The following is a 57671-nucleotide window of genomic DNA, read 5'->3' on the forward strand; positions in this document are numbered from 1 at the left end:
CACTTCGAGTGAGTAAGATCCCTCAGAGACGATGAGGTTGATAGGTCCGAGGTGGAAGCGTGGTGACACGTGGAGCTGACGGATACTAATTGATCGAGGACTTGACTAGATACATTGTTATTGATAAATGGTACACTTCTTATTTGGTTTTCAAGGTATAACTTTTTTAAAAAAAGACTTGCATTTTTTGATAGAAATGCGTATAATATATCTTGTCTTTAAAAATAATACTTGTCTGGTGATGAAGGCGAAGAGGTCACACCTGTTCCCATACCGAACACAGAAGTTAAGCTCTTCAGCGCCGATGGTAGTTGGGGCATAGCCCCTGCAAGAGTAGGACGTTGCCAGGCAAGAAAATTTTATTATATCGCGGGGTGGAGCAGTCTGGCAGCTCGTCGGGCTCATAACCCGGAGGCCGCAGGTTCAAATCCTGCCCCCGCAACCAAATTAATTTATAAATACATAATAAACGGTCCGGTAGTTCAGTTGGTTAGAATGCCTGCCTGTCACGCAGGAGGTCGCGGGTTCGAGTCCCGTCCGGACCGCCATTAATATTTAATATACATAATTACACACATGATTCCATAAGGAATGCATGTGTTTTTTGGTTCTTTGTCAAATGATATTGGTGATGGGTTTTGGTCGATAAATATATAATTATTTGATCACACTCCAAAGTATTATTGTGCTACTTTGGAGTGTTTTTCTTTATGTTTTGTATCTTGCTTTGTTTTAACAGGCTTTAGTTTAATTTGAATAGAGAGTAATCGTGCCCAAAACACCAGATAATCTAGAAACAGGTAATGAATAGAGAGTAATCGTACCCGGAACTCCAGATAATCCAGAAACAGGTAATGAATAGAGAGTAATCGTGCCCGGAACTCCAGATAATCCAGAAACAGGTAATGAATAGAGAGTAATCGTGCCCGGAACTCCAGATAATCCAGAAACAGGTAATGAATAGAGAGTAATCGTGCCTGGAACTCCAGATAATCCAGAAACAGGTAATGAATAGAGAGTAATCGTGCCCAAAACACCAGATAATCTAGAAACAGGTAATGAATAGAGAGTAATCGTGCCCGGAACTCCAGATAATCCAGAAACAGGTAATGAATAGAGAGTAATCGTGATTAAGTCTATATAATTGTGTAAAAAGAGAATGAGCCACCCCAATTCCTGGTACAATGTTTTTAACCCAAAAATATTGTCAGGAGGAATTGGAAATGACTCAAATTAATTTTACATTAGATTTCGATAAAATCAAAGGGGAAGTTGTAAGGTCTGATCTGAATGAAGTAATTAAATCTTCAATAGTCGTTATTTTAAATGAATTCATGGAAAAAGAACGTGATGACTACATGAAAAATCAATCATACGATAGAACAGAAAACAGGCATGATTACAGGAATGGATACTATGAGAGGGAAATGATTCTTAATATAGGAACAATCAATTTAAAAGTACCACGAACTCGAAGTGGAGAGTTCTCTACCAGTATCTTTGAAAAATATCAACGGTGTGACCAAGCGTTACTACTCTCGATGACTGAAATGGTAATAAATGGTGTTTCCACACGTAAGGTAACAAATATTGTAGAACAATTATGTGGTAAACAAGTTTCCAAATCTCTAGTATCGAATCTAACTAAAAAACTTGATCCCATCGTAAATGAGTGGTCCAGTCAACCATTAAACACTAATAACTATCGTTATATCTATGTGGACGCCATGTATATTAAAATCAGGGAATATGAGAGAGTTGTTTCTAAAGCTGTCTATATCGCATTAGGTGTTAATGATAAGGGAAAGCGTGAAATCATTGGTTTAAGAATTGATCATGCCGAGTCAAAAGAGAATTGGATTAAGTTCTTTGAGTACCTTATTTCCCGTGGATTAAAATCCCCACGCCTAGTAATTTCTGATGCCCATCAAGGTCTTAAAGTTGCGATAATGGAAAAATTTGTTGGTTCTACTTGGCAACGTTGCACAGTTCACTTCATTAAAAATATCTTAGATGTTATGCCAAAAAAGAACTCACAAGACGCACGAGAACTAGTAAAAAGTATATTTAGGGCTCCTAATAGTAAAATATCTCGGGAATTAAAAGAAGAGTTTATTACAACATACGAAGGTAATTCCAAATATCATAAAGCTATTGAAAAATTGGATGAGGGATTCGAAGATGCCATTCAATATTACGTAGAACCCCAAAGTACCCATAAGCATATTCGGACTACAAATGTACTAGAGCGAATTAATTCGGAAATTAGACGACGGGAAAGAGTTGTTCGTATTTTTCCTAATCAACAATCCGCATTTCGTTTAATTGGTGCAGTCTTAATGGATTACGAAGAAACACTAGATACAGGCAACAAAAAATACATTCAATTTTAATATGAATGGTATATCATACACGCCACCATTGCAGGTAGTTTTTGTCCGTGTTTTGAATTACTCGCAGGTTCGGCAGAAATAAAGCCTATAAGGCTCACCTGCTTTTTATGGTAACACGGACAAATCGAATCTAAGCATTCGATGGTGGGGCCCCGCCCCCTTCCATCGAACACTAAGTTTCGGACACTACCAGCAATGGCAAGCAGCTCCGCTGTGGCTGATTATATTCCTTTTTATTATCATATTTCTTATTATTTGGTTAAAACATTGAAATGGAATTTACACAGAATAAGAGACTTGACTGTAATCGTGCCCGGAACTCCAGATAATCCAGAAACAGGTAATGAATAGAGAGTAATCGTACCCGGAACTCCAGATAATCCAGAAACAGGTAATGAATAAAGCACAATCGTGCCCAGAGCACCAGACTCCCCTAAAATTTATTTTATATTATCTAATCTAAGTTAGAAGCTTAATTAAAATCCCGTGCTCTTTTTAATATTTTTTGTTTCTATTCACTAAATATATTTTTGCTTATTCATTTACAACATATTATGATATTAATAGGTAAATTATTGAGGGAACGACTATTTTTAGGTTGATTAATGAGAATGGGTGAGTATAGTGGATGAGTTTTCATTCATAGATGCAATTAAACCAAGTTATTATAAGCAATCGACATTAATAAAAGGAATTGGTGATGATGCTGCGGTTATCCGATCATCAGCTAATGATCTTGTTACAGCGGTAGATATCTTTGTAGAAGGTGTGCATTTTAAGAGAGAAACGATGAATGCCTTTCATATAGGTTATAGAGCTCTTGCTGCTAATCTGAGTGATTTAGCAGCGATGGGGGCTGATCCTGCATTTTATTTGGTTGGGATTGTTATTCCAAAGTCATGGTCTGATTCTGAATTAAAGGAGATTTTCCAAGGAATGAAAGAATTAGCTGACTTTTATCAAATGGACTTAATTGGTGGGGACACGGTTTCAGGAAAGCAGTTAACTATCTCTATTACTGTATTTGGCTATTGTCAGAAGGAAAAAGTGCGTTTTCGACATACAGCAGTACAGGGAGATGTTGTTTTTGTAACAGGAACATTAGGAGACTCATGTGCAGGTCTACATGTTTTATCCGAACCAGGAGAATATAAAAATCAATCTTATTTTATAAAAAGACATCGGATGCCTTCACCGTGTTTATCTTTTGTCAAAGAGTTACAGCAAATTCCACGGGTTACATTAAATGATATTAGTGATGGGATTGCGAATGAAGCAATTGAAATTGCACAGGCTTCAGATGTTTCTATTCATTTAGAAGAACAAAAAATCCCCGTTTCAAAGGAATTCTCTCAGTTCCCAAAAGAATTACAACACAAATGGAAATATTTTGGTGGAGAAGATTTTGAGATTTTGGGTTCTGTAGCGAAGGAAGAATGGCCACTTGTAAAGATGGCTGCTGACCGAACAAATACACAAGTAACAGAGGTTGGATTTGTTACAAGCACAGAGATGGATGCCGGAAATGTTTATGTACATAAACAAGGAAGAAAAGTAAAATTAGATAAAAATGGGTATACACATTTAAAGTAGGTGAAAATATGGTAACCTTTAAAAAGAAAACAAACAATGAAACAGAAACAAAAGAAATTGCTGCACGATTAGCTTCCATGTTAAACCGTGGTGATGTTATTACTTTGGAAGGAGATTTAGGTGCAGGGAAAACAACCTTTACAAAAGGAATAGCCAAAGGATTAGGAATCAAGGAAATAATTAGTAGTCCAACATTTACAATTATTAAAGAATATATGGGAGGAAAGCTTCCATTATATCATATGGATGTGTACCGATTAGAGGGTTCAGATGAAGATATTGGCTTTGATGAATACTTCTATGGGGATGGTATTACTATAGTGGAATGGGCACATTTTATTGAAGACTATCTTCCGAAACAATTATTGACCATTACATTTCTTTATGCTAAAGATGGGGGACGTATACTATCATTTAAAGCGTCTGGTAAACATTATGAAGCAATAGTAGATCAATTATCTCGCAATTTGTAATTGTAAGGAGTTATGGAACATGTATACACTAGCTATGGACACATCAAATAATGTTTTAGCTGTTGCTATTTTAAAAAATAGGACAGTCATTGGTGAATTTATTACGAATTTAAAAAAGAATCATTCTGTCCGTTTAATGCCTGCGATTGATTTATTAATGGAAGAAGTAGGCGTGGAGTCGAATCAATTAGAGAAAATTGTGGTAGCAAAAGGGCCTGGATCATATACAGGTGTCAGAATTGGATTAACAACCGCTAAAACACTTGCGTGGGCACTGAATGTACCACTTATAGGTGTTTCTAGTTTAGAAAGCCTAGCATATCAAACTCGCTTCTATAATGGGCTTATTTGTCCATTTTTCGACGCCAGACGTGGTATGGTTTATATCGGTGGTTATGAATGGAATCAAAATAAAATGAGCAAAACGTTAGAGGAAACGAATATATTAATGACTGATTGGCTTGATATCCTTGTAAAGCAAAATAAAGAAGTTCTTTTTCTAAGTCCGGATATTGGGCAATATAAAGAGTTGATAAAGGAAAAAATGGGCCAGTTGGCAATTATTCCAGAAGATTCATTTCATATTGCTAAAGCTTCTGATCTTGCCTTCGCAGGAGAACATCATGCTGCAGTATCTCCTCATGTATTAACACCGAATTATTTACGAATGGCAGAGGCAGAGGCAAAATGGAAACAAGCACAAGAGGAAAGAGAAAACAATGGATAAACTAGTCATTCGCAAAATGGAAGAAACAGATATTGAACCTATTTTAGAAGTAGAAGCAGCATCATTCCCTGATCCTTGGTCTAAAGATATCCTTTATCAAGAAATTGTAAAAAACTCTTTTGCACACTATTATGTGATGCTTATGGATGAAAAATATATTGGCTATGTTGGCCTTTGGATTGTTATGGATGATGCTCAAATTACAAATATTGCTATTCTACCAGCATATCGTGGTAGAAAATTAGGCGAAAAGTTATTTGATTTTGCTGTGAAACAGGCTATTCAATTAGGAGTAAGACGTTTATCATTAGAGGTCCGTGTATCCAATATAGCGGCTCAACGAATGTATCAAAAGTTTGGCTTAGTTCCAGGTGGAATTCGGAAAAATTATTATAAAAACAATCAGGAAGATGCGATTGTAATGTGGGTGAATTTATCATGAAAAAAGATTGTTTTATTTTAGGAATTGAAACAAGTTGTGATGAGACAGCAGTCGCCATTGTGAAAAATGGCCGAGAAATTATCTCAAATGTTGTCGCATCCCAAATAGAGAGTCATAAACGATTTGGAGGGGTTGTTCCGGAAATTGCTTCTCGTCACCATGTAGAACAAATAACGCTTGTATTGGAAGAGGCTTTTGAGAAAGCCCAACTTGATTGGGATGATATTGATGCGATTGCCGTTACAGAAGGCCCAGGTTTAGTTGGAGCACTTCTTATCGGGGTGAGCACAGCTAAGGCATTAGCATTTGCAAAACAAAAACCATTAATTGGTGTTCATCATATTGCTGGACATATATATGCAAATCGTTTGCTTGCGGAATTTCAGTTTCCACTACTAGCATTGATCGTTTCTGGCGGTCACACGGAATTGGTTTTAATGAAAGAGCATGGGCGTTATGAAAGAATTGGCCAAACCCGTGATGATGCAGCTGGAGAGGCCTTTGATAAAGTTGCTCGTATGTTAAATCTCCCATATCCAGGTGGCCCACACATTGATCGTTTAGCAGCAGTAGGAGAGGAAACAATTGATTTTCCGAGAGCATGGCTTGAAAAGGGTAGTTATGATTTTAGTTTTAGTGGGTTAAAATCTGCTGTTATTAATAAAATCCATAATGCGAAACAACGTCAGGAAACATTAAACAAGGAAGATATTGCAGCAAGCTTTCAGGCAAGTGTTATTGAAGTGTTGACAGAAAAAACATATCAAGCCGCGGAAGAATTTAAAGTAAAACAAGTTATTGTAGCTGGTGGTGTTGCTGCAAATAAGGGATTAAGGATGGAATTAGAAAAAAGGTTTTCTAATACTAGTATCCCCTTACTAACACCCCCACTCGAGTTATGCACAGATAATGCAGCAATGATTGCAGCAGCCGGCACAATTAGTTATCAGCAAGGAAAAAGGTCCGATTTAGCATTGAATGCGAACCCAGCTCTACCACTTAAATAGATATACACAGATATCAAGGCACTTATTCACATAAATGTGGATAAGTGCCTTGAATATTGATATAACAATCTTTAAAATGTGGATGAAAATACTATTGGATAAATGAAATATCGTGGATAATGTGCATAACTTTGTTGATATCTGATTAAATCAGGCTTTTATGAAGGTATGACTTGTGGATATTATTCACATAAAGGAAATTGTCTGTTGATAAAAAGATGTGGTCTACTTTTTAAGAAATTTCTTTAGCAGGTTAACTATCTGTTAAATTTCAGTTGATTAAAAATTCACTTTTGTAGACATAAAATAGGATCCCTATATCATACAGGATATGTTATAATGATTTAGAAAAGAACCTGATATTAGAGAGTAATGGTGAATGAAATTGTCTAAGAAACATTCGCATTATATGCAATATGATTTAATAATTATTCTTATCCTTTTTATAAGTATTAGTTTATTAGGGATTTTTAGTGCTGAACATATGGAACAATATGCCGGTAAAAATTTCGTATTGAAGCAAGCCGTCTGGTATACCATAGGAATTGGCTTTGTGGTCATGCTTCAGTTTCCCGATCTAGATCAATTAAAAAAAGCAAGTCCATATATATATGCCTTTAGTGTAATATTATTATTTGCCCTATTTATTAGTCCAGCAAGTATTGCAGAGCCAGTAAAAGGAGCAAAAAGTTGGTTTAATCCAAAAGGTCTACCTTTATCGATTCAACCATCAGAATTTGGGAAGATTGCTTTTATCCTATTTTTGGCTGCAACCATTAGTAAACACAAGGAAAAATATGAATTAGCAACCATTAAGTCAGATATTATGTTATTAGGTAAAATTATTGGGATTTTACTTTTACCAATTGCATTCATTAGTCAGGAAGCTGATTTTGGTTCGTCTATGGTCTATGTGTTTATTGCTGGAGTAATGATTCTTGTGTCCGGAATTAATTGGAAAATCATTTTCACATTGATTTTGGGGGGAACGGCAGTTATAGCCGGGACATTTTGGATTATTGTTACCTTTCCAGAATTGTCACAGGATATATTAGGCTTTGAGCAATACCAAATTGATCGTGTTTTAAATTGGTTTGATCCGACTTACCAGGATAGTGATACCTATCAATTTGACTTATCAATTATGGCACTAGGATCTGGTCAATTATTTGGAAAAGGAATTGGGAATTTGGAAGTATATATCCCAGAAGCTCACTCTGATTTTATCTATTCGATTATCGGAGAAACGTTTGGCTTTGTAGGAAGTTCCTTAGTAATTTTATTGTACTTTATCTTGTTGTATCGTTTGTTAATGTTGGGATTAAAAACATATGAACATTCTAAATTTGGTGCATATATTTGTTTTGGATACTTAAGTTTAATATTTATCCACACCTTTCAAAACATTGGCATGATCGTTGGTGTTATGCCAATTACGGGAATTCCATTATTACTTTTAAGTTATGGAGGAAGCTCGATACTAGCTACAATGATAGGCTTTGGCCTAATTTATCGAGTAGCGGTGGAACAATCTATTCAGGATGAATATCTATTTAAATAGAAAAAGTTGCCCACAGATGTGAGCAACTTTTTTATTTTCTCTATTATGTCAATGTGATGAGTTCTTCCTCCAACTTTTCCCATTCCTCCATTAAGAATTGCATTTTTTGCTTTATTTCTTCCGTTTCCTGCATTAATTCATGTGCTTTCTCATGATCCTGATAAACAGCAGGTTCTGCCATTGTTAATTCTAGTTTATTTTCTTCCATTTCAAGTGTTTCAAGTTCTTCCTCTATTTTAAGAATTTGCCGTTTTATTTTTCGGATTTCACTTTGTCTTTTTTTCTCTTCTTGAAAACTTTGTTTTGTAGGCTCTTTTACTTTTTGAGTCTGTTTTTGTTCGTTTAACGCTTGAAGTTCCTCTTGTTCCTGCTTTTTCTCTACATAATAGTCATAATCACCTAGATAGGTGGTCGCACCATTAGCTTCTATTTCGATTACTTGTGTTGCAATTTTGTTAATAAAATATCTATCATGTGAGACAAAAATAATGGTGCCTGGATAATGTAGTAGAGCATTTTCTAATACTTCCTTACTATCAATATCTAAATGGTTTGTCGGTTCATCTAAAATGAGTAGATTTGCTTTTTGCATATGCAGTTTTGCTAGGGCAAGTCTAGCCTTTTCTCCACCACTTAACGTTTGGACAGGTTTTAGTACGTCATCTCCACTGAAAAGGAAGTTTCCTAAAACAGTCCGGATATCTTTTTCATTTGTCATGGGATAGTCATCCCATAGCTCATCAAGGACTGTTTTATTTGTCGATAGTTCTTGTAGTTCTTGGTCATAGTAGCCGATTTGTACATTTGTCCCGAATTGAATAGAACCTTTATGGGGAGAGAGCTTTCCAACAATTAATTTTAAAAGGGTTGTTTTACCAATTCCATTAGGACCGACAATTGCAATTCGGTCCTTTCGATTCACTTCCATTGCAATATTTTTAAATAAAGTATTTTCTGTATTGTGATATTGAAAGGATAAATCACGAACCTTTAAGACATCATTTCCACTTTTTTTACCTATTTGAAAGGTAAACGAAGCAGAGGCTTCATCTCCTAATGGCTGTTCCATTCTTTCCATTTTTTCAAGCTGCTTCCGACGACTCTGAGCTCGCTTTGTAGTGGAAGCACGGACAATATTTTTCTGAATAAAATCTTCCATTTGTTTTATTTCAGTTTGTTGTTTGTCATATTCTTTTTGGGCTAATTCCAACTCTTTTTCACGTAGTTCAAGATATTTAGAATAGGTACCATGATATTTATGCATTTTTTTACGTGATATTTCATAAACAATATGGACTGTTTTATCTAAAAAGTACCTGTCATGTGAAACAATAACAATTGCACCAGGATAGCCTGCTAAATACCCTTCCAACCAGGAAAGTGTATCAATATCTAGATGGTTTGTTGGTTCATCTAAAATGAGTAGATCAGGTTTTTTTAATAATAATTTTCCTAGTGCTAAACGTGTTTTTTGTCCACCACTTAATTGATGTATTGGTGTATTGTCTTCATAATCATGGAAACGTAACCCATTTAAAACAGAGCGAATTTCTGCTTCATATACATATCCACCTTGTTGTTTAAAATCATGCTGAAGTTGGTCATATGTTTGGAGGAGGTTTTCTGTAGCAGAATTAGCCTCACTCATTTTTTGTTCTAATTGGCGTAATTCTTTCTCCTTTTGGATAAGGTGTTCAAAGACTTCCAACATTTCATTAAAAATAGTTTTATCTGATTGTAGTCCAGTATGTTGTGATAAATAACCAATCGTTATATTTTTTCGTTTATGGATTTCACCGGTATCATAGGAAGATATACCTGCTATGATTTTTAGAAGAGTTGATTTACCACTACCATTTCTTCCAACAATAGCAATTCGATCTTTATCTTTTATTTCAAGCTTGACATTCTCAAATACTTGATCAGCCCCAAAGTATTTCGATATGCCAGTTAATTGCATCATCATCATTTTTATTTATCCCTCTTTAACAAATCAAGTATATCTTTAGTGTATCTTATAAGGAATGTGGCAAGCAATGGTTTTGTGAAAGTAATCACGAAAACTTGCTATTTATCTGATAGAATAGATATAGTATATATAATTGTGGACAAATAATATTGTTGATATATATATTTAATCTGGATAAGAATTTGGGGAGTGAATGGTATGTCCGATTTCACACATTTCAATGAAGAAGGGCGCGCAAAAATGGTTGATATTAGTAATAAGAAATCAACACAGCGAAATGCTGTTGCTCGTTCTAGTATTTTCGTAACAAAAGAAATCTATGAAAAAATAAATAATCACTCAATTGCTAAAGGGGATGTTCTTTCTGTTGCACAAATAGCAGGGATTATGGCTGCTAAAAATACATCAGACTGGATTCCGATGTGTCATCCTTTGAGCCTTCAAGGGGTAGATATTTCGTTTGAATGGAATATAGTAGAAGAAACCTATGAGTTACAAATTACGACATTTGTAAAGACGAAAGGAAATACAGGTGTAGAGATGGAAGCATTAACAGCAGCTTCAGCTACGGCTCTTACTGTTTATGATATGTGTAAGGCATTGGATAAAGGAATGGTTATTGGCCAAACATATTTATTGGAGAAATCCGGTGGGAAATCCGGCGACTATTCCCGAAATGATAAATAGGTTATGATGCATTTTCGAAAGGGGGAAGAAATACATGGTAAAAAGTAAAATACCACAGGCGACAGCAAAACGGTTGCCATTATATTATCGATATTTAAATAATTTACAACACCAAGAAAAAACACGTGTGTCATCAAAGGAATTAAGTGAAGCAGTGAAAGTTGATTCTGCCACAATTAGAAGGGACTTCTCCTATTTCGGTGCCCTAGGTAAAAAAGGGTATGGGTATAATGTGGAATATCTTCTTAATTTCTTTAGAGAAACATTGGATCAAGATGAGTTGACAGAGGTTGCTTTAATTGGTGTTGGTAATCTAGGTACAGCCTTTTTAAAATATAACTTTCTGAAAAATAATAACACAAAAATTGTAAAAGCCTTTGATACGGCCGGCACAAAAATCGGAACGGAAATTGGTGGGGTACCAATTTTTCATATTGATGAACTAGAAGAAAGATTACCAGGTATTAAAGTTGTTATTTTAACGATTCCGGCAAGTGAAGCAGAAGTCATGACAGAGCGTTTGGTTAAAATTGGTGTAGAGGGAATCTTAAATTTTACACCTGCACGAATTACTGTACCAAGTCATGTTAGGGTACATCATATTGACTTGGCAGTAGAATTACAAGCACTTGTGTATTTCTTAAAACATTATCCATTAGAAGATAAAAAGGAGTAGATTTAAATCTACTCCTTTTTGTTGTTTTTATGATGTAAATGGATTCGAATAAATTTTATACTAAGTCCAAAGTCTAATGTGGCCACTCCGGCAAAAATTAACGTTTGCCAATTCCAAATGGTTCCTATCTCGTTTGCACGTTGAATTGCAAAATATAAGAATAGAACTCCCATGATGGCATAAATAACTGCTTGTGTTTTTAAGTTACGCATATATTAGCCTCCAATAAAAATCATTTGTAACTGATTAATTTGTCTTTCCATCTCTTCTATCTGTTCGGGTGTTAAATTGAATTGATTAATAACGGTAATACTATTCATCGCCATATGTACAATAATTGGTACCATAATTCGCTTTGTTTGTACATATAGAAAAGCAAAAACTAATCCCATAGAAGCGTAGATAAGAATATGTTCTGGTTCTCCGTGAATGATACCAAAAATAAAGGCTGATCCTAGTGCTGCAATTAGAAAGTTCGTCCGTTTGTACAATGAACCAAAAATGATTTTCCTGAAAATAATTTCCTCTAATATTGGTGCAAGGATTGCTGGAATAAGAATAAATATTGGGAAGTTACGGGATATATCCATAATTTGTTTTGTATTTTCTGATCCAGGTTTTATTCCAAAAACTTCCATCTCAATAGCGACAGCGATAAACTGTGCTGAAAACGCCATAAACACACCGACAACAGACCATAGAATAGCTATTCCCCATGGAGATGCATTACGATGAGGCACTTTCTGCATATCTGGTTTCATGAGTAATAGAACAATGATTAAACCCACAATAAAGCTAAAAACACTGTAATAAATAGATGTTTTAACTAGATCTACTTGGAATACATAATAGAGGAAAGGTACAATAAGTATACTAGAAAACTGCATAATAATATATGTAATAATGACCCACCAATAACGTTTTGGCAAAAGATAACAACTCCTTTTAATGCAATCTATTGTAACATATGATTAAAAATCGTATGATAATTAACTTCTGTATTTTAACATATTTTACATCCCTCTTATAATAGTATATGTTGTATGGGAAAATAAAATATACGGGAAAATAAATAAAATGACAGTAAATCATCCAGTTAAATTACTTGCATTTTTTGCATAAATTAATTATTATAATATTTGGTATTAGCACTCGATACAAGTGAGTGCTAATAAATGAAAAAAATAATGGAAAAGGAATTAAGGAGGTTGTCTACATGATTAAACCACTAGGGGATCGAGTAGTTATCGAACTCGTAGAACAAGAAGAGAAAACAGCAAGCGGAATTGTTTTACCTGATTCTGCACAAGAAAAACCACAAGAAGGTAAAGTTGTTGCGGTAGGTACTGGTAAAAACAAAGTAGAAGAAGTAAAAGAAGGGGACCTTATTATTTTTTCTAAATTTGCTGGTACAGAAGTGAAATATGAAGGCAAGGAATACTTAATTCTTCGTGAAAACGATATATTAGCTGTAATTGGCTAAGTCATAACTAGTCATAACTAATGATAGATGAACATACTTTTGAAGTGAAATTTAAGGAGGGCATTTTATATGGCAAAGGAAATTAAATTTTCAGAGGACGCTCGTCACTCACTTATGCGTGGTGTCGATAAACTAGCAGATGCTGTTAAAGTTACTCTTGGACCAAAAGGACGTAATGTTGTTTTAGATAAAAAATTTGGTTCTCCATTAATTACAAATGATGGGGTAACGATTGCAAAAGAGATGGAATTCGAAGACCGTTTTGAAAATATGGGTGCACAACTTGTATCAGAAGTAGCGGCTAAAACAAATGATGTTGCTGGTGATGGTACAACAACTGCAACAGTATTAGCTCAAGCATTAATTCGTGAAGGCTTGAAAAACGTTACTGCAGGTGCAAACCCTGTTGGTGTTCGCCGCGGAATTGAAAAAGCTGTAGTAGCAGCTGTAACTGAATTAAAATCCATTTCTAAACCAATTGAAGGAAAAGACTCCATTGCTCAAGTTGCAACTGTTTCTTCTGATGATACAGAAGTTGGAAGTCTAATTGCAGAAGCAATGGAACGTGTTGGTAATGATGGTGTCATTACAATTGAAGAATCAAAAGGATTCACAACAGAATTAGAAGTTGTAGAAGGAATGCAATTTGATCGTGGATATGCTTCCCCATATATGGTAACAGACCAGGATAAAATGGAAGCAGTTCTAGAAGATCCATATATTTTAATTACAGATAAGAAAATTAGCAATATCCAAGAAGTATTACCAGTGCTAGAACAAGTTGTTCAACAAGGTAAACCATTACTTCTAATTGCTGAAGATGTTGAAGGTGAAGCACTTGCTACACTAGTTGTGAATAAACTACGTGGAACATTTAATGCAGTTGCTGTAAAAGCTCCTGGATTTGGTGACCGTCGAAAAGCAATGTTAGAAGATATTGCAATTCTAACTGGTGGACAAGTAATCACAGAAGATCTTGGCTTAGATTTAAAATCAGCAACAATCGAACAACTAGGCCGTGCTTCTAAAGTTGTTGTTACAAAAGAAGATACAACAATTGTAGAAGGTGCAGGAGACGCTGCAGCTATTTCTTCTCGTGTGTCTCAAATTCGCGCACAAGCAGAAGAATCCACTTCTGAATTCGATAAAGAGAAACTGCAAGAACGTCTTGCTAAATTAGCTGGTGGTGTTGCTGTTATTAAAGTAGGTGCAGCAACAGAAACAGAACTAAAAGAACGTAAACTTCGTATTGAAGATGCGTTAAACGCAACACGTGCAGCAGTAGAAGAAGGAATTGTTTCCGGTGGAGGAACAGCCCTTGTGAACGTATACGGAAAAGTTGCTGATTTAGAACTAGATGGTGATGAGCAAACAGGTGCAAGTATCGTTCTTCGTGCACTAGAAGAGCCAGTTCGTCAAATCGCATTTAATGCTGGGTTAGAAGGCTCTATTATCGTAGATCGCTTGAAAAATGAAAAAGTAGGTGTTGGATTTAACGCAGCTACTGGCGAGTGGGTAAACATGATTGATGATGGTGTTGTAGACCCAACAAAAGTAACTCGTTCTGCACTACAAAACGCAGCATCTGTTGCAGCAATGTTCCTAACAACAGAAGCAGTTGTAGCAGATATTCCAGAAGAAGAAGTACCTGCAATGCCTGATATGGGTGGCGGAATGCCGGGAATGATGTAATAAGTCTCTTGAACCCTTGATACATAAGGGTTTTATGTAGGCGGTTAGCAAAATGCTAACATTTTGCTAACATAAGAAATATTAATGTAGGCTTCTCATGAGTTGTCCAAACTTTTGAGAAGCCTCTCTTTTTAATTCTTCGGTTACATGAAGATAGATAAGCCTAGTTGTTTCATCTTCTACATGACCTAGCCTATCCATAATTTCCTCTAATCCAACCCCCGCTTCGGCAAGTAGGGAGGTATGAGTATGTCTTAGAGAATGTGGTGTTAATTCTTGGTTCAGTCCCGCGGTTTTTAAAAGGCGTTTCATACGATTTGCTACTGTTTTAATAAGCATTGGATATCCCGGATGTCTTTCCGATTTCCCGAATATAAAGCCCTCATTATAGTAAGCATCACCTAGACGTTTAATCACTTTCTTCTGAGCTGTTCTGTGTTTTTTGAGTTCTTCCATAATCATGTCCTCTACAACAATTGTTCGAATGGATCCTTGGGTTTTTGGTAGTTCTAATGAAAATTCAACGGTATTATTCTTTTCATTGTAATACGTTTTAATAATTCTGATGCTGTTTTCCTTAAAGTTGATATCGTTCCATTTCAGACAAACTAACTCACCAATACGCATTCCCGTATAAGAAAGGATTAAGAAAGCTAGATAATCCATTTCCAAACCTTGTTTCTTCGCTGTTTCTAAAAATAAATATAATTCTTCTTTTTCCATATACTTTGGGATTTGATTTTCTTCCAACTCTTCAATTGTTTTCATTGGTTTCTTGATCGAAGTAAATTCTGTTGGATCTCTTTTGATGACTTCTAATTCAATTGCTTTTTTGAAAATCATTCTTCCCGTACGGTTAATGCCTTTTACGGTGTTATAAGCATACTTCCCGATAAGATCGTCTAAAGCTTCTTGATACATGTTAGTTGTGACGTCTTTCATCTTAATATATGCAAAGTAGGGCAGCAGTTTATCAATTTCATGCCGTCTTACACGGATTGTTCCGGGCTTTAAGTTCCCTCTGTTACCGTATAGCTTCAACCATTTTGGTGCAAAGTCTTTAAATAACGTCTTCTTTTCCTCAACAAATGTTCCTTGTTTGATTTCGGATAACAATTCATTAGCTTTGTTAGCTTACTAATATTATGTTGCATTTAGTCTCTTTCCTTTTGGTCAGAAAATTCCTCAAGTGAATTTTGTAAAAATAATCCAGTTAGATGCGGGTCATCAGGCAGCGACTCAATAATCATTCTTTCTATTATTCTATAAAATAGAATGGCAGATTCCCGCGGCATCTCTTCACTGTATTGAATGTTGATTTATCTTCGGCTTTGTCATCATATCCCCTCCTGTTCATTTTTTATCATTATGAACAGGAGGACATCATTTTATTCCTTCTACTTACTAGTACTAGTTGAATCTTGTGGAATATCCAATGCCGGTTGAAAGTTTAATTCTTTGCTAGATTCAATTTTGCTTTTTCGTTTCACAACAATTGGTCTCGTGCTACTTCCTATTAATCTCAAATCCAGTAAAATCTTATTCATTGGAATGCTCCCCTTTTAAAACAACAAAATGAGAAATAACTTCTTCTGATATGCCATATTGCTCACATACCTTTAATAACGCGCCAACATTTAATGGCGTTTTTTCTTTATATCTTGTATTGGATGACATGCTGTTTTTATTCACCTCTTTCAAATTTTAAATAGTTTAAACGACAAAATCCGCTATTTTAAAAGTAAACGTAAACTTTTTTCAAAAAGAGTGATTAAATATTTTTCACTGTCAGCCGATATTAAAGATGTAGGCATGAAATAGGATGGATATCAAGGCCTATACGTTAAGTAAAGGTTAGAGAAAATTATTCTCGAAAAGGATTAAACATTTTCTGATACCATCCGATATTAGTAATGTAGGCATCAAGGAGGATGAAATCTATGGCACTCACGTTAGGTAGAAAACCTGGAGAAAAAATCTACATCATAGATGCTCAGGGAAGAGAGATTGAAATAGAAGTAGTAAAACGAGATGAAAAGCTGAGTAATTTTACACAGCTTCGCATCAATGCTCCACAAGAATTTAAAATTGTTCGTGGAGAGATTTATAACGGTAATAACTCCTAAATAGGAGATATTATATATAACTAGCATTTCACAAGGATAGGTCTTGCTAGTAAAACAAAATCACACGGAGGTAGATTAATTATGATTATTAATCACAATATTTCAGCACTTAACACACATCGTCAGTTAGGTGCAAACAACAATGCAGTACAAGGTTCACTAGAAAAGCTTTCTTCTGGACTTAAGATTAACCGTGCAGGAGATGACGCTGCTGGTCTTGCGATCTCTGAGAAAATGCGTGGACAGATTCGTGGATTGGAAATGGCGACTAAGAATGCGCAAGATGGTATTTCTCTAATCCAAACTGCAGAAGGTGCTTTAAACGAAACCCATTCAATTCTTCAAAGAATGCGCGAGCTTGCAGTGCAAAGTTCAAACGATACAAATAATGAAGTTGATCGTAAGGAACTACAAAAAGAGTTTAACCAACTTATTGAAGAAATTGACCGTATTTCAAATAATACTGAGTTCAACACCAAAGGACTATTAGATGGCAGTTTCAAAGGTAAGTTCCATATCGGAGCTAATGAAGGACAAAGTATTGATCTTGCAATTGGAAATATGGGAACTAGCACCATTGGTGAAGCTACTGCAAAAGGTGGTTATTTAGAAGCTGGAGTTATTTCAGATGCGACAGCTGACTTTGATTCAGGTGATGCGGGAACAGCAAAGTCATTTGCAGTTCAAGTTGGTGAAGGTGAAGCAGTAACAGTAACTATTGATGGTGACTTTGCTAACGGAGACGCGGTTCTTGCAGAGGTTAATAGTCAATTATCTGGTACAGGAGTAAAAGCTGTTTTAAATGACGATAATTCTATCGATTTAGTTTCAGCTAAGGAGTTCTCCCAAGGTGCTGATTCAGATAATTTAACTGCTGTAAGTAAAGATGAGGATTTAGAAGTAACAACAGGTGCTGCAATCAGTTCATTGAAAGTAGAGGTTGAAGGTGAGAATGCAGCAACTTCAGGTGGAATCCTAACTCAATCTGATGCAGACTCAACTATTACTGCAGTGAATAATGCTATTGAAAAAGTTTCTGCTGAGCGTTCTAAACTCGGTGCATATCAAAACCGTTTAGAGCATACAATCAACAACCTTGGTGCTTCAGCTGAAAACTTAACAGCTGCAGAATCACGTATTAGAGACGTTGATATGGCTAAAGAGATGATGGACTTCACTAAGAACAACATCTTAACACAAGCTGCTCAAGCCATGCTAGCTCAAGCAAACCAAACTCCACAGGGAGTATTACAGTTATTACGTTAATTTAAATGAACTTATAAGGGGACTCTAGCTTTGCTAGGGTCTCTCTTTATATTATAGAAAAATATAGCTGTTATTAGATTGGGGAGAAAATAATGAACAGACCAATAATTTTAGATAATGCCATTTGCAGGATTGGAGAAGATACGAAAAAGTTTAATTATGATTACAGTTTGGATATGAATGTTGTAAAAGGAGGACCGACTATAAATCTCTTTATTGACTTAAATAGAAACACTAATGAAATGGTTACAAAAACCAAAGTGGAAAGAGAACGAGACGATGAAGACTTTTACTATAGTGAATTGTTCACGAAAACAGAGGTAAAAAGAGAAAGAGATGACGAAGAAAGTCTATTACTAGAATTAGAAACAAAAACATTTGTAGAAAGAGAACGAGATGATGAGAGTCTTAATTATAACAAATAAAGATGATATTACCGTTGATTTTGTAGTTAAGGAACTTCAAAGAAAAGAAATGCCATATTATAGATTAAATACGGAAGATATACCCAATAATGTTAGTGTGTTTTTTGACTTTAACAACAATATCTTTGAAATTTTTGATAAGGTAAAGGAAGAAAGATTTTCACTATTAAATTTTAATTCAGTCTATTATAGAAGACCTCAATTAAATAACCTTAACTTTATTGAGAATATTAATAGTTATGAATTAAATTATTTAAGAAGTGAGCTAAATTTTATACTAGAAGGTATATATAAACTGTTAGAAAATAAAAAGTGGCTGAATAACGTTTATAGAATAAGAGAGGCAGAGAATAAAATTTATCAGCTTCAAATAGCCAAGAAAGTCGGTTTTCGTATTCCAAATTCATTAATATCAAATCAATACAATAATATAGTGAAATTTTATGAAGAAAACGATAAAAATTGTATTATTAAACCTGTTAAAAGTGGATATTTGCCAAATGATGAAGGATCAAAAGCAATATTTACAACAAAGGTCGATGAAGAAAACTTTAATAATCCCGCTCGTCTTGAATCTTTTCCATTATATCTTCAAAATAACACACCAAAGGAATTTGACATAAGGGTGATAGTGATTGGTGAAAAAGTGTTTGCAGCAGAGATACATTCACAGAAATATGAAGATTCATCCATTGATTGGCGAAGGGGGATAATGTCACTTGAACATTATGAACACAAACTGCCAATTGGGATTGAAAGGAAGTGCATTGATTTGACTCATAAGTTAAAATTAAATTTTTCGGCCATTGATTTAATTTATACTGATAAGGGTGAATATATATTTTTAGAAATAAATCCTAACGGACAATGGGCATGGATTGAAAAAAGGTTAAAGTTCCCACTAAGTAGAGAAATTGTAAATCTGTTGGAAAATGGTTAGTATGATGTTACAAAAGTCTAAAGAGTTAATTACAATTATACGCGAACTTATATGGCCGTTGCTAGAACCCCTACAAGAACAGGATATTTTACAAATAAAAGAGAAAGATTTTGATTGGGAAGAAGAGGATTTAGATTTAATGTTAGAGTATGCTAATAAATATTATGAGAGTGAAGAAGCAAGAAAACAGGATGTAGAATCGAAATCCACAATTTTTATTGGAACTTTTGGGGTTACAGCAACAATATTAATTTACTTATCAAAAGAACTAGTTTTAAATAATTCTGTTATTCCATCATTTTTCATGTTAATACTAATCTCTCTTATGACATTATCAGTAGTTTATATATGTAGAGCTATATGGTTTTCTCTTAAAGCTTTACAACGACAAAATTATTATAGACTTTCCTTTCCACGGTTTATGCTGGAAAACGATGTAAATAAAAAGAAAAAATTGATAATTGCACTTTTAAATTATACAAGAAATAATTCTGAAACAATTAACCTAAAAGTAGACTTTATGACTATGGCTCAAGAGTATTTTAAAAGGGTAGTAGTATTTGTTTCAATATTTTCCATCCTGGTTTTAGGAAGATATATTCTCTCCTATAAAATAGTATTTAGTGATTTCTTTAGTGTATTAAACAACCTAGCGATAAGAGAACATCTATTAGGTATAATAATAGCATCTATTGTATTGTTGTATTTCCTCATTATGGTAATATTCTATAAACTGTCAAAAAGATAAAGCTTTATAAAAAAGGGCTTCGTGAAAATAAATAGCAGCTACTATAGATTTTGGGTCAGCCCCCCCACTGCTTTAAAGAGCTAAAGTGTTTGTGGTATTGAGTTTTTGAGTGCTTATCACTGACGCAATTCCAGCACCATTCTGAGAATTAAGTTATAGAATTATAGCATAGTTCTTTCAAAAAAAGAGGTGATTATATTGAAAGAAATGTACTCGCTGAACTATCTGTATTATAAGGAGGATCAATATAAATCATCTTCACTTTTCCTGCATATTTCTCTTTCAGCGTGTGTAATGCAAGTAAGTTATTTCCTTTGATGAGATCACGCACATTTTCATCATCAATTTCCGAATAATTATAGTAAAGCTGGTTCTTATCAATGATTTTAATAAGTGTTATCTTACATGCATTTGGTCTAAAAGGTGATGATGCCGATAGTTTCCCCCAATATGTACTATTCTGCATCTCTATCAAACTCTAAATTTATATAAAGCCCGTTATTATGTTTAAGTCTCAGCGGATTGCTGCATCGAATGAAGCACATGAAAAGTTTAACGAGATTATTGAAAACTTAACGGTTGAATCTTTAAAAGCATTCTTAGACAGACAAGGACAAATCGCTACGGAGGATGATAGTGAGACGTTAACACTTGCTCATGACTATTACCGTGAAAATGAAGAAAAACTAGCCGACATTGTTAGATATATAAAGCGAGAGTTAGCACCGAATCGAATTATTAATGCGAATGATTCAAGTCAATCAGGCATTCTTGAAAAAGGACATTATGAAGCATTGAATAGTTTAGAAAGCCCGACAAACCTTTATCGTGTTATTTTTGCTGTTGCAAGACTTACGGAAGGTTGGGATGTTTTAAACTTATTCGATATTGTTCGGTTAAGTGATGATCCAAAAGTTAGAGGAACGAAAGCAACGACAATGTCAGAAGCACAATTGATTGGTCGTGGTGCGAGATATTATCCGTTTTTATTAAATGATGAGCGTTCATTCACAAGAAGATTTGACGATGATAGTATAGATAGTCTCATTTTAGAAACGATTCATTATCACACGATCAATGAACCACAGTACTTGAAAAACTTAGTAAGTGCCTTAGATGAGATGAATTTACCAACAGGTGAAGATAAGAAAAATCCATTACTTGATGTAAAAGTAAAACCGTCATTTAAACGGACAGATGTGTGGAAATATGGAAAGGTATATTATAATGAAACGATTGAAGTAGATGATGAGTACTATGATTCTTTAGAAAAGTATGGGATTGATACACAAGAAGACGTCATAATTCCATATATATCTGCCTTGAAAGAAGTCAGTTATAAAGACGAACAAGTACAAGAAGATTATACAAACGTTTATAATGTTGCACTTACATTCGACAGAAGATATATCGAGAAAGTCATGAATCGCTTATCATTCTATCATTTCTCTAATTTAAAAAGGTATTTGCCATTACTGAGATCAAGAGAAGAATTTCTAGAAAAAAACTGGTTAAACATTTATAATCGAACGATTTACGTGACCATTCCGCGTACGATGGATAGTAGTATCCTAACACCAGCTGAGAAATTAAATATTCTTGAGCGATATTTTTCTGAAGTTGCCAAGCAAATTAAAGCGGGTTACAGTAAACGTCGTGGTACGGGTAAATTCATCGGTTATCCGATCAAAGAATATATTGCAAACTATCGTAAACGCGTGCCGAATTATGATACGGGACGAATGAGTCTACTACAAGACCCACAGACTGTTCAACGTTATGAGTTAAAAGAAGATTATTATGTCTATGATACTGCGATTATTAACTTAACAGAAAAACAATTAATTGATCGGATTGCCGAAAGAGTTTCCGAGTTAAAAGAAGTATATGAGGATGTTTACTTAATTCGGGTGGATGAAAATATGCATCGTGAATCAGCCAAAAATAATAAGTTGAAATTGCACCAGTTCGGAAGCGCGCATGATGAAGTGAATCTTGCAGGTTTCCAGCCAGACTTTATTTTATACCTACAAAATGCCGACTACTTCATCCAGATTTTCATCGAGCCAAAAGGACGAAATATCGAAGAAGAACAATGGAAAGAAGATTTATTAACATACATTAACGAAAATGAAGCAGAAATTATCTTTGAAGATGAAACGGCAGATGTGAGAATTAAAGGCGTGAAATTCTACACGATGAATGATGGTAGAGGGGCGATTAAGCAACTTGGGGAGATTGCGCTGGGACGAGCGTTTAGGGGATTGAGTGTGGAAAGGAATATGAGATAAATGGAAGATTAAATGTATAACGAGAAACCAGCAGGTAGAGCATGATCCAATAGTTCTAATCCCAGTAGCATACCACATCTATACTTGGCTAATGACACGGAATTTGAATCGTTACATTTTATACCACTTAGTTAAATGAATCTGAAATATTATAGTTGCAAAGGTTTAACGGAGGGTAAGTCCAGTCCCCCACTGCGTTAGTGATGATATTCAACCACATTCAGTAGACAATATTATTACCGATGTTTTAATTGATTCTTAGGATTTTAAATTCAATAATCTAAATATAGAAGCATTTATTAAACATATGAAAACTCATTACAATGATGATTGCAAATTAATGAAAAAACAGGAGGTATTGCCTGATATCTTATTGATAGGCTAGTAACCCCAATCGGGATGGCTTGATATTAAAGGTATTAATCTCTCTTTAGCTATTACTTTTTCAAAACTTATTGGAGGCCGTTATGAAATTTAAAAAGATATGGATTCGAAACTTTCGTAACTTCAAAGATATAGACCTAGAATTAAATAATAAAAATATTGTTTTTGGTAGAAATGATTTTGGAAAGACAAACTTTCTATATGCATTACGCTTTTTATTTGATCCAACAATTAGGAAAAATGGATTTGATATTACTGATTATCATAAAAGAAATACAGATGAAAAAATTATAATATGTATTGAATTAGATATTAAGAAAGAATGTGATGACAATAAATTTATTAGAGCGCGAGTAGGTGGAGCAACAGCTTTTTCTGAAGGCTCTTTGTTTATTCAGTTAGAAGCTGAATTTGATGATAGTGAACAAATTGGAAATCCAGTATTGAGGTGGGGTGGTAATTTAGACGAACTAGAATTAATTGATCAAAGAGGTATTGTGACAGATCTTGACCGAATTTTTGAGATCGTTTATGTTAGTCCAAATATTTCTCCCTCTGATCTTTTTAAAAAACATAGAAATCTTTTATACAAAGAAACAAAAACAGATAAAATGGATGAAATTAAAAAAGCTATAAAAAGCTTAAATAAGGCAATTAGTACAGACGAAAGGGTTCAGCAAATCAATGCTCAGTTGAGTGAAAGATATAAAGAAATCAAAGAAGAAGATATTGAAATAACATTAAAATCCGAACATGAAATTAATGGAATCTTCAATCACCTTATTCCCTATATTATTGATGGATCTTCAGAGATAGATGATCTATATCCAACTGCCGGAGATGGAAGACAAAAAATATTAGCATATGCACTTACGAACTTAATTGAGGAATTAAAGATAGAAGAAAAAGGAGATAAAAGAATTTCTATTTTTTTAATGGAGGAGATTGAAAATAGTTTACACCCATCTATGCAGGAAATGGTTTCTAGGCATTTATTTGAAACTAGTAAAGAAACATATCCGTATTTATTTATCACAACTCACTCAGAGCATATGTTCACTTATATGAATGATGTAAGATTGATTAGAATTTATAAGTCTGAAGAAGATACTATACATAATAACTCAACTTTTTTCAAAGTACCAGTAAATTATAATTACACTAGGAAAACATACAACGAAATGTTAGCACAAGCATTGTTTTACGATAGAGTTTTATTAGTTGAAGGCATGTCAGAAAAAATACTTTTTGAAGCGATTATAGAACGTATGATAGCCGAAACAGAAAAAGTGAGTATGAACGTTATTGAGAAAGCTACTATTTTAAGTATTGAAGGAATTGGATTTGAAGATTATATTCGAATCTTAAATAATTTAGGAATTAAGCCAATAGTGAAGACGGATAATGATATACAAAAAGTGAAAGGAGTAGATGAGTTTTTATTAAGTGGAATAAATAGATGTCAAAATTTCTATGACATTATTGAAAATAAAGATAAGAGTGACTCGACTCGTACCTACCCAGTTACTAAAGCATTTGACTTTAAATGTTTAGAATCTAGAAGATGTATTAAACATAAGGTTTTCAATAAGTATAAGGAAAAAGTAGACAAATGGAAGAAAGCTGGTGTTTTTCTGTCAGAAATAGAACTAGAAGAGGATTTAGTGAGGGGTTTACCTGATGAATACCTTAAAAAAATAGGCTATACAGAAGCGGACTTCATTAAGTACTTACAGAGGGCAAAAAAGAAAAACATGAATGAATTTGTTAACGAACATCTAACTACTGAGGCAGCACAAGCGATATATGATGATGAGAGATTTTCTTGTATAAAAGTATTATTAGGAGTTGAGGAAGTTGACTGATAGAATTTTTGATCAATCAGAAAGAGATGAAATACTTAATAGTAATCATCCTCACTATGTAATATCCGCTAGTGCAGGGTCTGGCAAGACAACGATGTTAGTAGACAAAGCGTTTTCAATTATTGATAGAAAAATTATCAAACCTTTTCAGCAAATTGCAATGATTACTTTTACAAGACTTGCGACTAGGCAAGTTAATGAACAAATACAAAAGAAAATGAATGAAAGTTTGATTACAGATAAGAAAAAAAGTAATTATTATAAACACTTTAGAGTATCTACTACAGAATCATTTATACTAAGCGAGATAATTAAACCATTTTTAAGAGAGGCTTATGGAGCAGATTATCCGACAGGAGAAAATTTAACACAAAATTATAATGAAACTTATAAGTTTAAAAGTTTTGATCAAGGTTTAGAGAATATAAAAACACAACTAGTCATTGGTAGTTTTAAAGATAATAAAATTAATTTTGTTTACCAATTAGGACTAAATATCTTAAAGAAATCACGGAATGCACGAAAGTACATGAAAGCTCGTTTTCCTATTATAATGGTCGATGAATATCAAGATGTTGATAATGATATGCATGAATTGTATATGTATCTAAAAGATATGCTTGAAATACACTTATTTTTAGTTGGGGACATTAAGCAAATGTTATATACTTTTCGGGGTGCAGATCCTTTGCTTATAGAGAGTCTAACGGAGGACAACGGCTTTAGAGAGTATAAGCTAACTCATAATTTCAGGTCACATATGTCTATAGTAGATTATAGTTATAATTTTTTCGAAAAAGAAAATTTAAATATTAGTTATAAAGAAAATAGAGTTCAATTTTACTTTTCTGAAAACATTAATCAAAACATTAATAAATTTATTTCACATTCAAATTCAGCAGACGATACTTTTGCTTATTTGTTTTCGAATAGACCACAATGGCAGAGAGAAAAAGATACATTTGAAAAACACGATTTTGTTTTTATAGATAATCCTCCTTTAGATTCTGGTTATCCAAACTATGAAGTATTAGAACCGGTATTAAAGTTATATTTTAATCGGGGAACCTATAATATATATAGCATGTTAGATGAAATGGTTATTGAGGCGAAAACGTCATTTGTTTCTAAAGCTTATGAGATTGAGGAAACTTTGTATGATGATCAAGAGAAAGTATTAAAATTAGTTGAAGAGATTACTGATAGAACTTTATTAGATGAAGAAAAACAAAAGTTTATTGAAACACTTGATGAAAAGTATGAGGTTAATTTTATAATAAAGAAACCAAAAAGAGTAGCATTAACAATACATACTTCTAAAGGGTTGGAATTTGATCATGTTCTAATAAATGCGGATTCATTTTTCTACAGTAAGAAGTTTTTAAAACAAAATCACTATGTAGCAATTACAAGACCAAAAGAGAGCCTACATATTATCAGTAACACTAAATATGAAACGATATTGAATGAATATGGTGTTTCCACTGAATTACAGCTAGTATGAAAACGGGCAACTTGATTAAGATTAATCTGTTTTATTGAGGATTGCGTTAACAAAATGCTAACATTTTGCTAACGCAATCAAGTAAAAACGGTTTTTCGAAGTTAAAAATCTCACACCTTTGATTCATCAAAACCTTGCCCTACCGCACTTTACCCACATAACGTTAACGATACTACTTATCTTCATTCCATGCCGGGAATGATGTAAGGTAATACCCTTGTTATTGTGAAGCAGTATATATCATAATTTACGTATATTAAGAAGTCTACTTCTCGTTATTCTTAACGGAATAATGGGAGGTGGGCTTTTTTTGCTATTATTTCGTGTTAAGGAATAGGAAAAATTATCGTATAATTACTGGAGGTTTTATTGGACATTGTTTCAAACAAGATGTTAGTGCCCCTTTTAAAATTATTAGATTATTGATATTATTATACGTGAGAATAGATACCTTTAAATAATTTACCATTCAAAAGTTATTATAATAGAGCCAGGGGAATTCTTAATAATTATAGGAATAGGACAATTGTAAAAAAACCACAATCAAGATAAAGGGGGGATTGAGAATAAAATTAATCTAATCAAAGGAGTGTTGTTTAAAGTGTCAAAGCATAAATATTTGAATACTGAGGTAAGAATTTGGGACGCTGGAGATTCGATTCGTGTAAAAATAAAAGAAAGAGAGCAGCCTATGTATGTTCCAAAAAACAGTGCATTATTTAAACATCTAAGAGCAGCTGTTGAAAAATATGGAGTAAGTAAATCTAATAATGATTAGTAATCATTTTATTTATGGATTTACTTAATACAGAATTATATGGCTCCTGATAGGATGATACCTTGTTCATATTCAATTATTTATTGGTTAACTGGATTTAAGTAGATATATGTGAATGAAAATGTGTGTAATAACCGATTTTAAAAAACAGTTGAAAAAGATTAGCGTATGACGTACTATGTTTATGAAAATATTTATAGTTGTATTTGACCATAAAAACTAGCTGGGTCTCGCATTATTGAAAATGGCGAGGCCTTTTTAAATGTGAGAAAACAAGAGAAAATGAAAGATATTTAAAGTATATAGAGGGAGGGAGGTATTTCTATGAAAGAGATACTTATTACTAATATTATATTTGCCTTTTTAATTATAATATTTATTACTCCAATAATCGCATTAATTTTTCGCTTAATAAAAAAAACTTCATTTATAAAAACTTGGGCCATCTCAAGTATTATTCTCGTTGGACTGAGTTCATTTATTATAACTGTAACTCTTTCAGCTTTACTCTTTGAAGTTAAATTAAATACCAATAAATTAGATACGCAATTTGAAGATATAGAAAATGAGCAGAACATTGAAGAAAATTCAACTGAAAATATACTTGCACAAATATTTACAACAGGTAGCTACGGGAAAGCTGCGGGAAAATACGGTCGTGGAAACAATGCATCGGTCGATAGTATTGTAAAGAACTATAGTGATAAAGATTTTAAAGGTAAATTAATTATTTACGCGATTTATAAAGAGGAAAAGATTGGGGAAAAGGAAATTGAGATTGAGTTACCTTCTAAGGAATGGAAACGGAAGAATACAGATCCCTCAGATCTTCAGATTAATAGAAAAATATGGTATGATGTTGAATTTGAATATGTAGTTCAGGGAAGTTTTAAATAGTCAAAAACAACTAAACTGTGAAGGGAGAGACATATGCTTTCCACTTACACAGTTTAGTTTTATTTGGATCTACGTCAATATTTAGGACACATTTAAGTTAGTTTTTTAGTTGTGCTTTGAAGCTTATTTGAATATATATGTGAAGGCTTGACATGGAGCCTCTGTGTGCGTGGTAATTTGCGAAAGACGAAAAGTTAGTGAACCACATTTCGCCAGGCAAAAGCCTACCACACCCACCTCTCCAAGTAAAGCCGTGCTCTAATGGTATGTTGTGCGGTTATGCTGCTTGATTGAACGCTAAATCTTCCATCTCTTGTGGGGTCAGAAAGCCAATACTGCCATGTATTCTTTTACGATTATACCAGCCTTCAATATATTTAAATAACTCTAATCTCGCAGCGTTGAAATCTAAGTATTGTACGTGATTTACTTCTTCTTTCTTTAAAATCGCATGAAAAGACTCAATACAAGCATTGTCATAGGGGCTTCCCTTATGACTGAAGGAGTGTCTCATCTTATATCTGAATCTTTTCTGCAAAGGAATCACTTGTGTATTGTGAACCCAAATCACAATGGAAGATGACGCCATTCTTAGGTTTCTGTGTGACATAAGCGTTTTCTAAAGCTTTTTCAACCAGTTCAGTCGTCATTGAACGTCCAAATGAATACCCTATAACTTTTCTTGAATGCAAATCTAATACAGATGCAAGGTAACACCAGCCATCACGAAGCGTGTGAATATACGTGATATCGCCAACCCATTTTTGGTTGATCGTAGTCGTAGTAAAGTCTCTGTTAATAATATTTTTTCGTTCTTTAACCTTTTCTTTACTAGGTGTCGGACGGAACTTTTTAACGATGATGGATCGGATACCAGCTTTTTTCATCAAGCGTTGAACTTGCTTTAAGCTGATTTTATGACCTTGCTTTTCAAGGATTTCATGTATCTTAGGTGCACCATATCGTTTCTTACTTTCTTCATGAATCTGAATAATCTTTTCTGTGAATTCACGGTTCTTACGATTACGATTCGATCCTGTTTTATTCAAAGATTGGTAGTAGGTACTTTTAGGTATATCAAGGGTTTCGCACATCGTACGAATGGGATAATCATCTTTATGTTCTGTAATAAATTCAGTTAATTCTGAGTCACTTACTTTCGAGCGAATATGGCCATAGCCCTTTTTAAGATTTCAAGCTCCTGTTTCTAGCGAAGGTTTTCTTTTTGAATGGCATCTACTTCTTTTGGAGTAATCTCCTTGCCATTAGATCCTTCAATCGGAGTTAAATCTTTAATCCACTTATAGATAGTTACACCAGATACGCCATACTCGCTGCTTAAATCTTTTACAGAACTTCCAGATTGATAAAGATCAACAATCATCTTTTTAAAATCATCGTTATACCGTTTACCGTTATTTCTTGTATTCATCGGACACATCCTCCTTGAAATTCATTGTATAAAATTTAACTTAGATGTGTCCATGAAACTATACTAGCATCACTACCCAGTCTCTCATAAGCATTGTAAATTAGATGAAATTTATTTATTATCTCCCAAAGAAAGCTCATATACGATTTTTTGTCCTCGCTTTGTTTTTTCTACTAAATCACCTTTAAAATTTTCACCATGTTCCCCATAAAGTTCTTCTGTTTCAATTGCCATGTCACTTGTAGCTTCAATAATTACGATTACGTCTTCACTGTCAACATCAGGTCGGGGAATTTGGAAACGAAATGTCCCATCAGGCATGACAGTTGTTCTGCTCGTATAACCTGCTGCTTCATATCCGGGTACTTCGATTTCCGCTTTAATGCCCGTTAGCTCGTTCAAATTACTTTTCATTGTAATGTCATAATAATGATCTTTCGTTTCAATCTTTTCTTTTTCCATCCATACTTCTAAGTCGCCATAATCATCAGGCACTTCCCAGTTATTTATACCAAATTTTGCTTTCTCTCCATTTTTAAATTCTATATATGCATACGTGAACGCACCATGGCGAGTACGTTTGATACTTGTAAATTTGTGTTTAAATGGACCTTCTATTTTTTCTCCTTCAGAACCATATAATTCTTGTGATTCCGTATTTTCTTTATCCGGTTGATAAGATAATTGTAATGTGAGTGGATCACCATTAAGATCCTCTTCATTAATATCTAAAGTAAGTTCAAAATCACCTTTCTCATCAACCTGTATTTCTTCTTTTAAATAAGGATTTTCAGATCCATAATGGTAGGATTGTAAAATAACAGTAGATCCTTTGATAAGGTTTGACTTTCCAACTAAAGAGAAAGTGCCATCTATTTTCACCTCCGCATCAAATACCACTTGAGGATTGCTTTGATCATTTAAAAAATTATCAATTTGAATAGAATCGCTACTATCTTCTTCATGTTCTGCAACATCTTCCGCAGGTACGTTCAAGTCCTTCCCCGCGACAACTTCAACGAATTGCATTATTAATTGATTATTACCTTCGTTTAATTCTGATACGTCTATGTTTTGAAAGGCCTCTTCATCTATAGTTATAGAATTATATTTTTCGGATAGCTTCCTCGCTTTATCTTCAAAAGCATTCACTGCTGTGTGTATTTCTTCGTTTATTTTATGTAGTGATTCTACGCCGTCATTAAGGTCTATTTCTTCTATGTTTCCTTCATAGGCACTTTTCATCACTTCTTCAAAAATATCTTTAATGGTAGACTGCTTATCTAAATCTAGTTGTAAAATAACTATCAATTGCTCATTTAAATCAATGATATTTTCATTTTTAAAGTCCGTATTTTTAAATTTATTTACAATTTCTTTGTGTTCTGGGATAACTTTATCATTTAGTATTTCCAATGCCTTATCTGGTTCAGAATCGAAAATTAAATTAACATATTCCTCCATATATTCATCAACTTTGAAGTCTTCACCTAAACCACTTTTCAACCCATCTACATATTCACCCAATTCTTTTTCTTCCGAGCTTACACATCCAGATAGTACAATTAATGTACAAAGTATTGTAGTCCATATACATCTTCGTAACAATTTTATCAATCTCCTATACTTAATTTTGTTCATCAAAAAAGCGAGGTAAATCTAATTTTTTATTTAAATATTAAGAATTTTTTATTATAACCATAATCGTAACTTAATAAATACATGTATGCAAACATATCGGGATAAATGAAAAATACGACAATTAAATTTATAAATAATTCTTTATATTGGTCCTATTGCCTATTTATCTACCACAGAAACTCGCAACTTTTACACTATGGATTAATAGTCTGTACTCGGATAGGGTTGGAAAAATATGGGTGGTAATGGAATTGAAAGTAAGATTGTTCATTTTTGAATGAAATATTAAGTAATTAATCAGCTGGAAATTAGGAATAAACCTAGGGAGTCGGAATAATTTGGTGTTCCAGGCGCAAATATGATGACGAAACGTTTCACCATCAAATGATTGAATAGTTTTTCTTGTAAGTTTTGGCTTTTCTTTAAGTAATTTAGTTGTTCAAATGAATCACTTAAATTTCTAAGTAGTACAATTAATATAAATACCTTTGGCACTCTCCTGTGACTACTCTTCAATAAGAAGTGCATTTCTTATACCCAGATGAAATACTATTAAAAAAATAAAAAAGGTGAAAAAATGAGAAAAAAATTTAGTATTAATTACAATATTATTCGTGAGCTTTTTTTAGCATGCTTTATATGCACTACCCATCTATCAATTGGTGACTTATTTGGGATATCATATTTCTTTGCCAACAACTTATATCCCAAAGAATTTCCAGGATATCCTTTTATAATTTTTAATTTAAATTCATAACTATATTTAGCCATATAAAAACACCCCAAAAGTTATTGTTTCATTCTAACTTTTGGGGTGCAGTATACATTTTAATACTCTACTTTAATCAATGACTGCCTTCATATGAGCTTTTGTAACAGACCAATGTGTAGCAGACCAATAACTTTTTTTGTCTTTTATATAAATGATTTGTGGTGATTCGTGTTTGACTCCTAAGTCTGCCTCAATTTTATTTGAAACAGGACGAGATTCTCTGACCTTTACTAACGTATAATCGATATCTTCATTTGGATGTTCTTTTAAATATGCATTATATTCATCTAAGGCATTCGTACTTACTGGGCACGTCGTACTGTGCTTAAGAATAATTTGATCTTTATCGGTTGATTTATTTAAAATCTCATCCCATTCTTCAATCTTCGTAATTTCTTTCCATTCCATTTTTATCGTCCTCCCTTAAGTAAATAATTGTATGTAGGATAATCACCTAGCTTCATATTACGTCAAGAACGATGAGATTTCAAAATGTTGATATATATATTGGAGGAGGCCATTAAATACAATGATGATGGTTATTTTATTAAACTAAATCATATTTTCACATATAGAAATATGCTATATGGTAGAAAGTATAGGAAAGTTTAAACAATGATGAAATAATCCCTTTAAAAGGTGTGAATGTCTATCTGCTACTTTTCGCTATCATCTTATCAATATATTTATAGATTTCCTCTTTATTTCCAGAGATCTTCTCCTCACGTGCATCATCTTTTGTCATTTTTTCTTTTGCTCTTTTCAACACGTCTTCTGCTTGTTCTTTAGGTACGATTACAACTCCGTCAACATCACCGACAACGATATCGCCAGGATGAACAGAAACACCGCCACAGGAAATTGGTACGTTTGTTTCACCAGGTCCATTTTTCCCGCCTGATGATACGGTTGTTCCTTTTGAAAAAACAGGGAAATTTAATTTTTTAATATCTATTATATCGCGGATGACCCCATCAACGACAAGCCCCCCTAGCTCCAATGTTTTCATCATGCCAACAACAAAATCACCAGCAATCGCGCGATATGTATCTCCCTTTGAATCGACAACTAGTATATCACCAGGTTTTGCTTCTTTTAACGATTTTAGTAGCATCACATTATCACCAACTGGAAGCTTCACTGTATATGCTCTCCCAGCAATTTTGTATTCTTCTTTTAATGGTTTGATGGTACCTTCTAGATTGTTCATTCCTTTTAATGCATCAGAGACAGCTGTTGTTGGAATCATTCTGAATTGTTGTATAATAGAATCCATTTTTTAATTCCTCCTAATATTTATTTACTACCATTATAAATTGTTAATATTTCAAATTGCAAGATTTTTATTACGAAATATTTGGTGATACTTGTCACGTTTTAAGTAGTATTTTTTTACCTAAAGGGCTATAAGCTCCGTTTATAATATGAAAAATTTGTGTAATTGATGAATATTATGTATAATTACAGAAAAAGAATGAATGTTCATTCATTTTTTAAAAAGGAGGAGAATAAAAATGAATTTAGCACAATCCGTCCATGAAAGAGCAAAAAAATACCCCGAACAAGTTGCTTACGAATTTATGAATGAGCAATATACATACGGGTATTTCGAACAATCTGTGTCCAAATTTGCAGGTGCTTTAAAACAAAATGGTGTAAAAAAGGGAGATCACATTGCTTTATTGGTAGGAAATACACCACATTTCATCATTACCTTATATGCAAGCTGGCGCTTAGGAGCGGTTGTTGTACCTATTAATCCAACGTATACACCTAATGAGATTTCGTTTATTGTGCGAAATAGTGATGCGAAAGTTATGGTTGCACTTGACCAATTATCTCCACTACTAGAAAAGAAAGAAATGTTATTTCCTAATATAGAAACAGTAATCATTTGTGAAACAGACGAAGAAAAGGTTAGGCAATGTATGCAATTGGATGATGTACCTTTATTTTTTCGAGATATAATTCAAAGAGGGGAACCAGTGATACAATTAGAAAATCTGGACGAAAATGATAACGCTATCATATTGTATACATCTGGTACATTAGGCCAACCGAAAGGTGCTATGTTAACACATAAAAATATTTATTCCAATGCTCGGGATGTAGGTACCTATTTAAAAATGTCATCTGATGACCGCGTCGTAGCTACTCTTCCGATTTTTCACGTTTTTGCCTTGACAGTTGTTGTGAATGCACCATTATTACAAGGTGCTGTTGTATTGCTTCTACCACGATTTAGTCCGAAAGTGGTTTTTTATACGATTCGAGAACGAAAGGCAACGATATTTGCTGGTGTTCCAACTATGTATAATTTTCTTTATCAATATGAAGGTGGAAAGAAGGAAGATTATAAATCCATTCGTCTTTCGATTTCTGGTGGTTCTTCACTTCCGGTTGCTCTTTTACACAATTTCGAGGAGAAGTTTAATACACGGATTTTAGAAGGGTATGGATTATCTGAAGCATCACCTGTTACATGTTTTAATCCAATAGACCGTGAGCGTGTGCCAGGTTCAATTGGAACGACTATTGTTAATGTGGAAAATAAAGTGGTTGATGTGACGGGCAATGAAGTTCCAAGAGGTGAGATTGGAGAGCTTGTTGTTAGAGGTCCCAATGTGATGAAAGGCTATTACAAAATGCCAGAGGAAACAAATGCCACTCTTAAAGATGGATGGTTATATACAGGGGATATGGCAAAGCAAGATGAAAATGGTTATTTTTATATTGTTGATCGTAAAAAGGATATGATTATCGTAGGGGGATATAATGTCTATCCACGGGAAGTAGAAGAAGTAATATATAAACATCCAGATGTTGTGGAATGTGCTGTAATTGGAGTACCTGATAAGAGTTTTGGTGAAGCAGTAAGCGCTCATATTGTTTTGAAAGATGATAGTAAAATAGATGAACAGCAAATGATTAATTTCTGTTCAAAGCATCTTGCAAAATATAAATTACCAACAGAAGTTCATTTTACAGACGAATTACCAAAAAATACTACTGGAAAAATATTACGCCGTTCTTTAAAAGATATGATGTTAAAACAGCAGTAAAAATAAACAATGGTAGGCTAGCTCAAGTATGTTTGAGCTAGCCTTTTAATTATCTTCAGCATGTTTTTTCCATCGATTTAAGAATGCCGAGATGGAGTCCGTCATGCCAGGTAACGAATTGTAAAGCTGCTTCAACTGTATGTAATGATAATGCATGAAAAACCTGCGTTTCTGATGCGTCTTTATTTAAATCAGCTGATGAGTACGTTAATATACGTTCCTTTTGTTTTTCTAAGGCATGAATGATTTCTTCCTTAGTAGGTGGTTCTTCCAACCATTTTAAATGACTTGTCCCATCAATAAATAACTTTTCCCATTCTGGATGCATCACCGTGTAATTGGGATCTGCTTTATTTAAAAAAACTTCTGCCGTAATATACATATGGCCCGCATTCCAACGAATCGTATTTGGAAAAGAAGATGGTTGATTATCCCATTTACTCTCATTAATATTTTGTAAAGCGATTAATACTGATGTACGTGAATATGCAAACATTTGTAAAGATTCCATTGAAATCTCTCCTATCTGGATGTTTCCTTTTTTCATTATTGAATTGTACCTATGCACAATATAATAAGAAGGATGTAAAATTGCAAATCTGCATATCGGAATATACCGATATGAAAATTATTATAAATATATCATATCTAGAATCAATAATATAAACAATATTTTTGCTTAATTACTATCTAAAAGTCGAGCATTCTAAAGTGGTCTGTTACTGTTCACTAATTTAGCCACTTCTATGATCTATTTATTCACCATAATCACACTATCAAAGCTCATTATACATACTGCACTTAATTGTGGGGAACATAATATCAATATATTTAAAAGGAGATGCCAATATTATGTTTGGTGAGTTAGACTTTTTTGAGATGATACTTCGTGCGACTCTTTCTTTTTTAGTTTTATTATTAATGACACGTCTAATGGGGAGAAAACAATTAAGTCAATTGACATTTTTTAATTATATTACAGGAATTGCCCTTGGTTCCATTGCAGGGGATATTGCTAGTGAATCCAAAACCCCCTTTTTAAATGGTCTTGTAAGTTTAATATGGTGGTCGCTTTTAACCATTTTGACTGCTTATATTGGCATGAAATCGAGAAGAGCCAGAACAGTAATTGATGGACAGCCTGTGATTGTCATTAAAAAGGGGGAAATTTTAGAAAATGAACTAAAAAAAGCTCAAATTAATATGGATGATTTAACAATGCTTTTGCGAGAACAACAAGTTTTTTCTGTAAAAGATGTAGAAAATGCCATTTTTGAACCGAATGGACAACTAAGTATCATGCTCAAAGAGGATGTACAACCTGTTACAAAAAAAGATCAGAAAATATTTACTATCCAGCCAATGTACATACCGATGGAGTTAGTGGTTGAAGGTGAAATCATTGAAAAAAATCTAAAAGAAGCTGGAATTACATCCAATTGGTTAAAAAGTCAGTTGAAATCACAAAACTTGCAGTTGAGTGAAATATTTTATGTGGAATTACAAAAAGATGGGTCATTATTCATAGACAAGTACCAAGAATTAACAAATTAATAAAGAACAGAAAGGGCTATACTGATTTGTTCATCAGTCTTAAAAGCTGTTAATTATTTTGCGTGAAAAAGCATTGATTAAAGTAGAACTATCAAATGATGGTTCTCTTTTTTGATTTGCAGATGATTGCATCTTAATCAACATTTTTTATGCAATTATATTGAAAGCCTCTACAATTTTATTCCCATTTGCATTAATAAAATCCTCGTCTTCCTAATAAACTTTAATTATATTCGATGAACAAGCTTTAGTATTATCGTATGAATGGAGTTTACTTCATTCTAATCAACTGAAAATTATATAACCTTTGCCCCTTTCTAGTCATTTGTTTCGATTTTAATAGTGAAGGGAGAGTTGCCTTTCCAGGAAGGACAAGAGCTGCATAAAGTGAAACTTCAATCAGTGGGAGTTTTCTTCATCTCCCACTGATTGTTAGTTGAACGAATCGGGCCTTTACTGGCTGTTGAACCTCTACTTATAATTTTTTGAGTATCTCGAATTCCTGAAGTGGAGGTCTTACAGCCAGTTAATCTGCGATAAAGTATTATACAAAAGAGGTGAGATAAATGTATTTCAATTTATATGATGTTGCTTTCGTTCCGCTTATCACAGGGCTAGTTCAAGTGTTTAAAGTGGCAGGTCTCCCTAAGAAATTTCTTCCGCTTGTTTCCTTGTTACTAGGAATCGGTGGAGGGGTATTCTATATTAGCCCAGGTGATTTAAAAGGGGGTATTATTATTGGAATTGTATTAGGTTTATCTGCTTCTGGATTATATTCAGGTACGAAAAATATGATGGAAAAATAAAGAGGGAGAGGATAATTTGAAGATTTTTATCGATCCTGGTCATGGTGGAACAGATCCTGGTGCAAGTGCAAATGGACTACAAGAGAAAAATATCACATTACAAATTGCACTTAAACTAAGAGATATTCTCCAAAAGGAATATGAAGGACATACCATCCAAATGTCACGAACGACGGATCAGACCATTTCTTTAATAGAACGAACAAATTTAGCAAATAACTGGTTAGCCGATTATTTAATCTCTATCCATATAAATGCGGGTGGTGGAACTGGTTTTGAGTCATACACCTACAATGGTAATTATAAAGGAAAAGAGCAAACGAATCGCTTGCGAAGAACACTTCATAATCAAATTGTAAAACAAACCGATTTTTATAATCGAGGTAAAAAAGAAGCCAATTTTCATATGGTACGCGAATCAGCTATGCCAGCCGTTTTAACGGAAAATGGTTTTATTGATAGGAATGAAGATGCACAATTATTAAAACAAGATTCCTTTTTAGAAAAGATTGCTCGTGGTCATGCACTTGGACTCGCAGAAGCATTTAATTTACCAAAAAAGTCTGCTTCAAATAATACAGCGACCTATTATCGAGTTGTCGCAGGCTCTTTTAAAGAACGAAAATTTGTTGATGAACGGGTGAATAGATTAAAAGAAAAAGGGTTTCAAAGTTTTATTGATATTTTCAAAAAGGGTGGATCCACCTATTATCGAGTAGTAGTGGGTTCGTTTAAAGAAAGAGAAAACGCAGATAAGCAAGTGGCTTTATTAAAAAAGGAAGGATTTGATGCTTTTATCGATGTTGTTAAGCATTAAAATAATAAACAAGAACGGCAAGTACTTCTTATTAAAAAGTATTTGCCGTTCTTTTTTTGGTTATTATTTCAAAAAAGATGAAACCATTTACATATTCATTCGTATATATACTATATGATTCATAAGGTTTAAGGTGATGTAAAAGTCTCGAAAAGAATTGACCATTTTCTCTACATATGGTATGTATGAAATATCAGAAAAATCTTAATGAGGAATAAAGCATTGGATTTTTCATAATGATAGAGAATTTTACATATACCTAAAAAAAAAACGAAAGGATGTTGTTTGATGAGTATTCTTACAAGATTCAAAGACATTATGGCAAGTAATATTAATGCATTATTAGACAAAGCAGAAGACCCGGAGAAAATGATTGATCAATATTTAAGAAATTTAAACAAAGATTTAGGAAAAGTAAAGTCAGAGACGGCCTCTGTCATGGCAGAAGAAAAAAGAGCAAAGCGTGCATGGGATGAGTGTAAAGCAGATGTAGATAAAATGCAAAAGTATGCTTTAAAAGCATTGGAAGCAGAAAACGAGGCAGATGCAAGAAAGTTTTTAGAAAGAAAGGCTACTTTAACAGAAAAAGAAACCCAATTGCATCAAGCATATGAATTGGCAAGCTCTAATGCAACACAAATGAGACAAATGCATGATAAATTAGTTGGTGATATTAAAGAATTAGAGTCTCGTCAGTCAATGATTAAAGGAAAGGCCGCAGTTGCTAAAACACAAGAGCGAATGAATAAAATGGGTGCTTCTGTAACAGGTGCGAACAAGTCTATCTCCGCATTTGATAGAATGGAAGATAAAGTAAATAAACAGTTAGATGAAGCAAAAGCAATGGCAGAGTTAAATAAAGCTCCTCAGGATGATATCGCTGATTTAACAGACAAATATTCTTCGAGTGTTACTGTAGATGATGAATTAGCTGCATTAAAGGCACAATTAAAAAGTGAAGATTAACTAATGAAATCATTTACCATCTAAAAGCTGTAGCTAAGGCTACAGCTTTTATTTCGAATGCTAGATTGTAAGAAAAAGGAGGATTATAATGGTCATTCATTATAAATGTCCGAACTGCGGCGATGATATGGCCTTCGATGCTGAATCTGGTAAACTATCATGCCATAGTTGTGGAAGGAAAGACGATATTGAAACATTTTCCGAAGAATATATTTCAAAGATGTTTTCAGAAGAAGAGGCAAAAGAATACCATTGTGAAAACTGTGGAGCGGTGATTATTACTGAAAAAGATACAGCAGCAACAACTTGCAGCTTTTGTGGTGCAGGTGTTGTCTTAAGTGATCGGTTATCAGGTGTGTTAGCACCAGTAAAGGTCATTCCGTTTTCCATTAGTAAAGAAGAAGCAAGAGAAGCGTTTAAAAAATGGTGTAAAAATGGTCGCCTTACACCAAAAGGCTTTATGACCGCTAATCGAATTAAATCAATCACTGGACTTTATGTTCCGTTTTGGTTGTATGATTTATATGCAGATGCAAAAGTAGAAGCTGTTGGAACAAAGGTAAGAACCTATTCTAGAGGCGACTATATTTATACAGAGACAAAGTATTATGATGTTTATCGTGACATTGATTTACATTATAAGAAGATTCCAGTAGATGCTTCCGAAAAAATGAATGATGAATTGATGGATAAGCTAGAACCATATCATTATAATGATTTGAAAACATTTAAGACACCATATTTAGCAGGATATATTGCGGAAAAGTATAATTATGATGATAAGGAATTATTTCCACGTGTGAAATCCAAGGTAAGAAACTTTATTGATTCTTACGTCCATTCAACTATCGCTGGCTATTCTTCTGTTCGTTATAAAAATAAGGATATTGACACACAACAAAAAAATAGCTATTATGTCCTCCTGCCTGTTTGGATGGTTTATTATGATTATGACCAACAAGAGCATACATTTGCGATGAATGGACAAACAGGAAAAGTGGTTGGAAAACCGCCAATTAGTTATGGGAAAGTAGCTGCCTGGTTTAGTGGAATTGCCGGAAGTACTTTCGTCTCTTTAAAGTTGATTCAGTGGATAGTAGGTGGCGGTATATGGTAAAAAGAATTTATCTGTTTCTTGTGATGTTGCTCCTACTTTTATTAATTCCTCTAAATGGGGTTTTTGCAAGTGCCGAACAGCATGTTTATGATGATGCAAATTTATTATCAACTAAAGAGATAGAACAATTAAAAGCCCTTGCCACTCAATATGAAGAAGAGCATGATACGAAATTTGTTATCTTAACGACAAATGATACGAAAGGAAAAGGTTTCAAAAAATATACCCAGGATTTTTATGATGAACAATTTGATGGTGGAAATGTCGCAATTATAACAGTTGATATGAAGGATCGAGAAATTTATATAGCTGGTTTTTACAAAGCGAAAGAGTACATCGATAATACTAGAATTGAACATATTCTTGATAAAGTGCAACCACAAATAGCAAATGAAAATTATTTTGAAGCATTTGAAACGTTTCTTCAAATTTCTGATGAATATATGGGAATTCGGCCTGGCGTTGATCCAGAACTGTTTATATTTAAATGGCAATATCAAGTAGTTATTGCTTTGGGTTTAGCCGGTTTTGTTCTGTGGATAATGATTCGAAATTCCGGTGGTAAGGTAACGGTAAACGAACGTACGTATATGAATGCAAAAGATTCACGTATTTTAAAAAGAAGAGATGTTTATTTAAGAAAAACAGTGACAAAACGTCGCAAGTCGAAGAATAATGGTGGTTCTGGAGGATCCGGTGGTGGAGTAACAAGTGGTGGCCATTCACATAGTGGTGGTTCAAGGGGATTTTAAAATACTAGATTTTAAATATGACTAAATAGAAAGGATCGATACGATATGGCTTTTTTCCGAAATCAATTTTCAGATGTTGTGGAATGGGAAGAATTTCGCGATGATATGATTTTTTGGAAATGGGGAAATAAAGAAATTAAGAAAGGTTCTAAATTAATCATTCGCTCTGGGCAAGATGCAATTTTTTATAATCATGGTAGAATCGAAGGGATTTTTGAAGATGAGGGCGAATATAATATCGATTCAGAAATTATTCCATTTCTCTCTACTTTAAAAGGCTTTAAATTCGGATTTAACTCAGGAATGCGAGTAGAAGTTCTCTTTGTGAATACAAAGGAATTTACAGTGAAGTGGGGAACAAGAAATGCCATTAATATTCCAACCCCACAACTACCTGGTGGCATGCCAATTCGTGCAAATGGAACTTTTCAATTTAAGGTAAATGATTATGTCACATTAATCGATAAAGTGGCCGGAGTGAAGAGTCAATATCTTGTAGAAGATGTTAAAATACGAATTACCTCGATTCTTGATCAGCTGCTTATGAAGTGGATTACAAAAGAAGGTAAAGATATGTTTAATCTTCAGGCGAATAGCTTTGAGATTAGTAAAGGGATTCAAGAAGATTTGGATATGCAAATTTTTGATTTGGGAATGTCGATTACTGGTTTCCAGATTATGAGTTTTAATTATCCAAAGGAAATCCAAGATAAAATAACTAAAACCGCCTCACATGGAATGATTGGAGACTTGAATCGTTATCAACAAGTAGAAATGACTGATGGGATTGCTTCTGGTAAAGTAAAAGGTGGTGGCGCTGCATCTGATATGGCTGGAATGATGTTGGGAATGAATGTTGCCAATGAAATGATGAAAAACATGAATCAGTCAGCACCATCGAACGACCTAAATGAAAATGAAGAGGCCAATGCAACAAGTACATCTTCTTCAACTGGAAAAAAACCAAATTTTTGTCCAAATTGTGGTGAGAAAAATAGTGGAGCAAATTTCTGTCCTAACTGTGGGGAGAAACTTGGCTAGTATTTAAAGACTTTATAAGTAACGCCTTGATTCAGATGGAGTAGGGGAACCATCTGAATCAAGGCGTTTTTAATATATAAGGCGTTTTGATGTCGGTAAAATAATTATCTCATTGCAGCCATAATGCTATTCGGGTCAAAGCCTACAACCCATTGTCCGTTAACTTCTGTTTGTGGCACACCCATTTGACCTGTTTTTTGCATAATTTCCATCATTTTTTCTGGTGACTTTTCGACATTTACTTCTTTATAAGAAATATTTTTATCGTCTAGGAAATTTTTTACCATCGTGCAATATGGACATGTGTTTGTCGTATAAACAGTTACGTTATTCATCGCTTTTCCTCCTAAGATATATTGATATATTAAATGGGGATTTTTTACAAAATATACATGAAAAAATGGTTCGTTCCATATACCCCTATAAGTATAATAAAAAGAAAAAGGTAAAAAGTCAATGAATGTGTTTTAGCAATACAACAAATCAATTAGAGCTGTTTATAGTAACTTTTCTTTGTTTAAAGAGGAATCTTTTTGACCCGCATTTTTAATCAAATATTATTATTCTTCAGCATCTGTAACCCACCATAGATGGGAGTCTCTAAACATGGTTCGAGGCAAGGGTGTAATGTTTTGTATTCGCTCATTATATGCCCAAAGCTTATTCTCTGCAAAGAGTAAAAGTGCTGGTAAATCTTTTGAAAATAGCTTTTGCCATTCTTCATAAACTTCCTTTCTAAAGTCTAGTTCAAAGGCTTCTGGTGTTTTTAATGCTTTTTTAATAAGTTTATCTGATTCCGGATTATTCCAACGGGAGAAATTATATGGAGCACGTGTTGACCAAAATCCAGAAGGGTCTGGGTCAGTTGTTCTTAAATTCAAACCTAGTAAATAAAGATCCCAATCTGAATCATCGTTCGTTAAATCTTCTACATACACTGACATTTCTTTTGGTTTTCTTAAATTAATTTTGATGCCAACATTTTCAAGCATTTCCTTCACAAGTGGAGCGATTTGTTCGCGAAGTTCATTTCCTGTTGGATAGTCCATATTTAGAACCCATTCATTTCCATCTGGATCTGTTCGGAAACCATCAGATTCCTCTTTATATCCAAGCTCATCTAACATTTCTTTTGCCTTTTTCGGATTAAAATCATAATCTACAGTAGCTTTATCATCATAGGCCCACATTTGCATGGCGATGGGTGAGTGAATGATTTCACCTCGTCCGTTTAGTAGCCCTTCATTTGGTCCTTCTCCAATTAATTCCTGACGGTTAATTGCATAGGCAATGGCTTGTCGAACTTTAGGGTTTGCTAATTTGTCGTTAGGCTTCCAATTATCTGGTTCTAATAGTCCATTCCCTACATCCTCTGTTGTTCGATGATTATGTTTAAATCCTAATAATTGGTAACTAAAATCCGGTTGCTCGATAATCTTAATATTAGGGAAGCTCTTTACTGTCTCATAATCAACCGGGGCTATGCCGTTTGGTTCTGAAATAAAATCTATTTTACCTGTTTGCAATAGTTCCGTCATATCAGCTTGGTCGGATATTTTCCAAATGATTTTATCTAAATATGGTTCATCCTGCCAGTAATCAGTGAATTTTTCTAATACATATTCTTCGCGTTCGACCATATTCGTAAATTGAAATGGTCCTGTGCCAATTAATTCTTCTGGTTCAAGTGAGCCTGGATGTTTTGGCATTTCGCTTACTTCTACGTCTTTAAAAATATGCTTCGGAATAATAGGAAAGCTAGCTGTATAAAGTGGATTGACATTTGGTTTTTCAAAATGAAAGGTTACCGTATGATCATCTTCTGCAACAACACCTTTAAACTCCTTCGTATTACCAGAATTATATGCCTCATATCCTTTTAGTGGTTCTACATAATCAATTCGAATCCCACCACTAGAGATGTAGTCTGGATCAGCCATGGATTTGTAGGTAAAAACAACATCATGTGCTGTGAAAAACTCCCCATCATGCCATTTTACGCCTTCCACTAGTTTAAATGTGATTTCTGTTTGATCATCATTTGCTTCCCATTCCTTTGCAAGATGTGGCATAAATTCTAAGTTTTCGTCTTGTACAACTAATCCTTCGTAAACAAAGTCAATAATATTTGCTTCATATGTTTCTTCATAAAAAATAGGATTGAACATACCACTTGGTGCTGCATGCATCCCACCAACTACTGTACCACCTGCTTTTGGTTTATCATCCTTTTTCTTTGGGTTATCTTTCTTCTGTTCAGTAGATTCATTAGGCTTTTCTTCTTCTCCTTTATCATTATTACAAGCAACAAGAACGACACATGTCAAAAAGAGAATAAGGAAAAACATGATTCCGTACTTATATTGCTGTTTCATCATGTTACCCCCTCGTATATGATGTTTAGGCATTACTTTGTTTCTTTTAGAGATGAATAATATTTTAATCTTTTATGACTAGTGATCAAAATACACTATTCTTCATATGTACTGAATTCATCCTATAAATCTGTTATTACGTTTACAATTTGTACTTGAATGGACATATCGAGTCTTAACAATTAATAGTTTTTTTAGCAAAAGAATATCACCAACTGTTTTGGCTACTCTATTATCATCTAAATAAACATATGTTCTTAATCCGTAACTTCTAATAAAGGCTTTGTCATCGGAGCACCTTCTTTCAAACAGAACGATAGAGTATTTGTAAATATGTATGCAAAAAATCATTTCATATGCCTGTCCTTGTCTATGTATACGCTTTTTATGTGTTATGATACGGTTAAGGAAAAGAGGAGGGAGACAGTTGGATTTAAAAGAATATGTTTCACTAGATGCCACAGAGATGAAAAAACTGGTTCAGAAAAAGGAAATTAGCACAAAAGAACTTGTGGAATTAAGTTATGCACAATTAGAAAAGGTAAATCCAGCATTAAATGCCGTAGTCCAAGAACGAAAAGAAAGAGCACTTCAAGAAGCGAAGGAAAAGGAAATAAAGCAGGAAGAACTATTTTCAGGTGTGCCTATATTAATGAAGGACATTTCACAAGCGATAAAAGGAGAAAAGATAACATCTGGATCAAAGTTATTCCAATCAAATATTGCGAAACAAGATTCCCATTTTGTTCATAGAATTCGTAAATCGGGTGTCATTTTTACAGGTCATACAAATACACCAGAGTTTGGTTTAAAAAATATTACAGAACCCGAACATTATGGTCCAACAAGGAATCCCTGGAACAGAGATTACTCTTCAGGGGGCTCAAGTGGTGGGGCAGCTGCAGCTATTGCTTCTGGAATTGTCCCAATAGCAGGTGCAAGTGATGGGGGAGGTTCCATTCGAATACCAGCATCATTTACTAGTTTATTTGGATTAAAGCCAACCCGTGGAAGGACTCCAGTTGGACCTGGTGTAGGAAGACAATGGCATGGTGCATCCATTGATTTTGTTCTAAGTCGTTCTGTTCGAGATAGTGCTGCAATGCTTGATGTATTGCAAGTTGTTCAACCGGAAGCAGCATTTCAAACTCCTTTATATCTCGGGTCTTTTCGAGACGTAATCAAACGTTCGTTTAAGCGGAAACTAAAAATAGGGTTTTCAACCGAATCTCCTGTTCATACACCTGTATCTGAAAGTGCTAAACAAGCAATGAAAAAAATGGTGGAATGGTTGGAAGATGAAGGTCATTATGTAGAAAAGGTGGAAAATCCAGTAGACGGAATCCAATTAATGAGAAATTATTATTTGATGAATAGTGGGGAAATTTCTTCGCTTGTTTCTCAACTAGAGAAAATACTAGGTCGTTCCATTACACATGATGATGTAGAAATTGAGACATGGCTATTGAATCAAGCAGGAAAAACAGTTTCTGCGGCTGAATTTTCTAGTAGTCTAGCATCTTGGGATATTGCAGCAGCAGAGATGGCCAAGTTTCATGAGACATATGACCTCTATTTAACACCAGCAACTGCTGATACAGCACCTAAAGTTGGCGAATTAACCCATTCCAAAGAAAAGCAGCTTGAATTAAGGGAGCAAATGGAAACAAGTGCCCCATTGAAAAAGCAAGAAATCATTTGGGATATGTTTTTACCTAGTTTGACATATACTCCATTTACACAATTAGCTAATTTAACCGGCCAACCTGCGATGAGTGTACCTATTCATTTGTCTGAAGAAGGACTACCAATTGGAGTGCAGTTTATGGCTAGAAAGGGAAAAGAACACGAACTCCTACAATTAGCCTATCAAATTGAACAAACAGAACTCTGGCAAGGAATGAAAGGAAATCCATATTTCTAAATAGAATATGGAGAAAAACTCCATTCTACAAAGACTTGTCATCAAGTCTATAAATCAACGAAACGATTAAGTCCACATATGCTAATCGTGCCCAAGAATCGCTGGAATCTGAAAATCGGTCACGAATAGGTAGTGATCATGCCCGAGAATCGCTGTAATCTGAAAAATAGTCACGAATAGCTAGTAATCGTGCCCGAGAATTGCCGTAATCCGAAAGGTGGTCACGAATAGGTGGTAATCGTGCCCGAGAATTGCCGTAATCCGAAAGGTGGTCACGAATAGGAGCTAATCGTGCCCTGGACTCGCTGGAATCTGAAAAGTGGTCACGAATAGGAGCTAATCGTGCCCTGGACTCGCTGGAATCCGAAAAGTGGTCACGAATAGGAGCTAATCGTGCCCTGGACTCGCTGGAATCCGAAAAGTGGTCACGAATAGATGGTAATCGTGCCCGAGAATCACCGGAATTCGAAAAGTGGTCACGAATAGGAGCTAATCGTGCCCGAGAATCGCCAGAATCCGAAAAGTGGTCACGAATAGGAGCTAATCGTGCCCGAGACTCGTCGGAATCCGAAAAGCGGTCATGAATAGGTGCTAATCGTAATCGTTCCCAAGAATCATAGAAACGCGAAAAAAGTAGTTATATAAAAAACCTCCCTAAGGATGATGGCGTCCCCCTTAAGGGAGTTTTTTTAATAGTAGTATATATATCACATTGTCAGTAAATACTAGAGGTAGACTCTCTTTAACTAGTAAGGTTATTCTAGTATAGTTAAAGAAAGCGAGTGATAAGTGAAAGGATTGATGTAATGCAAGATACTATTCTTTATCATAAAAAGATAGCGCAAGTTATTGATAATATAGAAAAAGTAATTGTCGGGAAAGAGGAAGTGGTAGTATTAAGTTTGACAGCATTGTTGGCTGGTGGACATGTTTTACTCGAAGATGTACCAGGAGTTGGAAAGACAATGCTTGTCCGTACATTAGCGAAATCACTGGACTGTGATTTTAAGCGCATTCAATTCACCCCAGATTTATTACCTTCTGATGTAACAGGTGTTTCTATTTACAATCCGAAAGAGATGGAGTTTGAGTTTCGAGCAGGACCTATTTTTGGAAGTATTGTGCTTGCAGATGAAATTAATCGAACGTCTCCAAAGACACAATCCGCTTTATTAGAAGGGATGGAAGAAAAGAAAGTTACGGTAGATGGCCAAACATTGCCATTAGAGCAGCCATTTTTTGTTATGGCAACACAAAATCCAATTGAATATGAAGGAACGTATCCATTACCAGAAGCACAATTAGATCGTTTTTTATTTAAGCTACGTATGGGTTATCCTTCCTTTGAAGACGAATTGAGGATGCTTCATAGAACATCACAAAGCCATCCAGTCGATTCCATTGAACCAGTTATTTCTAAAGATGATTTATTAGTACTTCAAGAAGAAGTTATGGAAGTTTATATAGATGATACGATGCAGCAATATATCGTTAATCTTGTAAGAGAATCGAGAAAACATCCAGATATTTTCCTTGGTGTTAGTCCACGGGCTTCTATTGCCTTAATGCGTGCTGCTAAGGCATATGCATATATAAAAAGCCGAGATTTTGTTTTGCCAGATGATATAAAATATTTAGCTCCATATGTGATGTCCCACCGAATTATTTTACATTCAGAAGCAACATATGAAGGAAAGACAAAGGAAGAAGTAATCAAATCTCTCATCGATGATACGTATATTCCGATTCGTAGGGGAGAGTAAAATCATGAAGAAAAGGATGAGTTTTTTCATTCAATTGGTATTTATCGTTATTCTAACCATCAGTTTATTCGCTTATGCCATGTTTCAAGGTGGATTTACAAGTTGGTTTTTATTCTATAGTTTTTTACCAATTCTTCTATATCAAATTTTATTCCTTATTTATCCACTTCGGTTTTGGAAGGTATCAAGAAGATTATCTAATCAAACAAGCCGTGCGGGAGAATCAATTACGGTAGAAATTACATTTAAACGACGCTTTCCATTCCCGTTATTTTTTTGTGTAATAGAAGAAGTGATTCCTAATTCATTGCAATGGTTTGATTCAGGAGTTGAAAAATACGTATTAATGGAAAGACCAGAAAAACTAAAAGGAAACCGGAAGCCAAAAATGCTTCTCTTTCCATTATTTAAAAGAACCATACGAGCGACATATGAATTAGAACAATTACCCCGTGGCAGACATCATTTAGAAAAGATTCGCATTCGTACAAGTGATTTATTTGGTTTTACTCACAAAGAACATCATTTCTCAGTTCACCATTCATTACTCGTTTTTCCAAATAAGCGGGAAATTCTCTGGACAAACGCTGCTCCTCTTCTAGAGAATGGACAGATAAATTCCCATCAAAGGGGCCACCATCAGTCTAATATTGCTACAGAGATACGTGAATATCTACCAGGTGATAAACTATCATGGATTGATTGGAAACAATCAGCAAAAAAGCAGAAAGTAATGACAAAGGAATTTGAACAAGAAAAAAATATGGATATTAGTATTATTTTAGATGCTTGTACTAGTAAAAATATGCTCGCATTTGAAGGAGCAGTTGAGATAAGCCTTTCCTTAATTGATACATTTTTGGAAAAGGGAGAAACAAATGTCGATTTTTTATCCATTGGAAAAGAGACTTTACGATTTTCATTGCATAGAAATCATCATCAAATAGGTGATGTGTATCAATACCTTGCAAGTGTTCAACTAGAAAAGGAAGAAAAATATTCCTTTTTAGAAATATTGCAGAAAAACATATTTTCTATTTCCAAACAAAGAATCATCTTCTTTGTATTACGTAATATTCATCTGAATGATATAGAGGTTTGGAAAAAGTTCAAAGGACATTTTAAACAAGCGTATGTCTTTCTTATTCTTCCTGAGAAGGAGCGAACGAAAGAAGTTCAGGACATCATTCAAATACTTTCTATTCAACATGTCCGTGTTTATGTCGTAACAGAGCAAACATTGATGAAAAGGAAAGCGTTGGAGGTGGGTATATGAATGTAGAAACACCAAGATGGTACACCTCTATTTTATATGTGTTTGGATTTTTCTTGTTTTTAGAGTGGTTATATCCAGTTAAACAAATAACGGATACAGCTCAAATGTATATATTTTTCATCTATACTGCTTTTTGTTTTGGAATCACATTAATTCGCCTCCCTTTTATTATTAGCTTTACCCTGAAAGGAATTGGGGCAATTCTTATCATGCACCACTTGTTTTTCGAGGGGCCACTTTTATCCATTACTTGGTTTATCCAACTGGTGGAGGAATTGTTTTATCATTTCACATTAATTTTTAATCAAGATTGGTCCTACTTTACACCATTATTTAGAAGTTTTCTTTTTTTACTATTGATATGGTTAATGAGTCATTTCATCTATTACTGGTTTGTTCATTTGAAACATTTATTTCTGTTTATTATTTTAACATTTGTTTATGTGGGTGTACTGGATACATTTACACCATATGATGCTGGCTTTGCAATGGTGCGAATTTTTGCCTTCTCCCTGTTTGCTTTAGGGATGTCCCATCTTGCGAAAGAATTAAAAAGGGAACAAATAAACTTCTCGAACGCTTGTAATAGTAAATGGATGTGGATACTCCCTCTTTTTCTATTCATTACTTTTTCAGCTGTTATCGGGTATTTTGCCCCAAAGTGGGAAGCAAGTTGGGATGATCCAGTTCCCTATTTAATAGAAGTGACTGGTTTTAATGGAAAAGACAAAGTAATTAAAAAGGTAGGTTTAGGGGAAGATGATACACGATTGGGTGGTTCTTTTGAAGAGGACTATACACCGGTTTTTCAAGCCATTGCTAAAGAGGAGCAGTATTGGCGTGTAGAAACAAAAGATGTTTATACTGGAAAGGGTTGGAAGAAGACAGCCACCCCAGAAGATGAACTCGTTGATGGAAAGGTACGGTTTTCAACTTTTGATAAAATGTATGTGGAAGCAAGGCCTCTAGAAGTAGAAATAGAAATGGAAGAGGATACAAATATTCCTAAATTAATATATCCATATGGTGTAAAAGAAGTTGTGCCAGATGAAGCAGGAGTGCATTTTTTTGAAGATGGATCAGATGCGATTCGTGTGGAAAAGGAAAATGAAAAAGAGGGAATTAATAAATACCAATTAAAGTATGACCATCCATCTTACCCATATGAACTCCTACAAGATGATACACGTTTAAAGGAGTTTGCTGAAAGTGCACCACTAGACTCTGGTTTCATCAGTCAAAATACACAATTACCAGATAATATCCCTTCTCGTGTTCGAGAATTAGCAACTGAAATAACTACGGAATATGAAAGTTATTATGACAAAATAAAGGCTGTGGAACAGTATTTTAATCAAAATGGTTTTATATATCAGACGAGCAATATTCCAGTCCCAGATGAAGAACAAGATTATGTTGATCAATTTTTATTTGATACGAAAAAAGGTTATTGTGATAATTATTCTACTTCAATGGTTGTCATGTTACGTTCATTGGGAATCCCTTCTCGTTGGGTTAAAGGTTTCACAGGTGGAGAAAAAGTAGATACTGTCACAAAAGATGATGAGATTTATTCTGTTTTTCAAGTGACAAATATGAATGCTCACTCTTGGGTCGAGGTATATTTTCCTAAGATTGGCTGGATTCCATTTGAACCAACACAAGGCTTTTCAAACTTAGCAGACTTTCATGCTGCAGAATATTTAGAGGAAACTGACGATTTATTAGAAACTCCAGAACAAACAGAAATTGACGAACAGCTAGAGGAAAAAGAGGAATTTGTTCCAGAACAAAAGGAAGAATCATCAGAGGAAAACAAAAAGGATCCGATTAGAAAGAAGAATAAATATCTCTTCAGTATCCCTATTTTAATGGTAATGATAATTGGGTTTGTTATGTATTATAAGCGACTAACCATCCATACTAAATATATTGAAAAGAAATGGGAAAATAACCAAGATGTAAAGACCTTCCAGGAGCTATATCATCATCTATTAAAATTATTGAAACAAACAGGAAAAGAAAAGGAAAATCAGCAAACATTAAGAGAGTATGCGAAACAGGTAGATCTATGGTATGATACGGATGCAATGGAACAATTAACAACCCTATATGAGCAAGTTCTTTACCGAAATGAACAGGTAATCCATCATCCAGAGGAAATCACACAACTATCGAAAAAGTTAATTAATCATATAATGGGTTGACCAAGCTTTTTTCAATTAGTAAAATAAAATAATAAAATATAGAGCTTACGAGTTGGAAAGAAAGTAAGATCTTATATCGCCTTTAAGTTCCAAGTTGTTTTATCGTGTTTGACCTGAATCAAATGAGTAAGAGATTCAGGTTTTTTACAATAAATATGGATGGGAGTAAAAATGATGAATAATCAAGATATGATTTTAGTAATTGATTTTGGTAGTCAATATAATCAACTCATTACAAGAAGAGTAAGAGAACTTGGTGTGTATAGTGAAATGCATTCCTATCGAATCACACTTGATAAGATAAAAGCGATGAATCCGAAAGGGATTATTTTATCAAGTGGGCCACATAGTGTACTTGATGAAGAGCCTATTCGAGAAGTAGAGGGGATTTTTGATTTAGGTGTCCCTGTTTTAGGAATTGGATATGGAATGCAACGGATAGTAGATTACTTCGGTGGACAAGTAGTGCCAGGAAATAAATCTGCTTATGAAAAAGGGACTATCACAGTAGAAACAGAAGAAAATATTTTGGCAAATACTGCAAAAGAACAAACAGTTTGGCTTGGAAAAGGAGATATCGTAAAACGAGTACCTGAATCTTTCCAAGCAATTGCTACACATGATGGTGCAGTTGCTGCAATGTATCATACAACTGAAAAATTATGTGGTGTAGGGTTTCATCCAGAAGTAAGTCATTCAGAATATGGGACCGAAATACTTAAAAACTTTTTATATCATATCTGTGAATGTAAACAAGAATGGACAATGAAAAACTTTATTGACATTGAGATCAAGAAAATTCGTGATCAAGTTGGAGATAAAAAAGTTCTTTGCGCGTTAAGTGGTGGAGTTGATTCATCTGTTGTAGCAACACTTATTCACAAAGCAATTGGTGATCAATTAACTTGTATTTTCGTTGACCATGGACTACTTCGTAAAAATGAAGCAAAAGAAGTAATGGAAGTATTTACAGAAGAATTCCATATGAATGTTATCCATATTGATGCTAAAGAACGGTTCCTATCTAAATTAAAAGGTGTGGATGACCCAGAGAAAAAACGGAAAATCATCGGTAATGAATTTATTTACGTATTTGATGATGAAGCTGAAAAATTAAAAGAAATCGACTTTTTAGCACAAGGAACATTGTATACAGATATCATTGAAAGTGGAACAGAGACAGCCCAAACCATTAAATCCCATCACAATGTTGGTGGATTACCAGAGGATATGGAATTTGAATTAATTGAACCACTGGATACATTGTTTAAAGATGAAGTACGTGAACTTGGAACACAGTTGGGAATGCCAGATCATATCGTTTGGCGTCAACCATTCCCAGGTCCTGGTTTAGGTATCCGGGTACTTGGTGAAGTAACAGAAGAAAAGCTTGAAATTGTTCGTGAGTCTGATGCTATTTTACGAGAAGAAATTAAAAAAGCTGGATTAGAACGTGATATTTGGCAATATTTCACAGTATTACCGAATATTCGCAGTGTAGGTGTTAGTGGTGACCGTAGAACATATGACCACACCCTCGGAATTCGGGCAGTTACTTCTGTTGATGGAATGACATCGGATTGGGCAAGAATCCCTTGGGATGTGTTAGAAAAAATCTCATCCAGAATTGTTCATGAAGTAGAACACGTAAATCGTATTGTTTACGATGTAACAAGCAAGCCACCTGCAACGATTGAGTGGGAATAAATAAACAAAAGACGAACAATAACACTAATTATGTGTTTATTGTTCGTCTTTTATTGACATCTTCTTTCATCAGTAGTAATATAAACACATACGATTAGAGCCTGTTTTTGCGTATAATTTTAGGGAATATGGCCCAAAAGTTTCTACCAGACTGCCGTAAATGGTCTGACTACGCAGAAGAGTAATAGATGGAAATAAACAATATGTAGCTAGGAAATGGTTTATTTCTTTTGTTATTATTCTGTGTGAAATTTTTGGGGTACTTTTAGTTTCCAGTGGAGAGACTAAAGGTACCTTTTGTTTTTCACCATAAAAGGAGGAAGCATCTTGAAAAAATACTTTCGCTTCGAAGAATTAGGAACAAATTATCGAACAGAATTTGTTGCTGGATTAACCACTTTCCTAGCAATGGCTTATATTTTATTTGTTAATCCATCTACCTTAGCATTGGATGGTGTTGATTTACCTGAAGGTGTTACAGGAATGGATAAAGGTGCCGTCTTTACAGCAACAGCAATTGCCGCAGCTGTTGGTACATTATTAATGGGGATTATTGCAAGATATCCAATTGCGTTAGCACCTGGTATGGGATTAAATGCGTTTTTTGCTTATACGGTTGTATTAGGATTTGGAATTCCATGGGAGACGGCATTAGCTGGGGTCCTTGTATCTGGAATTATTTTTATTATTTTATCTTTATCCGGTTTACGTGAAAAAATAATTAATGCCATACCGGTTAATCTAAAATTAGCAGTTGGAGCAGGTATCGGGTTCTTTATTGCTTTTATCGGATTTCAAAATGCAGGAATTATTGTTGGAAATGAGGCAACACTTGTTTCGCTTGGTGATTTAACTGTACCAACAACCATGCTTGCTATTTTCGGTATTGCTATATCGGTTATTTTACTCACATTGGGAGTAAAAGGTGGTATCTTCTATGGAATGATTATTACGGCGATTGCCGGAATTATTGTTGGTTTGATTGAGGCACCAACACAAATGAGTGATGTGGTTGGGGCTGTTCCAAGCTTAGCACCAACATTTGGACAAGCATTTGCTCATTTTGGGGATATTTTTACGATCAAAATGCTTGTTGTTATTTTGACGTTTTTATTTGTTGACTTCTTTGATACGGCAGGAACATTGGTTGCTGTAGCTACACAAGCAGGATTAATGAAGGATAATAAATTACCTCGAGCAGGACGTGCCTTATTTGCAGACTCTGCTGCGACAGTTACGGGTGCGGTTTTAGGAACATCTACAACAACATCTTTTGTTGAATCTACTGCAGGGGTAGGCGCAGGTGGACGGACAGGATTTGCATCTGTCGTAACGGCTGGATTCTTCTTACTTGCATTATTTTTCTCACCACTTTTAAGTGTTGTAACACCAGAAGTAACGGCTCCTGCTTTAATTATTGTTGGGGTGTTAATGTCATCATCTTTACGAAAAATTGATTGGCATCAATTTGAAATTGCAGTACCAGCATTTCTTGTCATTATTTCGATGCCATTGACATACAGTATTGCAACTGGAATTGGAATGGGCTTTATCTTTTATCCGATTACCATGATTTTAAAAGGAAGAAGAAAAGAAGTACATCCAATCATGTACGGACTATTTGTTATCTTTATCTTGTATTTTATCTTTTTAAGTTAACATGCAAAAGAAAAGAGAGGTATGTATCATTTTCATTTTTGATACATCCTCTCTTTTTATTTTATAAATCATCAAAACCATTTAGGTCACTTGTTTTGGTGTATTGTCTGGAACGTTGTTCAAAGAAGTCTGTTTTCGTGTGATCAAAATTATCAACAAAGGCATGTACCCATTTCATCGGATTTTTAATATATTCTGGATAAATATTACTTAATCCAAGCATACGTAGCATTTTGTTTGCACGGTATCTAATATATCCTTCCATTTCAGGTAAATAAATCCCGTCAATATTTCTAAGTAGACTATTAGACCATTTTATTTCACTTTCTACTCCACGTTTATATTGCTCATACACCCATTTTGCACGTTCTTCTGTATTATATTCTGGATTTTCCCCCAAAGTAGCCCGGTACAATTCCGTTATAAAATTGGCGTGCTGCATCTCATCTTTATTAATATAGCTAATCATGGTAGAAGTACCGACCATTTTATTGTTTCGTGCCAAATTATAGAAGTAAGCAAAACCGGAATAGAAGAATAGACCTTCTAGTAATGAAGTATAGATCATGGCGTCTAATACATTTTCTAGTGTGGGGTTTACAGAAAAACGATTATATACCTCCACAATTGGTTCGTTTCTTTCTAATAATAATTGATCTGTTCGTGGTGCTTCAAATGCTTTTCTCTGTGTTTCCCAATCCGTCACAGAGGAAAGGATATAGGCGTAGCTTCGATTATGTTCTGTTTCCTGATCGGCAATGGTTGCCATTATTGCTGATACGGAAGGGTCTGTTGTGTATTCACTTATTTTAAAAGCCATATTGGTTTGTGAGCTATCTAGGGAGGCAAGTAGTCCAATAATTTTTAAGTAGGCAGTCTTTTCCTCCTTTGTTAAATGAGAAAATTGTTTCGTATCATAAGTCATGTCCACTTCATCGGCTATCCAGAATTGATTTCGAATCATTTCACGTAATTTATAAAAATGTGGATAAGGGATATCATTCCAATTAAGTATCCCAGAAGCTTTTCCACCAAACAATGCTGTAGAGCGGTTGGGGTTCCTTGGTTCTAATATTTTTGATTTTTTTAATAGAATTGTCATGAACAATGCTCCTTTTTATAATAATCGATAGAATCTACTATCTATTATCATAAAAAATATGGTAAACTTCAATGGTTTTAACCAATAAAGTTTACCATGGGCAAAAACTTCATGTTGATTTTTGTTTCATAATGAAGTAAAAAACAAACATACATACTGTACCAATTGTAGCTAAACTACCGATCATAATATAAAGAAAAGTTCCTCCATAAATATCCATCCACCAGCCACCTACAAGGGAACCAATCATTCCGGAAACACCGAAGAAGACCGCATAAAAGATTAAATGACCAGTTGATTGTAATAAATGAGGAATTAAGCGGGTCACATATGCCATTGCAGCTGTATAAAAAACACCAAATGTTAACCCATGTAAAAATTGAAGACTAAGTAACATGACTGGTGTATCAACAATGGCAAATAAAAACCAACGAACACTATAAAGAATTCCACCAATGATGACAAAAATGAGTGGATGATATTTCTTAAACCAATATCCTGATAAGGCGAAAATGATTGCCTCACTTGCAACCCCAATAAACCAAGCAAGTCCAACTAGGTCTTCGCTACCACCTAATTGAGTAATATAAAGTCCGATAAAACTGTCATTTGCTCGATGTCCAATGGTTATCAGCATCATAAATAACAAAAAGAATAAGAAGGCTTTATTTTTTAATAGTTGGGTGACATCCCGCAATTGAACTGGTTCCGAATCAACAACGACATCTTCCAAGCGAGTGACAACAATTAATGTGATTCCAGCAAATAATAAGAAGGGCCACAACATATACTCAACACCGGTTCTTGCTAGAAGTTCACCAACTAGTAATGCAGATGTTGCAAAACCGATGGAACCCCATGTTCGGATTGTACCGAATGAAATTTGCAACTGATCAGCACGACGTTGTGCTAAGCTATCACCAAAACTACTAATCGGATAAGAAAAAAAGTAAAAAAGTGCACCAATAAGTAAAATAGCCACTAAATGATTCATTTGGAAAAAAATAATACTACTAATTAATAAACCAACGACACAGATGAGCAACATCTTTTGAACGGTCTTATACTTATCACTCATATATCCCCAAAATGGTTGAGAGAAGATAGATACGAGTGGTCCTGTAGCAAGTACCCAGCCAATCTCTGTTCCATTAAACCCTTTATATTGTAGATATAAAGGAAGAAAACTTAAAATAATTGTATTTGCAGCATGAAAACTAAATAATAATGTTTTTAATGGTAAAAGTGACGAATTTTTCGTAGTCAAATATGTCTTCCTTTCTAATGACTCATTTCCATTGCCATTATACTATAGAAGCGTTTTAACAGAAACTGAGCTGATTATCTAATTATTTTTTGATACTCTTAAAAAAGAAAAAATAGAGAAATCGGTCACCCAACCAGAAATGGATGCCCGAAAAAGCGCGGAAGTCGAAAAAACGGTCATCCAACCGGAAATGGATGCCCGAAAAAGCGAGGAAGTCGAAAAAACGGTCACCCAACCGGAAATGGATGCCCGAAAAAGCGAGGAAGTCGAAAAAACGGTCACCCAACTGGGAATGGATGCCCGAAAAAGCGAGGAACATCCAAAATCGGTCACCCAACCGGAAATGGATGCCCGAAAAAGCGAGGAAGTCGAAAAAACGGTCATCCAACCGGAAATGGATGCCCGAAAAAGCGAGGAAGTCGAAAAAACGGTCATCCAACCGGAAATGGATGCCCGAAAAAGTGCGGAAATCGAGAAATCGGTCATCCAATTGGAATTGGTTGC

At 34.4% G+C, this 57671-nt stretch carries 51 protein-coding genes, 2 tRNA genes, 2 rRNA genes, 2 pseudogenes and 1 riboswitch (1 of these 58 running past the window's edge); of the genes and pseudogenes, 40 read left to right on the top strand and 17 right to left on the bottom strand.

What is annotated here, in order from left to right:
- The 4 genes from FHP05_RS05635 to FHP05_RS05650 form a co-directional block, all read left to right on the top strand.
- A 23S ribosomal RNA gene (locus tag FHP05_RS05635) occupies positions 1-109 on the top strand; the annotation flags it as partial.
- A 125-nt stretch (positions 110-234) separates the two neighbouring features.
- Positions 235-350, top strand: a 5S ribosomal RNA gene (rrf, locus tag FHP05_RS05640).
- Positions 351-368: 18 nt separating this feature from the next.
- Positions 369-445 (top strand) — tRNA-Met (locus tag FHP05_RS05645).
- 26 nt (positions 446-471) lie between these two features.
- A tRNA-Asp gene (locus FHP05_RS05650) sits at positions 472-548 on the top strand.
- 199 nt (positions 549-747) lie between these two features.
- On the opposite strand, the gene FHP05_RS05655 is transcribed toward FHP05_RS05650, so the two are convergent.
- Positions 748-1185 carry a hypothetical protein gene (locus FHP05_RS05655; RefSeq protein ID WP_147666280.1) on the bottom strand — a complete coding sequence of 146 codons (438 nt, stop codon included), beginning with the start codon at positions 1183-1185 and terminating at the stop codon, positions 748-750.
- Between the two features lie 38 nt (positions 1186-1223).
- Here FHP05_RS05655 and FHP05_RS05660 point away from each other — a divergent pair, with 38 nt between their 5' ends.
- From FHP05_RS05660 to FHP05_RS05690, 7 genes are all read left to right on the top strand, one after another.
- Entirely contained in the window at positions 1224-2393 is a 1170-nt protein-coding gene (locus FHP05_RS05660) for an IS256 family transposase (protein ID WP_147666281.1), read from the top strand.
- Positions 2394-3017: 624 nt separating this feature from the next.
- Positions 3018-3986, top strand: a complete 969-nt coding sequence (gene thiL, locus FHP05_RS05665; protein WP_147666282.1) for a thiamine-phosphate kinase — start codon at positions 3018-3020, stop codon at positions 3984-3986.
- 8 nt (positions 3987-3994) lie between these two features.
- Complete coding sequence (tsaE, locus tag FHP05_RS05670; protein ID WP_147666283.1) at positions 3995-4459, top strand: tRNA (adenosine(37)-N6)-threonylcarbamoyltransferase complex ATPase subunit type 1 TsaE; 465 nt, start codon at positions 3995-3997, stop codon at positions 4457-4459.
- A gap of 19 nt (positions 4460-4478) precedes the next feature.
- Positions 4479-5186 (top strand): tRNA (adenosine(37)-N6)-threonylcarbamoyltransferase complex dimerization subunit type 1 TsaB, encoded by a 708-nt coding sequence (tsaB, locus tag FHP05_RS05675; RefSeq protein ID WP_147666284.1) that lies wholly within the window; start codon positions 4479-4481, stop codon positions 5184-5186.
- Positions 5179-5628 carry a ribosomal protein S18-alanine N-acetyltransferase gene (gene rimI / locus FHP05_RS05680; RefSeq protein ID WP_147666285.1) on the top strand — a complete coding sequence of 150 codons (450 nt, stop codon included), beginning with the start codon at positions 5179-5181 and terminating at the stop codon, positions 5626-5628. Before tsaB ends, rimI begins: the two co-directional genes overlap by 8 nt.
- A complete protein-coding gene (gene tsaD / locus FHP05_RS05685; protein ID WP_147666286.1) occupies positions 5625-6635 on the top strand; it encodes a tRNA (adenosine(37)-N6)-threonylcarbamoyltransferase complex transferase subunit TsaD in 1011 nt (336 codons plus the stop codon). Before rimI ends, tsaD begins: the two co-directional genes overlap by 4 nt.
- Before the next feature lie 379 nt (positions 6636-7014).
- Positions 7015-8196 carry an FtsW/RodA/SpoVE family cell cycle protein gene (locus FHP05_RS05690; RefSeq protein WP_230973937.1) on the top strand — a complete coding sequence of 394 codons (1182 nt, stop codon included), beginning with the start codon at positions 7015-7017 and terminating at the stop codon, positions 8194-8196.
- 43 nt (positions 8197-8239) lie between these two features.
- On the opposite strand, the gene FHP05_RS05695 is transcribed toward FHP05_RS05690, so the two are convergent.
- A complete protein-coding gene (locus FHP05_RS05695; protein WP_147666287.1) occupies positions 8240-10165 on the bottom strand; it encodes an ABC transporter ATP-binding protein in 1926 nt (641 codons plus the stop codon).
- A 198-nt stretch (positions 10166-10363) separates the two neighbouring features.
- On the opposite strand from FHP05_RS05695, the gene moaC reads away from it, so the two are divergent.
- Both moaC and FHP05_RS05705 read left to right on the top strand, forming a co-directional pair.
- The gene (moaC, locus tag FHP05_RS05700; protein ID WP_147666288.1) at positions 10364-10852 is read left to right on the top strand and encodes a cyclic pyranopterin monophosphate synthase MoaC; all 489 of its coding nucleotides are present in this window, start codon (positions 10364-10366) and stop codon (positions 10850-10852) included.
- 34 nt (positions 10853-10886) lie between these two features.
- On the top strand, positions 10887-11528 hold the full coding sequence (locus FHP05_RS05705) for a redox-sensing transcriptional repressor Rex (RefSeq protein ID WP_147666289.1): 642 nt from the start codon (positions 10887-10889) through the stop codon (positions 11526-11528).
- 8 nt (positions 11529-11536) lie between these two features.
- On the opposite strand, the gene FHP05_RS05710 is transcribed toward FHP05_RS05705, so the two are convergent.
- Together FHP05_RS05710 and FHP05_RS05715 are read right to left on the bottom strand one after the other, a co-directional pair.
- Positions 11537-11740: a YdiK family protein gene (locus tag FHP05_RS05710; protein WP_147666290.1), complete on the bottom strand. Its 204-nt coding sequence runs from the start codon at positions 11738-11740 to the stop codon at positions 11537-11539.
- Between the two features lie 3 nt (positions 11741-11743).
- Positions 11744-12457 (bottom strand): CPBP family intramembrane glutamic endopeptidase, encoded by a 714-nt coding sequence (locus tag FHP05_RS05715; protein WP_147666291.1) that lies wholly within the window; start codon positions 12455-12457, stop codon positions 11744-11746.
- 287 nt (positions 12458-12744) lie between these two features.
- Between FHP05_RS05715 and groES the strand changes: the two genes are divergently transcribed.
- Positions 12745-13011 carry a co-chaperone GroES gene (groES, locus tag FHP05_RS05720; protein ID WP_147666292.1) on the top strand — a complete coding sequence of 89 codons (267 nt, stop codon included), beginning with the start codon at positions 12745-12747 and terminating at the stop codon, positions 13009-13011.
- Between the two features lie 69 nt (positions 13012-13080).
- Positions 13081-14703, top strand: a complete 1623-nt coding sequence (gene groL, locus FHP05_RS05725) for a chaperonin GroEL (protein WP_147666293.1) — start codon at positions 13081-13083, stop codon at positions 14701-14703.
- Between the two features lie 81 nt (positions 14704-14784).
- Here groL and FHP05_RS05730 read toward each other — a convergent pair whose 3' ends face one another.
- Both FHP05_RS05730 and FHP05_RS15280 read right to left on the bottom strand, forming a co-directional pair.
- On the bottom strand, positions 14785-15819 hold the full coding sequence (locus FHP05_RS05730; protein ID WP_147666294.1) for a tyrosine-type recombinase/integrase: 1035 nt from the start codon (positions 15817-15819) through the stop codon (positions 14785-14787).
- A 423-nt stretch (positions 15820-16242) separates the two neighbouring features.
- Positions 16243-16380, bottom strand: coding sequence for a hypothetical protein (locus tag FHP05_RS15280; protein WP_191126259.1), 138 nt, complete (start codon positions 16378-16380; stop codon positions 16243-16245).
- A 263-nt stretch (positions 16381-16643) separates the two neighbouring features.
- On the opposite strand from FHP05_RS15280, the gene FHP05_RS05735 reads away from it, so the two are divergent.
- The 5 genes from FHP05_RS05735 to FHP05_RS05755 all read left to right on the top strand — a co-directional run bounded on the left by FHP05_RS05735 (position 16644) and on the right by FHP05_RS05755 (position 20208).
- On the top strand, positions 16644-16829 hold the full coding sequence (locus FHP05_RS05735) for a carbon storage regulator (protein WP_147666295.1): 186 nt from the start codon (positions 16644-16646) through the stop codon (positions 16827-16829).
- An 81-nt stretch (positions 16830-16910) separates the two neighbouring features.
- Positions 16911-18095, top strand: coding sequence for a flagellin N-terminal helical domain-containing protein (locus FHP05_RS05740; protein ID WP_147666296.1), 1185 nt, complete (start codon positions 16911-16913; stop codon positions 18093-18095).
- 92 nt (positions 18096-18187) lie between these two features.
- Positions 18188-18520 (top strand): hypothetical protein, encoded by a 333-nt coding sequence (locus FHP05_RS05745; protein WP_147666297.1) that lies wholly within the window; start codon positions 18188-18190, stop codon positions 18518-18520.
- Entirely contained in the window at positions 18495-19460 is a 966-nt protein-coding gene (locus FHP05_RS05750; RefSeq protein ID WP_191126260.1) for an MvdC/MvdD family ATP grasp protein, read from the top strand. The genes FHP05_RS05745 and FHP05_RS05750 overlap by 26 nt, the downstream gene beginning before the upstream one ends.
- Position 19461: 1 nt before the next feature.
- Positions 19462-20208, top strand: coding sequence for a hypothetical protein (locus FHP05_RS05755; protein WP_147666299.1), 747 nt, complete (start codon positions 19462-19464; stop codon positions 20206-20208).
- Positions 20209-20401: 193 nt separating this feature from the next.
- On the opposite strand, the gene FHP05_RS15285 is transcribed toward FHP05_RS05755, so the two are convergent.
- Entirely contained in the window at positions 20402-20674 is a 273-nt protein-coding gene (locus tag FHP05_RS15285; protein WP_191126282.1) for a hypothetical protein, read from the bottom strand.
- Between the two features lie 25 nt (positions 20675-20699).
- Here FHP05_RS15285 and FHP05_RS05765 point away from each other — a divergent pair.
- The 5 genes and pseudogenes from FHP05_RS05765 to FHP05_RS05785 all read left to right on the top strand — a co-directional run.
- Positions 20700-22499, top strand: a pseudogene (locus FHP05_RS05765) (DEAD/DEAH box helicase family protein); the annotation flags it as partial.
- A 467-nt stretch (positions 22500-22966) separates the two neighbouring features.
- Positions 22967-24748, top strand: coding sequence for an ATP-dependent nuclease (locus FHP05_RS05770; protein WP_147666300.1), 1782 nt, complete (start codon positions 22967-22969; stop codon positions 24746-24748).
- Positions 24741-26252 (top strand): UvrD-helicase domain-containing protein, encoded by a 1512-nt coding sequence (locus tag FHP05_RS05775; protein WP_191126261.1) that lies wholly within the window; start codon positions 24741-24743, stop codon positions 26250-26252. The genes FHP05_RS05770 and FHP05_RS05775 overlap by 8 nt, the downstream gene beginning before the upstream one ends.
- A 601-nt stretch (positions 26253-26853) precedes the next feature.
- Positions 26854-27030 carry a M20 family metallopeptidase gene (locus FHP05_RS05780; RefSeq protein WP_147666302.1) on the top strand — a complete coding sequence of 59 codons (177 nt, stop codon included), beginning with the start codon at positions 26854-26856 and terminating at the stop codon, positions 27028-27030.
- A gap of 324 nt (positions 27031-27354) precedes the next feature.
- On the top strand, positions 27355-27927 hold the full coding sequence (locus tag FHP05_RS05785) for a hypothetical protein (protein ID WP_147666303.1): 573 nt from the start codon (positions 27355-27357) through the stop codon (positions 27925-27927).
- Positions 27928-28204: 277 nt separating this feature from the next.
- Here the strand turns inward: FHP05_RS05785 and FHP05_RS05790 are convergent.
- From FHP05_RS05790 to FHP05_RS05810, 5 genes and pseudogenes are all read right to left on the bottom strand, one after another.
- Positions 28205-29359 (bottom strand): annotated as a pseudogene (locus tag FHP05_RS05790) (IS3 family transposase).
- Positions 29360-29470: 111 nt separating this feature from the next.
- A complete protein-coding gene (locus FHP05_RS05795; protein WP_147666304.1) occupies positions 29471-30967 on the bottom strand; it encodes a hypothetical protein in 1497 nt (498 codons plus the stop codon).
- Positions 30968-31600: 633 nt separating this feature from the next.
- Complete coding sequence (locus tag FHP05_RS05800) at positions 31601-31771, bottom strand: transposase (RefSeq protein WP_147666305.1); 171 nt, start codon at positions 31769-31771, stop codon at positions 31601-31603.
- A gap of 70 nt (positions 31772-31841) precedes the next feature.
- Positions 31842-32180 (bottom strand): bacillithiol system redox-active protein YtxJ, encoded by a 339-nt coding sequence (ytxJ, locus tag FHP05_RS05805; RefSeq protein ID WP_147666306.1) that lies wholly within the window; start codon positions 32178-32180, stop codon positions 31842-31844.
- Positions 32181-32421: 241 nt separating this feature from the next.
- Complete coding sequence (locus FHP05_RS05810) at positions 32422-33048, bottom strand: RraA family protein (RefSeq protein WP_147666307.1); 627 nt, start codon at positions 33046-33048, stop codon at positions 32422-32424.
- 238 nt (positions 33049-33286) lie between these two features.
- On the opposite strand from FHP05_RS05810, the gene FHP05_RS05815 reads away from it, so the two are divergent.
- Positions 33287-34834, top strand: a complete 1548-nt coding sequence (locus FHP05_RS05815; RefSeq protein ID WP_147666308.1) for a fatty acid--CoA ligase family protein — start codon at positions 33287-33289, stop codon at positions 34832-34834.
- A 55-nt stretch (positions 34835-34889) separates the two neighbouring features.
- Here FHP05_RS05815 and FHP05_RS05820 read toward each other — a convergent pair whose 3' ends face one another.
- A complete protein-coding gene (locus tag FHP05_RS05820) occupies positions 34890-35345 on the bottom strand; it encodes a DinB family protein (protein ID WP_191126262.1) in 456 nt (151 codons plus the stop codon).
- Positions 35346-35686: 341 nt separating this feature from the next.
- Between FHP05_RS05820 and FHP05_RS05825 the strand changes: the two genes are divergently transcribed.
- The 7 genes from FHP05_RS05825 to FHP05_RS05855 all read left to right on the top strand — a co-directional run bounded on the left by FHP05_RS05825 (position 35687) and on the right by FHP05_RS05855 (position 41887).
- Entirely contained in the window at positions 35687-36388 is a 702-nt protein-coding gene (locus FHP05_RS05825) for a DUF421 domain-containing protein (protein WP_147666310.1), read from the top strand.
- 566 nt (positions 36389-36954) lie between these two features.
- Positions 36955-37194: a hypothetical protein gene (locus FHP05_RS05830; RefSeq protein ID WP_147666311.1), complete on the top strand. Its 240-nt coding sequence runs from the start codon at positions 36955-36957 to the stop codon at positions 37192-37194.
- A 16-nt stretch (positions 37195-37210) separates the two neighbouring features.
- On the top strand, positions 37211-38011 hold the full coding sequence (locus FHP05_RS05835) for an N-acetylmuramoyl-L-alanine amidase (protein ID WP_147666312.1): 801 nt from the start codon (positions 37211-37213) through the stop codon (positions 38009-38011).
- 288 nt (positions 38012-38299) lie between these two features.
- Positions 38300-38977 (top strand): PspA/IM30 family protein, encoded by a 678-nt coding sequence (locus tag FHP05_RS05840; RefSeq protein ID WP_147666313.1) that lies wholly within the window; start codon positions 38300-38302, stop codon positions 38975-38977.
- Positions 38978-39065: 88 nt separating this feature from the next.
- Complete coding sequence (locus tag FHP05_RS05845) at positions 39066-40094, top strand: TFIIB-type zinc ribbon-containing protein (RefSeq protein WP_147666314.1); 1029 nt, start codon at positions 39066-39068, stop codon at positions 40092-40094.
- Positions 40088-40846, top strand: a complete 759-nt coding sequence (locus FHP05_RS05850; protein ID WP_147666315.1) for a TPM domain-containing protein — start codon at positions 40088-40090, stop codon at positions 40844-40846. The genes FHP05_RS05845 and FHP05_RS05850 overlap by 7 nt, the downstream gene beginning before the upstream one ends.
- Before the next feature lie 45 nt (positions 40847-40891).
- Positions 40892-41887: an SPFH domain-containing protein gene (locus FHP05_RS05855; protein ID WP_147666316.1), complete on the top strand. Its 996-nt coding sequence runs from the start codon at positions 40892-40894 to the stop codon at positions 41885-41887.
- 104 nt (positions 41888-41991) lie between these two features.
- Here the strand turns inward: FHP05_RS05855 and FHP05_RS05860 are convergent, their stop codons facing one another.
- Positions 41992-42222, bottom strand: a complete 231-nt coding sequence (locus tag FHP05_RS05860) for a glutaredoxin family protein (protein ID WP_147666317.1) — start codon at positions 42220-42222, stop codon at positions 41992-41994.
- Between the two features lie 225 nt (positions 42223-42447).
- Positions 42448-44262, bottom strand: a complete 1815-nt coding sequence (locus FHP05_RS05865; protein WP_230973939.1) for a peptide-binding protein — start codon at positions 44260-44262, stop codon at positions 42448-42450.
- Positions 44263-44689: 427 nt separating this feature from the next.
- Here FHP05_RS05865 and FHP05_RS05870 point away from each other — a divergent pair, with 427 nt between their 5' ends.
- The 6 genes from FHP05_RS05870 to FHP05_RS05895 all read left to right on the top strand — a co-directional run bounded on the left by FHP05_RS05870 (position 44690) and on the right by FHP05_RS05895 (position 54798).
- The gene (locus tag FHP05_RS05870) at positions 44690-46186 is read left to right on the top strand and encodes an amidase (RefSeq protein WP_147666319.1); all 1497 of its coding nucleotides are present in this window, start codon (positions 44690-44692) and stop codon (positions 46184-46186) included.
- A gap of 806 nt (positions 46187-46992) precedes the next feature.
- Positions 46993-47949 carry an AAA family ATPase gene (locus FHP05_RS05875; protein WP_147666320.1) on the top strand — a complete coding sequence of 319 codons (957 nt, stop codon included), beginning with the start codon at positions 46993-46995 and terminating at the stop codon, positions 47947-47949.
- A 4-nt stretch (positions 47950-47953) separates the two neighbouring features.
- Entirely contained in the window at positions 47954-49225 is a 1272-nt protein-coding gene (locus FHP05_RS05880; protein ID WP_191126263.1) for a DUF58 domain-containing protein, read from the top strand.
- On the top strand, positions 49222-51432 hold the full coding sequence (locus FHP05_RS05885; RefSeq protein WP_147666322.1) for a DUF4129 domain-containing transglutaminase family protein: 2211 nt from the start codon (positions 49222-49224) through the stop codon (positions 51430-51432). Before FHP05_RS05880 ends, FHP05_RS05885 begins: the two co-directional genes overlap by 4 nt.
- Before the next feature lie 174 nt (positions 51433-51606).
- Complete coding sequence (gene guaA / locus FHP05_RS05890; protein ID WP_147666323.1) at positions 51607-53139, top strand: glutamine-hydrolyzing GMP synthase; 1533 nt, start codon at positions 51607-51609, stop codon at positions 53137-53139.
- A gap of 89 nt (positions 53140-53228) precedes the next feature.
- Positions 53229-53331, top strand: a riboswitch (purine riboswitch).
- 135 nt (positions 53332-53466) lie between these two features.
- Positions 53467-54798 carry an NCS2 family permease gene (locus FHP05_RS05895; RefSeq protein ID WP_191126264.1) on the top strand — a complete coding sequence of 444 codons (1332 nt, stop codon included), beginning with the start codon at positions 53467-53469 and terminating at the stop codon, positions 54796-54798.
- A 61-nt stretch (positions 54799-54859) separates the two neighbouring features.
- On the opposite strand, the gene FHP05_RS05900 is transcribed toward FHP05_RS05895, so the two are convergent.
- On the bottom strand, positions 54860-55900 hold the full coding sequence (locus tag FHP05_RS05900) for a ribonucleotide-diphosphate reductase subunit beta (protein WP_147666324.1): 1041 nt from the start codon (positions 55898-55900) through the stop codon (positions 54860-54862).
- A 109-nt stretch (positions 55901-56009) separates the two neighbouring features.
- Positions 56010-57167, bottom strand: coding sequence for an MFS transporter (locus tag FHP05_RS05905; protein ID WP_147666325.1), 1158 nt, complete (start codon positions 57165-57167; stop codon positions 56010-56012).
- Between the two features lie 139 nt (positions 57168-57306).
- On the opposite strand from FHP05_RS05905, the gene FHP05_RS05910 reads away from it, so the two are divergent.
- Positions 57307-57671, top strand: partial view of a hypothetical protein gene (locus tag FHP05_RS05910; RefSeq protein WP_147666326.1) — the 5' portion only. It continues 172 nt past the right edge of the window; the window shows 365 of its 537 coding nt (coding positions 1-365); the start codon lies at positions 57307-57309; the stop codon falls past the right edge of the window.

Origin of the sequence: Cerasibacillus terrae (assembly GCF_008039555.1) — a bacterium.
GTDB classification, from domain to species: Bacteria; Bacillota; Bacilli; order Bacillales; family Amphibacillaceae; genus Cerasibacillus; species Cerasibacillus terrae.

Excerpts from the sequence above, each read along its gene's own strand:
- FHP05_RS05660 (WP_147666281.1), top strand. The coding sequence starts at position 1,224 with ATGACTCAAATTAATTTTACATTAGATTTCGATAAAATCAAAGGGGAA.
- tsaE (WP_147666283.1), top strand. The coding sequence starts at position 3,995 with ATGGTAACCTTTAAAAAGAAAACAAACAATGAAACAGAAACAAAAGAA.
- tsaB (WP_147666284.1), top strand. The coding sequence starts at position 4,479 with ATGTATACACTAGCTATGGACACATCAAATAATGTTTTAGCTGTTGCT.
- rimI (WP_147666285.1), top strand. The coding sequence starts at position 5,179 with ATGGATAAACTAGTCATTCGCAAAATGGAAGAAACAGATATTGAACCT.
- tsaD (WP_147666286.1), top strand. The coding sequence starts at position 5,625 with ATGAAAAAAGATTGTTTTATTTTAGGAATTGAAACAAGTTGTGATGAG.
- FHP05_RS05690 (WP_230973937.1), top strand. The coding sequence starts at position 7,015 with ATGAAATTGTCTAAGAAACATTCGCATTATATGCAATATGATTTAATA.
- FHP05_RS05695 (WP_147666287.1), bottom strand. The coding sequence starts at position 10,165 with ATGATGATGATGCAATTAACTGGCATATCGAAATACTTTGGGGCTGAT.
- moaC (WP_147666288.1), top strand. The coding sequence starts at position 10,364 with ATGTCCGATTTCACACATTTCAATGAAGAAGGGCGCGCAAAAATGGTT.
- FHP05_RS05705 (WP_147666289.1), top strand. The coding sequence starts at position 10,887 with ATGGTAAAAAGTAAAATACCACAGGCGACAGCAAAACGGTTGCCATTA.
- FHP05_RS05710 (WP_147666290.1), bottom strand. The coding sequence starts at position 11,740 with ATGCGTAACTTAAAAACACAAGCAGTTATTTATGCCATCATGGGAGTT.
- groES (WP_147666292.1), top strand. The coding sequence starts at position 12,745 with ATGATTAAACCACTAGGGGATCGAGTAGTTATCGAACTCGTAGAACAA.
- groL (WP_147666293.1), top strand. The coding sequence starts at position 13,081 with ATGGCAAAGGAAATTAAATTTTCAGAGGACGCTCGTCACTCACTTATG.
- FHP05_RS15280 (WP_191126259.1), bottom strand. The coding sequence starts at position 16,380 with ATGTCATCCAATACAAGATATAAAGAAAAAACGCCATTAAATGTTGGC.
- FHP05_RS05735 (WP_147666295.1), top strand. The coding sequence starts at position 16,644 with ATGGCACTCACGTTAGGTAGAAAACCTGGAGAAAAAATCTACATCATA.
- FHP05_RS05740 (WP_147666296.1), top strand. The coding sequence starts at position 16,911 with ATGATTATTAATCACAATATTTCAGCACTTAACACACATCGTCAGTTA.
- FHP05_RS05745 (WP_147666297.1), top strand. The coding sequence starts at position 18,188 with ATGAACAGACCAATAATTTTAGATAATGCCATTTGCAGGATTGGAGAA.
- FHP05_RS05750 (WP_191126260.1), top strand. The coding sequence starts at position 18,495 with ATGAGAGTCTTAATTATAACAAATAAAGATGATATTACCGTTGATTTT.
- FHP05_RS05755 (WP_147666299.1), top strand. The coding sequence starts at position 19,462 with ATGATGTTACAAAAGTCTAAAGAGTTAATTACAATTATACGCGAACTT.
- FHP05_RS15285 (WP_191126282.1), bottom strand. The coding sequence starts at position 20,674 with ATGCAGAATAGTACATATTGGGGGAAACTATCGGCATCATCACCTTTT.
- FHP05_RS05770 (WP_147666300.1), top strand. The coding sequence starts at position 22,967 with ATGAAATTTAAAAAGATATGGATTCGAAACTTTCGTAACTTCAAAGAT.
- FHP05_RS05785 (WP_147666303.1), top strand. The coding sequence starts at position 27,355 with ATGAAAGAGATACTTATTACTAATATTATATTTGCCTTTTTAATTATA.
- FHP05_RS05800 (WP_147666305.1), bottom strand. The coding sequence starts at position 31,771 with ATGGCTAAATATAGTTATGAATTTAAATTAAAAATTATAAAAGGATAT.
- ytxJ (WP_147666306.1), bottom strand. The coding sequence starts at position 32,180 with ATGGAATGGAAAGAAATTACGAAGATTGAAGAATGGGATGAGATTTTA.
- FHP05_RS05810 (WP_147666307.1), bottom strand. The coding sequence starts at position 33,048 with ATGGATTCTATTATACAACAATTCAGAATGATTCCAACAACAGCTGTC.
- FHP05_RS05815 (WP_147666308.1), top strand. The coding sequence starts at position 33,287 with ATGAATTTAGCACAATCCGTCCATGAAAGAGCAAAAAAATACCCCGAA.
- FHP05_RS05820 (WP_191126262.1), bottom strand. The coding sequence starts at position 35,345 with ATGGAATCTTTACAAATGTTTGCATATTCACGTACATCAGTATTAATC.
- FHP05_RS05825 (WP_147666310.1), top strand. The coding sequence starts at position 35,687 with ATGTTTGGTGAGTTAGACTTTTTTGAGATGATACTTCGTGCGACTCTT.
- FHP05_RS05830 (WP_147666311.1), top strand. The coding sequence starts at position 36,955 with ATGTATTTCAATTTATATGATGTTGCTTTCGTTCCGCTTATCACAGGG.
- FHP05_RS05840 (WP_147666313.1), top strand. The coding sequence starts at position 38,300 with ATGAGTATTCTTACAAGATTCAAAGACATTATGGCAAGTAATATTAAT.
- FHP05_RS05845 (WP_147666314.1), top strand. The coding sequence starts at position 39,066 with ATGGTCATTCATTATAAATGTCCGAACTGCGGCGATGATATGGCCTTC.
- FHP05_RS05850 (WP_147666315.1), top strand. The coding sequence starts at position 40,088 with ATGGTAAAAAGAATTTATCTGTTTCTTGTGATGTTGCTCCTACTTTTA.
- FHP05_RS05855 (WP_147666316.1), top strand. The coding sequence starts at position 40,892 with ATGGCTTTTTTCCGAAATCAATTTTCAGATGTTGTGGAATGGGAAGAA.
- FHP05_RS05860 (WP_147666317.1), bottom strand. The coding sequence starts at position 42,222 with ATGAATAACGTAACTGTTTATACGACAAACACATGTCCATATTGCACG.
- FHP05_RS05865 (WP_230973939.1), bottom strand. The coding sequence starts at position 44,262 with ATGAAACAGCAATATAAGTACGGAATCATGTTTTTCCTTATTCTCTTT.
- FHP05_RS05875 (WP_147666320.1), top strand. The coding sequence starts at position 46,993 with ATGCAAGATACTATTCTTTATCATAAAAAGATAGCGCAAGTTATTGAT.
- FHP05_RS05880 (WP_191126263.1), top strand. The coding sequence starts at position 47,954 with ATGAAGAAAAGGATGAGTTTTTTCATTCAATTGGTATTTATCGTTATT.
- FHP05_RS05885 (WP_147666322.1), top strand. The coding sequence starts at position 49,222 with ATGAATGTAGAAACACCAAGATGGTACACCTCTATTTTATATGTGTTT.
- guaA (WP_147666323.1), top strand. The coding sequence starts at position 51,607 with ATGAATAATCAAGATATGATTTTAGTAATTGATTTTGGTAGTCAATAT.
- FHP05_RS05900 (WP_147666324.1), bottom strand. The coding sequence starts at position 55,900 with ATGACAATTCTATTAAAAAAATCAAAAATATTAGAACCAAGGAACCCC.